This window comes from Enterococcus sp. SB12 (assembly GCF_030910025.2).
Lineage (GTDB): Bacteria > Bacillota > Bacilli > Lactobacillales > Enterococcaceae > Enterococcus_B > Enterococcus_B faecium.
Genome location: NZ_CP175675.1, coordinates 896373 through 952695 on the forward strand (window position 1 = coordinate 896373; position 56323 = coordinate 952695).

Sequence of the window (56323 nt, forward strand, 5' to 3'; positions counted from 1 at the left end):
TGATCCAACTCGAGCAGGTGCTGCAAATTCTACGCTGACAGATGGAACAAATTACGCCCACATTGATCAGTTCGGAGAAATCGAAAACGCAAACTTGCATGTAGCTGGATGGCACATTGCTAATTATAAATACGAGTATATTTTCATTATGGACTACAATACTGGAAAAGAACTAGCTAGAGTAAGAGCTGATGGGATTTATAGACCAGACGTAAATCAAGCTTATAATACTTTAGGAAATGTTGGCTATCATGTATCTTTCAATATGCGTGATTTCCCTAATAAGAAAGTATACGTCATGATGCGTGCGACAAACGATCCAGAAGGAAATACTAAGGGTGGAGCACAAGATTTTCATGACAAGCGTTGGTATTTAAATATTCCACAACGATAAAAAATCCCCCCCTCTTTGAGGGGCGGTACATAAAAATTTATTATTTAGATTCTATAAACATGTGCAACTTATCTAACAACAAAGTATATATTGGAATGGCAACAGTTTTTTTGACAAATTTTATAAGGTGCAGAACTTCTTTCCGTATGCTATTCCGATTGTCCTTGACAATGAGCCTCCTCGGATGTGACGATCTTCGGCAGGAGCTAACAGTTAAAGTTAGACTGCCTCGCTAGCGTTAGCACATCCGAGCTCATTATCAAGGATTCACTGCGCCAATCTCTGGTTACGGTAACCAACCGGTGTCTCGTAGCCAAGTGTACCGTGCAACCGAAGGTGGTTCCACCAATTGACATAGTCAAATAACTCCAAATCCAATTGTTGTAAGGTTTCAAATGTGTATTGATAGACAAATTCTACTTTCAACGACTTATAAGTTGATTCAGCTACGGCATTATCAAAAGGACAGCCTTTATGACTCAATGATCGATTGATGTCAAAAGTTGTTAATAATTCATCAATAACTTGGTTATCAAACTCTTTTCCACGATCAGTATGAAAAATCTCAACCTCTGTCAGAGGTTGTTTGATACGGCTAAATGCTTTTTTTACTAGAACGGCATCTTTATGTTCTCCACAAGAATAGCCGAGAATTTCTCGATTGAACAGATCCAAAATGAAACAGACATAATTCCATTTTTTCCCGACTCGTACATAAGTCAAGTCTGTTACGATCGCTTCTAATGGGTTGTCTCTTAAGAATTTACGATTCAATACGTTTGTCGTTTTGGCTTCATTGCAAGTAGAATGATGTACTTTAAAATAAGCAACAGTATAGCTCGATTTTAATCCTCTATTTTTCATGATTCTACTAATTTTTCGTCGGCTGATCTGAATGCCTCGTTTTGATAAGGCTTTTTTTATTTTTCTTGAGCCGTAGGCCTTTCGGCTGCGGATAAATTCTTCAGCGACTACTTCTTCAAGTTCTGATTCGTCTTTCTTTGGTTTTGATTGATAATAATAGGACTGACGTGATAGACCTAATATTCTGCACATCGCTGATATAGGGTAAAGATGCTTATTCGCATCGATTACTTGTCTCTTCGTCCGAATATCAGCGCTGCTTGCTTTAAAATATCATTTTCCATTTCTAATTGCTGGTTTCTTTTACGTAGTTCTAACAATTCTTTTTGTTCAGGCGTAAGATTATCTTTTTCTTTGAATGAACCACTCGTTTTAGATTGCTTTACCCATTTGTCAAATGCTGAAGCCGTTAGTTCATATTCTCGAATGATTTCTACACGTGGCTTTCCAGCTAAGTAAAGATTGACGATTTGTTGCTTGAATTCTTGTGAAAAAGTTCTTCGTGTTCTCTTAGACATAAAAATTCCTCCTGGTATGTTTTCTTCTAGTCTACACACCTTAATTTTTCTGTCTAGTTAATTGTAGCCTATCCAATAGATTACAAATAGTATCGTATTTCGCAATCTTAAAATTATCTTCTTACTGTGAATAAGATAATAAAATTTGTATTTGTCCTTTTTAGGTAACTTATTTTAATCTATATACCTTTCTGGATCAACGAAAGTATACTTTATATAGTCATAACGCCGATGGTAACTATGCACTGTAACGATAATGCTGCTAAAATATCTTTTTACGAAAAACATCACAAGGAAAAACTTAACTATGGTATTATCTAAACATAATTTTTTCGGTATTGGTGTTAGTATCAAATCTTAGACAGCTTTTCGTAGAGACAAGAATAAATTAAACTTATCTACGAGAGGATGAATTTTTATGACCCGATATGAAGAAAATTTTAAACAAATGATTGTTGAACTGAATCAAACTGGACGTTCTGTTCGAGGGTTAGCGAAAGAATATGGCTTATCTGAAGCAACGATTTACAAATGGAAGAATTTATATTTACCTGATCAGTCCACAGGACTGACTGGAAAAGAAGTAGCTGAACTGAGAAAAGAAAATGCTCGTTTAAATGAAGAACTTGAAATCTTAAAAAAAGCCGCAGCCATATTCTCTCGGAAAACCTAAATTCGCTTGTTCAATTTATTGAAAAATGGTGTAAGGATTACACTGTTTCTTTGTTGTGTCGGTTATTAGAAATCCCTAGAAGTGTCTATTATTTTTATAAGAATAAACCGTTGACAGCTACAGAAATCAGAAATAATAAGTTGAAAAAGAAGATTTCAACAATTTTTTTTACGAATAAACAACGCTATGGTGCCATAAAGATCCATCAAGTTTTATTAAAAGAAGGGATTTCAGTATCTCTTAAACATGTCCAAAAGCTAATGAAACAATTAAATTTAAGGTCGATTGTAGTTAAAAAATATAGACCTCAAAGGTCTAATAAACCGATCATTTCAAAAGAGAATCTCTTAAATCAGGACTTTTCTACTGAAACGATCTGTGAGAAATGGGCAGCTGACATTACGTACATTCCTACTAAGAAAAATGGTTGGTGTTACTTATCTTCAATCATGGATTTACACACGAAAAAAATTATTAGTTATACATTTTCAAAACGAATGACTGTGGATTGTGTCATTCAAACATTGAATAAAGCAAAAATACATTATCACATTCCAGAAGGAATGATTCTACACACTGACTTGGGCAGCCAATACACAGCAAGAGAAGTGGAACAATGGCTTAAAACCAACAAAATAAGGCATTCTTATAGTAGAAAAGGAACACCTTATGATAATGCTGGAATCGAATCTTTCCATGCCTCATTGAAAAAAGAAGAAGTCTACACGACTAGCTACTCAGATTTTGAAGAAGCAAATCGAGCGCTATTTAGCTACATTGAAGGATTTTATAACCGAAATCGAATCCATAGCTCGATTCACTATCTAACCCCACAGGAATTTGAAGAATTAGCAAAAGAAAAAATGGCTTAACCGTCTCTACTAAAATGTGTCCAAGATATTGACTCAAATCCAGTATTTAATATTTAATTAGGAGGTAATATTTTGCTTTTTTATAGTAATTTTATCTTAATAGTAGCGATATTATTACTTCTGAATATATGGATTTTTGATAGGAGTAGAAATGCAAGTATAGGTTTTAGAACTAAACGAAGTCTGTCTTCTAAAAAAAATTGGGTATACTCACAAACTATTTTTTATGGAGGAATTGTTTTAATTAGTTTACTTTCTTCAACACTTTATTCTTTGAATATTATAGATGTTTCCACCTCAAATTCAATATCTATTATTGGAATCATTATTGCTGCAATTATTACACAACTGTTTTTAGTGTTTGGAGAGAAGAAAAGAAGTAAAAAATAGAAAAACTAGTGATAGTTTTGGTGATATAAGAAAAACATATATGTATAAAAAGAAGAAAGTAGCTTCTCTTTGTACATATATGGTTTGTTTTTATGGATGCCGAGCTTTTTTATAAGATAAGGCTACCGCCCATAACGACCCAAGGATTTGTGGAACTAAGTAAATACCTGCAAGAAGCAAGATCAGCTGGGTCGGTTTTAAAGGATGATAGAAGTAACGCCATTCAGTAAAATTGGCGCAAAATAAATAGGAAGTGACAGTAGATATAATATTGGCAATGAATAAAGATATAATACGCCTGTTCCTTTGAAAATAATATCCAGCAAAAAGAGATAAAAATATCAATGTGATGAACCCGCTTACGGAATGATAACGAAAATCAAGCAGTAAGGCGAAATGCACATAAGGAACAAAAGATAAAAGCAACGGAAGGTTTTTCCAGCAAGTTTTTATCATCTTTCATCACCACCTAACAAGTGTCATTATTTTGTTAGTTTTATTGTAAATTGAATCCTGCAATAATCAATTACTTTTTCATTATTTCTAGATTAAATGAATAAACTCTCATGCCATTATCTCTAAAAAAAAAGTTTTTCCCCCTAATTTTTTTAGATAGAAAATTGTATAGTATGATGAGAGAAAAAGTAGTTTGGGGGAACGTTAATGAGAAGAAAAGCAGTAATCGATCGGCTTTATTTATTTTTTTGGTTTTTTCCTATCGTTTTGCTACCTTTTACATGGGTAAATGCTGTTGTACAAGGTGCGGAGATATTAGGCCTGATCCAAGGAAGCGGATTAGTGGTTTCTAGGAATTTTCCAGCTTTGACTGTTTTCTATTTAGTGATAAGTGTAGGTCTCTTATTACCAAAGTCTCTGATCAATCACTACAATTGGCAGCTGCTTTACTTTTCTTGCTTATTAGTATTTACATCTATGTTTTCTTTGCTGCCTCGCTTGATTATCGGCCCTAATGGTTTGAGCGAGAGTGGATTGAAGGATTCAGCTTATTCCTCCATGTATTTCTTGACGATCAAACCATGGTTCTATTTAGTAATTGCCTCATTTATTCTTGCAACATTTTTTTACTTCTGGACAGAAATCAGGATAAAAAGTGAACGATCTGTATCTATAAAAAATAACTATTGATGGTGGATCATCAGTAAAAAAGCATATGAGCTGCGTAAAATGCATGTTTCTCATATGCTTTTTTTATTATTATGTAAAGAATGCGAAAAACGTTTACATGATTTTTACATAACTTAACTATATTTTTACAGCAACCATACGAGGGATTTACAGTCGACTGATAAACTTTAGTTGTAAATAAGAAAGGAGCAATAAAATGAAAAAAGTATTGTTTACTCTAGGTATGATGGGAATTCTTTTAGCCGGATGCGGCTCAGGATCAGGAAATACAGATGGCTCTGCCACACAAAATAATTCAAGTGACTCAAATGAACAAGTAAAAATCGTTGCGGTAGGTTCGACAGCATTACAGCCGTTAGTCGATGCAGCACAAGAAAGCTTTGTACAAGAAAATCCAAATTATCAAATCTCTGTACAAGGAGGAGGAAGCGGAACTGGTTTGAGCCAAGTCGAAGCTGGAGCAGTTACTATCGGAAACTCTGATGTATTTGCAGAAGAAAGAGACGGAGTTGATGCTTCAAAATTAGTGGATCATAAAGTAGCAGTGGTCGGGATGGCACCAATCGTCAATAAAGATACAGATGTCAAAGATATCACCAAACAGGAATTGATTGATATCTTTACAGGAAAAATCACTAACTGGAAGGAAGTTGGCGGGAAAGATCAAAAAATCAACGTCGTGAACCGTGCAAACGGCAGCGGTACCCGCGCGACATTCGAAAAATGGGGACTGGATGGTGCTACCCCTGTGCAGTCCCAAGAACAAGATTCATCAGGAACAGTTCGGCAGCTGGTAAGTCAAACACCAGGAGCAATCAGCTATTTAGCTTTCTCATATCTCGATGATTCCACACAAGCACTAAGTATCGACGGTGTAGAACCAAAAGAAGAGAATGTAGCAGATAACAGCTGGGGAATCTGGTCATATGAACATATGTACACGAACGGAAAACCTTCCCCTGAAGTCCAAAAATTCTTAGACTACATGATGACAGAAGAAATCCAAGAAGGACCTGTCAAAGAATTGGGCTATTTACCAATCACAATGATGGAAGTAGAACGTGATCACGAAGGAAATATCAAATAACTAGCAGATAAACATGCCACGGTAGTCGTTACTATTAAGGAAAAATCAACTATGTTTCCCCACATATACATTTTTCCTTTAATTGTGAAAAATAGTTCCTCATATTTTGCCGTTTTTTGAGCTAATACCGAGGGTCAGCTGATTGAACACCGTTTATTCGAAAAAAAGAGCTACGACATAGAACTGTCGTAGCTTTTTTTTGCTATATGACAGGAATGAAAGGTGTTTGCAAGCTTAATGTGAGGAACACTTTCCATATCTGTTCTATACTGGATAGGAGAAGTTTGGAAATATCCAGAAAACGAAATCAATCGAGGTAGCCACATGAAGAATAAATGGATAAATCGAAGTAAAAAAAAGAAAGTAACACAAAGATCATCAGATAAAGTCATCCGTCTTTTTCCATCGTATAAAGAAGGATTAACGGCAGATCAAGTCAAGGAACGAATAGAAAAAGGTGCAGCAAATAATTCAGTCGATCCCACATTCAAAACAAATCAGCAAATCGTATTGGAAAACATATTTACGTATTTCAATTTGATCTTTCTTATCTTAGCCATTTTGCTTTGTTTAGTAGAATCCTATAAGAACTTGACTTTTTTACCAGTTATCATAGCCAATACAGGAATCGCCATTTTTCAGGAAATTCGATCCAAAAAGATCTTGGACGAACTAAATGTTTTAAATACAGCAAAAGTCAATGTCATACGAGACGGGATAGAACAAACAATAGATATAGAAGACCTTGTAATAGATGACATTGTTATTTTAGAGACTGGACATCAAATTCCAGCAGATGCAGAGGTCGTGGAAGGGAAACTGCAAGTTAATGAGGCTTTATTGACAGGCGAAGCAGATGAAATAACCAAAGAAATAGGCGATCCATTAATGTCCGGCAGTTTCATTGTTTCCGGAAAAGCTTACGCCCGATTAGACAAAGTTGGAGCAGATTCGTATATTTCCCAGCTGACAGTCAAAGCCAAGACAATGGGAGAAGGAGAACAGTCGGAGATGATTGCTTCTCTTAATCAATTGATCAAATGGATTGGGATCATCATTATTCCTATCGGTATCCTGCTTTTTTCTCAAAGTTACTTTTTTAATGGAAACACGATCAAAGAAAGTGTCGTTGCAATGGAAGCAGCATTGATCGGTATGATACCTGAAGGACTGTACTTGCTGACGACGATTGCATTAGCATTAAGTGCGACTAAACTAGCAAAGCAAAGAGTTCTTTTACACAATATGAAAAGCATTGAGACATTGGCAAGGGTAAATGTCCTTTGTGTAGATAAAACAGGAACGATCACAGAAAATAAAATGTCTGTTCAAAAAGTGATCGTCTCTAAAAAACAAGAAATAATCAGTCAGTCAGATCAATTGGAAGCATGCATTGCTGACTATGCAAAAGCGATGGCAGGAGACAATGCAACAATGGAAGCTGTTAAAGCATATTTTACAAAAACCACTGATCAATCCTATCACCATGTTATTCCTTTTTCTTCTGTCCAAAAATTCAGCAGTGTAGCGTTGGCAGACAAGGTGTATGTTTTAGGAGCGCCCGAAATGGTTTTGCGCGATCAATTGCCGGAATATGCGGAAGAGTTTGTTTCTTTCGCTGAAAAAGGCTATCGCGTGTTGGTCTTTGGTGTGTACGATGGGATTCTTGAAGAACCAGTATTGACAGAAGCAGTCACACCATTAGGCTATATTCTGATTGCTAATCCTATCAGAAAAGAAGCAAGAGCCACATTTGATTACTTCAAAAAACAGCAAGTAGCCATCAAAGTGATTTCTGGAGATAATCCGCTCACCGTATCCAATGTAGCTGTCCAAGCAGGGATTTCACATGCTGATCAGTACGTTGATGCATCTAAATTATCAGAAGAAGAATATGAAGCAGCTGTCGAAAAATATACAGTTTTTGGACGCGTCAAGCCAGAACAAAAGAAAATCTTCGTTCAATTGCTAAAGCGTCGTAACAATACAGTAGCTATGACAGGTGATGGCGTGAATGATATTCTAGCCATGAAAGAAGCAGACTGCAGTATAGCGATGGCTTCCGGAAATGAAGCCGCCATGCAGGCCTCACAAGTGGTCTTACTTGATTCTGACTTTTCACGCATGCCAGAAGTTGTTGCAGAAGGACGGCGCGTTGTGAACAATATTGAGCGATCAGCCAGCTTGTTTTTAGTGAAGAATATTTTCTCCTTTTTGCTCTCACTGTTTTCAGTGATCTTTGCTCTGACCTATCCTTTAGAACCATCACAAATCACATTGATTAGTTTGTTTACTATCGGACTTCCATCTTTCTTGCTTGCTCTAGAAGAAAACAAAAAGCGAATCAGAGGGAAATTCATCATGAATGTGATGGAAAAAGCTGTGCCAGGTGGACTAACAGATATGATCGTAGTCGGTGCGTTGGTGATCTGCGGGGTGACTTTGAATCTAAATAAAACAGATGTTTCTACAGCATCTACCATGCTTTTGATTGCAGTAGGGTTCCTCGTTCTCTATAAAATCTGTTCACCGCTGAATAAATTCAGAAGTCAGATCATTCTTTTCTGTGCTAGCGGTAACTTTTTTTCGGTCATCTTTTTGCATAAGCTGTTTTCAATCACCGGTATCTCAGCTGTATCACTTTTGCTGTTGAGCATTCTATTTTTCTCGGCAGATTCGATTTTTAGGCATTTGACCACATTGGTAGAATATTTGTTTGAACGTAAAAATGAAAAAGAGCAAAAGCCGTTTAGTTGCGTAGTTAAAAAATTTCTATCGATATTTAAACGAGAAAATTGACGAAAAGTATCTCAAAAAAGAGTAAAAAAGAACAACCACTCGTGTATCTTTCGAAGCAGGATGAGTCATCCAACTTTAAAACGCACGAGCAGTTGCTCTTTTTTACATTTTCGGAATGGTAACGGTGAAAGTCGAACCTGTTCCAAGATGACTGTCTACAGTAATCGTACCATGAAGGAGTTGCACGTAGTCTTTTACAATCGCTAACCCTAATCCGGTCCCGCCTGAATGCCGGCTTCGCGCCTTGTCTACGCGGTAAAAACGCTCAAAGATCCGTTCCTGATCCTCAATGTCGATACCTATACCAAAGTCTTGGACAGAAAACGATAGATCATCTGTTGCCTGATAGCGGATAATAATCTCGCTGTCGCTTTTTGAATATTGGACAGCATTTTCAATCAGATTTTTGATAATTGGATAAAGGATATCTGTTTTAGTAGTAAATGGTTCGTTCTTTCCAATCAATCGAATCGTCAACCGTTTCTTTTCGATGATTGGCTGATAATTTTGAACGATTTGCTGGAAATAAGGTTCTGTATAAATTGTCTGGATCTCGTAAGAATTCTCGCCATCTTTTGACAGCTGGATGATTTCCCGAATCAGTTTATCTAACCGGATCGCATCTTTTTGCATGATCTCAAGAAAAGAAGTCAGAGTTTGCGGGTCATCTTTTGCACCATCCAGTAAAGTCTCGGTAAAACCAATCAGTGAAGTCACAGGAGTTTTTAATTCGTGAGAGACGTTGCCAACGAAATCCTTTTGTAGCTTTTCTAAACGTCGCACTTTCGTTAAGTCATACGCCACCCCTAGAATCTGTCCGGTACCTTCTGAATTAGTAAAGTAGCGCAAACTCAAGTCTAATGTCTGCCGACCTTCTGTAAGGGTGATCTCCTGATGGATCAGCGGATGCTCAGGAGTCACTTGATGAATCAGCTGAATGAGTTTTGGCTCTTGAATGACTTCTGTGTACCGCTGTTCAGGTTGATAGCTTACCACGTTTAAATGTAGCTGCATCTTTGGATTAAGCAGTAGTAAACGAGAATCAGCATCATCAATCAGGAATACGCCAATCATCAGTTCGTTCAGTAACGTATATAATTGCTCTTCTGTGGTAGTATACGCCCGATACATCTTACTCATTTGTTCGCTCAACGCATTGATCGTCTGATACAATTCTTCCCATTGATCGGGTGTTTGCATGATTACTTCCGCCTGATTAGGATTTTGCACCATTTTTTTTAGTACGGGCAGCACGGTTTTCAATGGCTGGTTTTTTTGATAGATCAGATAATAGATCATTCCTGCAAGAACAAGGAAGAAAGACAGAAAGAAGAAAAAGACCCAACGGCGAAAACTCTCAGTTCTCGGTAAAAAACCGCTTGTCGGTTCTGCGATACGTAAAATGGCTTCTAACTGGCCACTTTTTTTGACTGGTAATGCGACATATAAAAGATCCCCATTCAAAGTAGTACTTTTGCGCAAAGCGCTACCTAGGTTCCCACCATTCAATACGGCTTTGATTTCGGGACGGGAGTTTCGCTGTTCATTCAATGTTTCATTGTTTGTGTCAAATAAGATCTTTCCAGTAGCATCCATTAAAGTAATCCGTTCGTTCGACTGATGGACGAATTCTTCCAAAGCAGTTTTGTTTTGCGCTGCTTGGAGGTTTTCGACATCTAATTGCCGGATCAGCAGTTGTGCTTTTTTTGTCAGGTAGCTTTCTTGCTGTTCCACGATCTGCTGTTGAAAATAATTGGAAATCAATTGCCAGCCACCAAAAAACAAACTAACTAAAAGAATAAGAAAGAAGAGACGTTCATAAATTTTTTTCCATTTCATCGTTTTGGTTCCTGAAACTTATAGCCAAATCCTCTAATAGTCACCAAGTACTTTGGATGTTTTGGATCTCGCTCGATTTTTTCTCGCAAATGACTAACGTGTACATCTACGATTCGGCTTTGTCCTGCGAAGTCAAAATTCCAAATGCGGTCTAGCAATGTGTCTCGGTCGATCACACGGTCTTTTCGTTTCATGAAATAAACAAGTAATTCAAATTCTTTCGGTGTTAGTTCAATCAGATGGTCGTCTACGGTCACTTGATAATTGGTCAAATCAGCAGTGATTTGTCCAATCGATAGATATTCAGGCTCAGCTTCATCTTTTGATTGCTTACGAGGTTCAATCCGTCTGAATATTGCTTTCATACGGGCTAATACTTCGCGAGGACTAAATGGTTTGGTCAAATAGTCGTCAGCACCTATTTCTAGGCCAATGATCCGATCCACTTGGTCATCTTTAGCCGTCAGCATCAAAATCGGTGTTTCATTTTTTTCTTGACGCAGCCGCTGAGTGATCTCCATGCCATCCATCGTTGGAAGCATCACATCTAAAATGATGAAATCAAATGATTGTTCTAATGCTAATTCTAATCCTTCGCCTCCATCTGTGGCACTGGTTACCTTGTAGCCTTCTTTTTCCAAATTGAACGTCAAGAGCGTTACAATAGAAGGTTCATCATCAACAACTAGTATTTTTTTCATTCAAATCTCCTTTAAATAGGTTTCATTCTGTTTATATTTTAGCATAGAATCAGTACAAAGGGCTATTTTACAAAAGAAATAAATGGTATAATAGGAAGGCACTTTGCTGAATAGAAAGGAAGAACAGTCAATGATTGGAATCAGTGCATGTTTAGGCGGTCTGGCCTGTCGCTATGATGGACAGAAAAAAGAAGTACCAGAATTGATGGAACTAGTTGAAACTGGAGAAGCTGTCATGGTCTGTCCAGAAGTGATCGGCGGATTACCAATTCCTAGAGATCCCGCTGAAATCATTGGTGGAAATGGATTCGATGTGTGGAAAGATCAAGCAAAAGTATGGACGACAAGCGGCGAAGATGTAACGGAAGCGTACAAAAATGGCGCGATCAAAGCCTATCAAAAATTGCAGGAAAAACACATTGATCTAGTCATCATGAAGGAAAAAAGCCCTTCATGCGGAACCCATTCGATTTATGACGGGAGTTTTTCCGGAATAAAAAAAAATGGTGCCGGAGTGGCTACTGCTTATTTTATTCAGCAAAAAATGACTGTGCTCTCTGATGAAGAATGGCTGAAAACTAGAGGTGAGCAGAATGGAAATCGAAAAGACCAATCGAATGAACGCGCTCTTTGAATTTTATTCGACCTTATTGACAGAAAAACAAATGAACTACATGGAATTATATTATGCAGATGATTTTTCATTAGGTGAGATCGCGGAAGAATACGAAGTAAGCCGACAAGCAGTATATGACAATATCAAGCGGACAAGCAAGATCTTGGAGGATTATGAAAAAAAACTCCATCTTTTTTCTAATTATATTGTTCGAGAACAGGTATTGGAAAATATGACTGCATATATTACAGATAAGTACCCGGAAGATAAAAAACTACTTGAATATGTACAGCAAATTCAAGCAATCGAAGAATAAATAAAAGGAATGAAGAAAATATGGCATTTGAAAGCTTAACTGAACGTCTCCAGCAGGCGATGGGAAAAATAAGAAAAAAAGGAAAAGTATCAGAAGCTGACGTAAAAGAAATGATGCGGGAAATCCGCCTTGCCTTACTAGAAGCCGATGTTAACTTGCAAGTAGTCAAAGATTTTACTAAGCGCGTACGCGAACGTGCGGTAGGGGCAGAAGTGCTGGAAAGTTTATCACCTGCACAACAAATCGTAAAAATCGTTGATGAAGAATTGACGATCACACTTGGTTCTGAAACAGCAGAGTTAAATAAATCACCAAAAATACCAACTGTTATCATGATGGCTGGTCTTCAAGGGGCAGGTAAAACGACCTTTACTGGTAAATTAGCCAATTATTTAAAGAAAAATGAAAATGCTCGTCCGCTCCTAATCGCAGGGGACGTATATCGACCAGCTGCGATCGACCAATTGAAAGTATTAGGTCAACAGCTAGACGTTCCTGTATTTGATATGGGAACTGAAGTCAGCCCGGTAGAGATCGTCCGTCAAGGGATGGAGTTAGCAAAAGAAAAGAAAAACGACTATGTATTGATCGATACGGCAGGACGTCTGCATATCGATGAAACATTGATGGATGAGTTGAAACAAATCAAAGAATTGACGCAACCAAATGAGATTTTGCTTGTTGTCGATGCTATGACTGGTCAAGATGCCGTCAACGTAGCTGATAGCTTCAACCAGCAATTAGGTATTACAGGGGTCGTCATCACTAAACTTGATGGGGATACTCGAGGCGGGGCAGCACTATCGATCCGCTCAGTGACAGGCGCACCAATCAAATTCATCGGTTCTGGTGAAAAATTGACTGACTTAGAAGTATTCCACCCAGATCGTATGGCTAGCCGTATCCTTGGTATGGGGGATATGCTGACATTGATTGAAAAAGCGCAGCAAGACTATGACGAGAAAAAAGCGGAAGAACTTGCACAGAAAATGCGGGAAAATTCATTCGATTTCAATGACTTTATTGAACAGCTTGATCAAGTGATGGGTATGGGCCCACTGGAAGATCTAATCAAAATGATCCCAGGAATGAATCAAGTCCCTGGAATCGAAAACGTCAAGGTAGATCCAAAAGATGTTGAACGCAAAAAAGCGATGGTTTATTCTATGACGCCAGCAGAAAGAGCAAATCCTGATCTGTTGAACCCAAGCCGTCGTCGCCGAATTGCTGCCGGTTCTGGAAACAGTGTTGTTGAAGTGAATCGAATGATCAAACAATTCAAGGAATCAAGAAAAATGATGCAGCAAATGTCCAAAGGGGATATGAACATCCCAGGTATGGACCAAATGTTTGGTTCAGGCGTCAAAGGAAAACTAGGCAAAATGGCGATGAATCGAATGATCAAGAAAAATAAGAAGAAAAAGAAAAAACGGAAATAAGATGAAAAAAACAGCTTCGGTACAGACTGAAAATGTCTACTGCCGGAGCTTTTCTATCAGCAATTTTTATTCTTTACTAATACAATTACTCTAAACGAAGAGGTGGCACAGATGAGATGTCCGTGGAGTGAACAAACAGAAAGTATGCGGCAATATCATGATACTGTCTGGGGTGTTCCTGAATATGATGACCAAAAGCTGTTCCGAAAATTGATGCTTGATATTAATCAAGCCGGATTGAGCTGGCAGACGATTTTAAATAAAAGTGAAGCATTCGATGAAGCATATAATCGATTCGATATTAAAAAAGTCGCAAATTATGGAGAAACAAAAATCAGTGAACTAATGGAAAACAAAGGAATTATTCGTAACCGAAGAAAAATCGAAGCAGCCGTCCAAAACGCCAAAGCAGTCTTGAAAATTCAAGAAGAAATCGGCAGTTTTTCAGAGTATCTTTGGTCGTTTTCTAATGGAAAAATCGTTGATTCTTCTTATCATTCACAAGAAGAAGTCCCAACAACAAGTCCTCTTTCAGATGAATTAGCAAAAGATCTAAAGAAAAGAGGATTTAAATTTATCGGAAGCACAACAATCTATGCTTTTTTAGAAGCTGTCGGGATCATCAATGATCACCTTGACAGTTGTTTCCGCAAAGAAGAGGTCGTACGTATCGGCAGAAAGGGCGAATAAAGCATGCGAAAAATCATATTTTATGGTGCTATAAGTTTAGATGGCTATTTGGCAACGAAAACGGATGATCTTCAATGGCTTTTTGACACTCCAACAGGTAAGCAAACCACTTATGAAGCTTTTTATGAAACAATCGATACGACCATCATGGGCAGAAAAACTTATCAGGAAGCAAAAAAATATTTGGAGACCGAAGCAATTTATCCAGAGAAAAAGAATTTCGTTTTTTCCACCCACGCACAATTACAATTGCCAGATGCTGAGGTCGTAAACGAAGATCCTGTTGCTTTTCTAAAAAATCTACAAATGACAGAAGGAAAAGATATCTGGGTTGTGGGTGGCGGTCGATTGATCAAACCGCTATTGGAACATCAAATGATTGATGAATGGTATATCCAGATTACCCCTGTATTATTAGGGGACGGGATTCCTTTATTCCAAAAAGGAACATATGAAGCGCGTTTTGAAATGCTAGACACGACACGATTCGGTGAATTTATCAAATTGCATTATGTACGAAAGTAGAAGTAAATAAAATAAAAAAGGCAACTATATGCAGAAATGTCCTGTACATAGTTGCCTTTTTTATTACCGTTATGCTTTTTACTCTGTTAATTTGTTAGAAAAATCTAGATACGCATCTAAAATCGTTTGGAAGAAACTTAATGTTCCTTCAACGATATTACCATTTTCATCAATTAGATTCGCAACGTTTCCGATATATGCTTCCGGTTGCTGCAAGGTTGGCACATTCAAAAAGACAAGTGATTGTCGTAGATGGTGGTTTGCGCCAAAGCCGCCGATCCCACCTGGTGATGCAGTAACGACTAAACCTGGTTTATGATCCCAAACACTGTGTCCATAAGGTCTTGAGCCTACATCTAAAGCATTTTTCAATACTGCTGGCACAGAACGGTTGTATTCAGGAGTAACGAAAACGACACCGTCTAGTCCCCTCACTTCCTCACGAAAACGAGTCCATTCAGCAGGAGCCTGTTCTGGAGTTTCGAGATCCTCATTGTAAAATGGCAGATCATCGATTTTTACAAATACACTTTCGTACCCTTCAGGAAGCAATTTCGCAAAAGCTTCTGCTACTTTTTTGTTGTAAGAATCTTTTCTTAAACTACCAATAAAAAATCCAATTTTTTTTGTCATACGATTTTTCCTCCTTCAAACTATCTATAACAATCTTACAAAAAATAAGTAACTGGAGCAAATAAAAACACTTACTGACAAAAGCTACATAGAAGATAGATTACTTATTTTTAACAAAAAAGAAGTCTAAAATCTTCTATTTCCTAAAAAAAATCGAATTTAATCAAGCTGTAAAGAAAAAAAGCTTTACAGGGTAAAAAAAAACTGTTACACTACATCTTGTGAATAAAACAATGGAGGTGGAAATAAATAATGGCAGTTAAAATCCGTTTAAAACGTATGGGTTCTAAAAAGAGTCCGTTTTACCGTATCGTCGTAGCTGATTCACGTTCTCCTCGTGATGGACGTTTCATCGAAACTGTAGGTACTTACAATCCTTTGAAAGACCCTGCAGAAGTAGTTTTAAAAGAAGACTTAGTTCTTGACTGGTTATCAAAAGGTGCACAACCTTCTGACACTGTACGTAACATCCTTTCAAAAGAAGGCGTTATGCAAAAACACCACGAAGCTAAATTCTCAAAGAAATAAGGTGACCGGATATGAAAGATTTAAGCGACTTAGTCTTAACAATCGTTCGTCCGCTAGTCACTTATCCTGATCAAGTCAAGTTAGACGTCGTAGAGTCGAAAGACTTTTACGAGTACAATCTAACAGTGGCTCCTGAAGATATTGGCCGTATCATTGGAAAACAAGGGCGTGTTGCTAAAGCAATCCGCATAATCGTTTACGGTGTTCGGATCAATGCACCGAAAAAAGTGCGTTTGAATATCATCGATGATAAGGAAAAGTAAATAAACGTGCTGTACTCGAATTTTCGAGTGCAGCTTTTTTGTTTTTTTATTAATTGAAGAAATGATTATTTGGCAAAACAAGCAAGAAAGCGTATCCTTATAGGAGGAGGGAGTGAACAGCCAATGAGAAAGAAAATGTTATTTATTCCATTTGCTCTATTGTTAAGCGCTTGTAGTTCGGTTACTCAAGAATCAGACAATACACATCTATCAAGCAGTATATCTGAAACTGTTACCAGTCCAGAAAAAAGTAGTACCAAAACGGCTACCACCACTGAACAAACAATGGCTACCTCAAATAATGAGAAAAAGACTGCTTTAGACCAGTTGAAAGAACAACAGCCAAATGTTCCCATGCCTCTAGATGTACCAGTCTCTTCAGGCTATCTCAATATCGCAGCGACACATACAAAGCAAGGTTATTCTATTTTATATTACAGAACAGATCGTCCCCTCGGGTTGAATGCTGACGAATTGAATCAAGAAACGCCTATTGCAACCTATCTATATCAATATGGGTTTGCTTCTAGTCAAGAAACAATCCAAGTTTTGCAGCCCTTTGAGATCGACACAAATGGTCAGCAAGTGGACTTAGGTTCTCGAATCACAGGGTATCAGCAAGGTGCAGCAGGTTCAAGTTTTCTTGAATGGCAAGAAGGAAACTGGCGTATTCGAATCCGTGGGAATAATATAGAAGGCCAAGATCCCTTACTATTAGCTAAAGAAATCGTAGCTTATTTGGAAGAAAACAGTCTACCAGCACCTGAACAATTTGGTAAAATTACTGTTGATATGGGTGATACGACGAATCGAGCCGTAGAAGTAAGCTGGCAAGAACCGAAAAATGCCTATACGATCACTCATCAAGATCCTATGTCTGCGTTGAAGATGGCAGTTTCTATGAAGAGGTTGTGAAATCAGCGCGCTGATCTGAGCCCATCATTTAACTCCAAGTCACAGGAAGTAATCAAAAATAGCACGCCGCATTTTTGCATAATTTTGGCTTAATACCTTAAAAGAAAACTAGAATTGCCTCTTCACACATGCTAAAATAAAACAGACAAAAAAGAAATGGGGATATAAGTTGACTGAATACTTGAATGTAGGAAAAATCGTAAACACACAAGGTATCAAAGGCGAAGTCCGTGTTATCTCAACAACGGATTTCCCAGAAGAACGTTACAAAAAAGGAACGGTGTTAACACTATTCCAAGACGGAAAAGCACCTGTGGAATTAACAGTCAAAAGTCATCGCAAACATAAAAATTTTGACTTATTGAGTTTTGAAGGACATCCTTCTATCAATGATGTGGAAAAATATCGGGATGGCATATTAAAAGTGTCAAAAGACAACTCTGTAGATCTAGCTGAAAATGAATTCTATTACCATGAGATCATCGGTCTGCATGTATTAGAAGATGGAACTGAGTTAGGTAAAGTAAAAGAAATCTTGTCACCAGGTGCCAATGATGTTTGGGTCGTTCAACGTCCGAAAAAAGCTGATATATTGCTTCCATATATCGCTTCTGTCGTCAAAGAAGTCGATTTAGAAGCTGGAGTGGTCCGTGTAGAAATTCCAGAAGGACTGATTGACGATGAAGATTGATGTATTGACTTTATTTCCAAGAATGTTTGAAGGTCCTATGGGGGAATCCATCATCGGTAAGGCTGTAGATAAAGGATTATTAGATATCAATATCTCTAACTTCCGCGATTATTCAGATAACAAACATCAGACAGTAGATGATTATCCATACGGCGGTGGAGCAGGTATGCTGCTCAAAGTCCAGCCCATCTATGATAACATCCAAGCCATTGAAAAAGCTGCACCGGATGTCAAAAAAAGAGTAATTCTTCTTGACCCAGCTGGTAAACGATTCGATCAGAAAATGGCAGAAGAATTTTCACAAGAAGAACACTTAGTATTCATTTGTGGTCATTATGAGGGATATGATGAACGTATCCGCACATTAGTGACAGATGAAGTTTCCTTAGGAGATTATGTCCTTACTGGGGGAGAATTAGGTGCGATGGTCATGATCGATGCAACAGTTCGGCTTTTGCCAGATGTGTTAGGGAATCAGACTTCAGCTCAAACGGATTCTTATTCAACCGGTTTATTGGAACATCCCCAATATACTCGCCCGGCAGAATATAAAGGGATGAAAGTACCAGAAGTATTGACAAATGGAAATCATAAATTGATTGAAGAATGGCAATTAAAAGAATCACTAAGAAGGACCTATCAACGTCGGCCTGATCTTTTGGAAACACTTGAATGGACACCTCAAATGACGAAATTTTTAGAAGAAATCAAGAAAGAAGAACAAGAAAAAACAGCAGATGAAGCCAAGTGACTTTTTCTAAAATATTCTTTACAGTAGGTTGATAATATGTTAGTATTTTATGGTGAGTGCAAAAGCACTTAACTATTACGATATTCCGCTGTGAGAAAAGCTCATAAGAATATTTGGAATAAGGAGAAGAAAACCATGAATCCATTAATCGAAGAATTAACAAAAGAACAATTACGTTCTGACATCCCAGCGTTCCGCCCTGGTGACACTGTGCGTGTTCACGCAAAAGTTGTTGAAGGTACTCGTGAACGTATCCAGTTATTTGAAGGTGTTGTTATCAAACGCCGCGGTGCTGGAATCAGCGAAACTTATACAGTACGTAAAGTTTCTAACGGAGTGGGCGTTGAACGTACATTCCCATTGCATACACCACGTGTTGCAAAAATCGAAGTAGTTCGCTACGGTAAAGTACGTCGTGCAAAATTGTACTACCTACGTGCATTACACGGAAAAGCTGCTCGTATCAAAGAAATCCGTCGTTAATCATTGTTATCAGACTGAGAAAGAACCCTTGGTATTCAAGGGTTCTTTTTTCTTAGCATGTAATTTGAACACCCTGATCCAGTTTTTTTCTGGCTCTTTGTCAAATGATGTTGGTAAAGAGAAATCTTAGAATAATTGGAGATCAAGTGGATCAGTTCCTCTTGATCTTTTTTAGTTGAAAATCAATGCGTTGCCATGACGAATCATGATGCGCAATTTGAAATTATAAAAGCTACGAAAGCCATATGCATTTCGTTTTAACACTTTGATATGGTTGTTCAGACATTCAAGTGGGCCATTTGAATAACTTTGTTGTAAAGCATTTTTGATTTGTGGCAGAAATTTCTGGAACGTTCTCAAGGTCGTCTGATAGCCTTCGGGAAGCATGATATTATTGGTAAGTAGTTCTTCAAACGATACGTAGTCTCGTTCCTTTACAGCGTAAAGAAAGTCTTGATATAACTGATAGCCTACACGCAAAGCAGGGCTCCCTTTCAGTAAGCGATCCACAATATCGGTCTCTGTTAAATGAGCTTTGAAGCCAGGTCGCCAAAGGCGTCGAGTATAATCAAGCTTGCGTTCATCTTTTTGAAGAAGTTTCCAGTATCTTTTTAATTGCTTACCTAATTGATAGTGTTTTTGTTCTTTGCTTTTTAATAGTTGGTTCGTTTCTTTGATTCGATGATTGCGAAAGGTACGACCAATATGTTGGACGATGTGAAACCGGTCAATAATCAGCTGTGCTTTTGGAAACAGCTTTTTAACGAGCGATACATAAGGAGCGTACATATCAATCACGATCCATTCGACCGCTTCACGAATTTCTCGTGAAAAATGACTAAAATAACGTTTTAAAAAGGCAGTTGTCGGTTCTCGACAATGTCCAATAAGCGCTGTGTTTGTCCATCCATCATGATGAAACTCATAGCACCTGAAACACCCCGAACTGATTTGAATTCATCAAAACAAAGTACCTTAGGTAACGGTGTCCGAAAAGGATTCAACGGACGATAAAATCGCTTCATAATACGGTAAACAGAAGAGACCGATAGATTTTTCTGAGCGGCGATCTCTGTCATTGAGGTATTTTTTTCAGACGAGTCACGACAGACCAGCGGACTTTCTCACTGATGAAACAATGTTTTTTCGCAACAGAAGTATCTGCGACAAAGGTCCGCTGACAAGCTTTGCATTTGAAGCGTTGCTTTTTCAATTCGAGGTAGGTACGGTATTCAGAAACATCGTTCATTAACAACCGGACGGTTGTTGTACCCCAACGCACAATATCTGAAGCAATCTGGTGTTTACAGTGGATGCATTCTTGGGCTGTATAAATCAAGTTTCCACGATAAATATGACAGATTTGCCCTTTGTATTTTTCTTTTGTGAGACAATTTTCGTTAAAAGTAACTGATAAGTCTAGAATATCTAATGTTTCTTTGATAAGGTGAGTGTAAGACATCTTGATTCCTCCTTTTGGGTTGGTTCGCCAAATTAATTCTAAAGGATTTCAAGGTGTCTTTTCTATATGTTTTGGAAAATAAAAAAGATGCTGGTGTCATCCACCAACATCAAAAAGTATAGAGCCTTTTTTCTTTAATTATTGGTAGGGGAGAATAATGGATTAGAATAAATCTACCTATAAGTAGTAGTAAAAAAAAGAGCACTATGATAATATCTTTCTTAAGAGTAACCGCTTTAATAAAAAATCCAGAATATTCTAACATAAATGGAGTATTCTTAGAATCAAAAGGAGAAAGAAGATGGTTTATACTTATACGGAGCAAGAAAAAATGAAAGTTTTAGACACATTCATGAATGATGGAAAAGTAAAACAAGTACCAAGTTCAACAAAAAAGAAAAACATCCTATTGAAAGAAGTCTTGAAACGCTTTGACCATGGAGTGACTTATACAGAAACAGAGGTTAATTCGATACTGCTGAACGTATTTTCTAGTGGCGATTATGTCGAACAAAGACGTTATCTAATCACATTTGGCTTTTTCAAAAGAAGTTCAGACGGTCGGGCATATCAGATGATGGGAATTGAAAATTAGAAGTTTTAATTTATACTCATTGAAAAAAGTTCAAGTATGCGATATTGGTTCTACACCGCATACTTGAACTTTTTTTGTCATCTGTATCTATAATACAAAGCCAAGAACGTTATTCAAAATATGGATAGCTATGATAAAAGCTAATGAGCGATTCGCAGTTAAATAAGCAATCGTCAGTAAAATCGTTCCAGGAGCGTACATGAAAAAATCAATTGGATGCGTTACATGAATAAAGATAATTCTCTTTTATTTGTACGAATAAATACCAAAACGTACCTCCTAAAATTAGATTCAAAGAAGATAGCAAAGAGGAAAAAGATAGTTCTGCAGCAGCTATAGCGGCATGTGGATTGCTAGAACTTTCCAAACAACTGCCTGTTTCAGATCCTCGTCATTTCGATTACGAAGAGATAGCAATCAAAATCTTGGAAGAATTACAGAAAAACTATACAACGAAACGAGTTAACGGATCAAACGGTCTGCTTCTCCATGCCGTTTATGATAAAAACAGCTTAAAAGGTGTAGATGAATGTGTGATCTGGGGCGATTACTTTTATGTAGAAGGGATCACTCGTCTAGCTAAAACATGGTACTGTTACTGGTGATGTATAAGAGAAGAGGAGGATTCATATAATGAAGCGATGGAAAAAAATGATGATTGGATCAATAGTTTTAGGAATGTCACTCGTATTTGGTGCTTGTGGTAATCAAGAAGACAGTAGTGAAGAATCAGCAAATGAAATTACCGTTTCGACATGGAATTATGAAACAACACCTGAATTCAAAGCGCTCTTTGAAGCATTCGAAAAGAAAACGGGAATCAAAGTGAAAGCAGTAGATATTGCTTCAGATGATTATGATACGAAACTCACCACGATGCTTTCTTCTGGAGACACGACAGATGTATTGACGATGAAAAATCTTTTGTCGTATTCAAATTATGCTTTACGAGATCAGTTAGTCGATCAAACAGAACGAATTAGAGAATTAGACACTGATGCTGCTGAAGAAACATATGAAATGTATGATATCGATGGAAAAACATATGCATTGCCATATCGAACGGACTTTTGGGTACTATATTACAATAAGAAAATGTTTGATGATGCAGGAATCGAATATCCAAAAAATCTAACTTGGGACGAATATGAAGATTTAGCAAAAAAACTTAGTAAAAATGACGGACAAGTTTACGGAGCATATCAACATATCTGGCGTTCGACAATCCAAGCTATTGCAGCTGCTCAAAACGAGGCGAATCTTGTTGAACCAGATTATCAATATATGACTGATTATTATGATCGAGCATTGAGGATGCAAAAAGAAGGCGCGCAGATGGATTTTGGCACGGCTAAATCAACGAAAGTAACCTATCAGTCTCAATTTGAAGAACAAAAAGCAGCAATGATGTACATGGGAACTTGGTATATGGCTGGCATACTCGCAAACAAAGAAGCAAGTAAGACAGAAGTAGAATGGGGAATTACAGCTATTCCTCAGAAGAAAAAAGGAGAATCGGTCACGACGTTTGGCTCACCAACAGCATTTGCTGTCAATAAAAACTCAAAGAAACAAAAAGCGGCGCAAGAATTTATTGAATTTGCAGCCAGTGAAGAAGGAGCAAAAGTATTAGCAGGAGTAGGAGTAGTTCCTTCATATCGTACGGATGAGATTGATCAGCTTTATTTTAATCTCGCTGGAATGCCAACGGATGAAATTTCTAAAAAAGCTTTTTCTCCTGATGAAATCAAACTTGAATTTCCGATTGATACGTATGGGCCTGCAATCGATAAGATTTTACAAGAAGAACATGACTTAGTTTTGGTTGGAGATGAAACGCCGGAAAAAGGAACGGTAAATATGGAGAAACGTGTAGCTGCGGAAAAAGAATAATCATGAAAGGAGAGAAGCCAAGAGATCAAACACTCTTGGTTTCGTCATCGAAATGGAGAATAGTATAAATAAGAAAGCTACAAATCATTTGCGTAGAAAACGAACGTGGATCGCTTATTCGTTTATCGCCCCGAATTTCATTGGTTTTTTCGTTTTTACATTAATACCAATCCTGTTTTCGCTTGTACTAGCATTTATGAAATGGGATTCTTTTTCAACGCCAGAATTTGCTGGACTAGATAACTTTCGTAAAATGGCCAACGATGAGACATTTTGGATTTCTTTGAAAAATACTTTTTTATATACCGCTGCTGTAGTGCCTGGCACACTTGTTTGTTCGTTAGGGCTAGCTTTACTACTAAATCAGAAAATTAGAGGGATGAAGCTTTTTCGTACGATATTTTTCTTTCCGTATGTTACTTCCTTAGTAGCAATTGCTGTTGTTTGGAATATGTTGTTTCATCCAACAGTGGGACCTATTAATATCTTTTTAAGACGATTTATTGAACATCCTCCAGGTTGGACTTCAAGTTCAAATTGGGCGCTTTGGGCAATTGTAATTGTCAGTATTTGGCGAGGGATGGGTTATTACATGATTCTATACCTTGCAGGACTACAAAGTATCCAAAAAGAACTATATGAAGCGTCTTCGCTAGATGGAGCAAACCGTTGGAAACAATTTTTGAATGTGACATTACCTTCGTTGAGACCAACAACCTTCTTTGTAACGATCATGCTTGTCATCAATTGTTTCAAGGTGTTTGACCTTGTGCAAGTGATGACGGATGGCGGCCCTGGTCGAGCGACAAATGTGCTGGTTTACCAAATCTACAATGAAGCATTCAAAAAATTTGATTTTGGTTATGCTTCAGCTATTTCACTTGTTTTGTTCGTAATTGTTTTGGGCGTTACGGTTGTTCAATTTTCTTGGAATAAGCGTCGTACTTAGGAGGTGTGATATGGAAGAGAGTGTTCGAAATGAAAGAAAAAAAGCAAAAATTCGTTCAAAAAACATGCCCTTTATTCAATGGTTGGGTATGATTCTGCTGATTGTATTAGCTTTATTGACGATCATTCCTTTTTTATGGATGGTTTCTGCTTCATTCAAAGCAAATAATGAAGTGTTCACGATTCCGATTCAATGGATCCCTAAAACTTGGCATTTAGAGAATTATCTGGTTATTTGGTCTCGTATTCCTTTAGTGACATTTTTTAAGAATACAGCTTTTTTAAGCGTTGTGATCACGTTGATTCAGTTGTTTACTTCTAGTTTTGCTGCTTACGGGTTTTCTAAACTAAATTTTAAAGGGCGCGATATTTTATTTTTAGCATATATCGGCACGATTGCTGTCCCTTGGCAGTCTTATATGATCCCGCAGTTCATTATGATGAGAAAAGTGGGTTTAACAGATACGTTGTGGTCGTTGGTGCTATTACAAGCGTTCAATGCTTTTGGTGTGTTCTTGTTGAAGCAATATTACAGTAGTATCCCAGATTCTTTATGTGAGAGTGCGCGGATCGATGGCTTATCAGAGTGGGAAATCTATCGCAAGATCATTTTACCTCTTACAAAACCGGCGATTGCCAGTTTGACGATCATCACATTCGTTAATACATGGAACGATTATATGGGGCCATTCATTTATTTGTCTTCTACGGAAAATAAAACAATCCAGTTAGGGTTGAAAATGTTTATTGGGCTATTTGATGCAGAGTACGCATTAATCATGGCTGCCTCAGTTGTTTCTGTTCTTCCTGTTGCTTTTATATTTTTAGCGATGCAAAAATATTTTGTAGAAGGGATCGCTTCATCAGGAATGAAGGAATAGGAGGTGATTATGAAAGAGCAGCGTTTTGACAAAAATGTTTATATGGAATTCTTTTATTGGTTGTATCAATCATTGGCAAGTAGCCTTTGTTTTTGGTGTGTCAATATCTTGTATATAGCAGCTGTGTTCCTTTTGTCGATAGATGGAAGGAATGTCTTTTCCTTTATTTTTTCTTTACTTTTTATTGGTCCAGGTTGCATCGTGATGATAGGTATGACAGAAGAATTAGCAAAAGAAAAAAGTTTTTCACCAGTACGTTTGTTCATAAAGACGTTTCGCCAATTTTGGATAAAGGGATTTTTTTATTGGCTATTTGCTTGGATAGTTAGTGTGATAATGATTTTTGATTGTTTCTTTTTTATACGTTTTTCTTATGGAAAATGGTTGATTCCGTTGTTTGTTTTACTTGCTTGTTTATCAGTTTCCTTTAGCATCAACTGCTGGTATTTTCAGGTGAGAAATCCAGCGTCGAAACCAAATCAAGTTCTACGGATAGCGTTCTACTATACGTTGAAAAAATGGTATGTGAGTTTACTAGATTTTTTACTATTGACAAGTTTGTTTCTCTTCTTTTTCGTAAAGCCCCAATGGTGTATTCTACTAGGTCCTTCTATCGTATTTGGTTTGATTTACTTCAACAATCGTAAATTGATGAGAACTATGGATCTGTAGACTTTATAAATTGAAACTTTCAATTAAGAATGACAGTTTTTTATGTAAAAACTGTCATTCTTTTTCATTTTTTGAAACATATGGCTAAACAAATGAAATAAAACGTGCTATACTTTTGAATGAAACAGGTTTAGAAACTGTATCACTTATTTGTGATTATTTCTAACTAATAATTAAAAATAAAGCATAAAAAGGACGATGTTCAATGGCTGAAAAAATGAAACAAGGTTCGAAATCTGTAGTAGAAAGTTTGATTAATCATCATGTTGATTATGTATTCGGTATACCAGGTGCAAAAATCGATGGTGTATTTAATGAATTAGAGGATCAAGGTCCTGAATTAATCGTGACTCGTCACGAACAAAATGCTGCATTTATGGCACAAGCAATCGGACGTATTACAGGAGAGCCAGGAGTCGTTATCGCAACAAGTGGTCCTGGTGCTAGTAACTTAGCTACAGGTTTGGTAACAGCGACAGCAGAAGGTGACCCAGTTTTAGCAATTGCCGGACAAGTAAAACGAAGCGATCTATTGAAGTTGACCCATCAAAGCATGGATAATGCAGCACTGTTCCAGCCAATCACAAAATACAGTGCAGAAATCCAAGATCCAGAAACAATTTCAGAAGTGATTGCCAATGCTTATCGTATGGCTAAGAGTTCAAAAAAAGGCGCGAGCTTTATCAGTATCCCGCAAGATGTAGTGGATGCACCTGTCCAAGGTAATGTCATCAAGCCATTGAGCGATCCTAAATTAGGTTCTGCTTCTGCAGATGATATTCGTTACCTAGCTGAACGCATTAGAGAAGCAAAACTACCGGTACTATTAGTAGGTATGCGAGGATCAAGTGAAAAAGAAACGTTAGCCATCAGGCAATTAGTTGAAAAGACAGCATTGCCTGTTGTAGAGACATTCCAAGCAGCTGGAGTGATCTCACGTGAATTAGAAGCGCATTTCTTTGGTCGTGTGGGTTTATTTAGAAACCAACCAGGAGATATGCTTTTGAAACGAAGTGATCTAGTTATTGCAATTGGCTATGATCCAATCGAATATGAAGCAAGAAACTGGAATGCGGAAAAAGATGCGCGGATCATTGTGATCGATGAAACGCCAGCTGAAATCGATCCTTTTATGCAGCCTGAAAGAGAATTGATCGGTGATATCTCAGCCACTCTTGATTTATTGACAGGTTCATTAGAGCCTCAACAAGTGTCAGAAGATGCAAAAGAATATTTAGCATCTCTTCAAGCAAAATTAACGGAGCGGGACATTGTTCAATCAAAAGGAGAAGCAGGTATCTTGCATCCTTTAGAAGTTATTAACACGCTTCAGTCAAAAGTAACAGATGATATGACTGTTACCGTAGATGTAGGTAGTCATTATATTTGGATGGCACGCCACTTTAGAAGTTATGAACCTCGTCATTTGTTATTCAGTAATGGTATGCAAACGCTTGGTGTTGCATTGCCATGGGCGATTTCTGCTGCATTGGTGCGTCCAAATACACAAATCGTATCAGTTTCCGGCGATGGGGGATTTTTATTCTCTGCCCAGGATTTAGAAACGGCGGTACGTAAAAAATTGAATATCGTTCATTTGATTTGGAATGATGGACACTACAATATGGTAGAGTTCCAAGAAAAAATGAAATATCAGCGGGCGTCAGGTGTAGACTTTGGTCCAGTTGATTTTGTGAAATATGCAGAAGCTTTTGGCGCTAAAGGAATCCGAGCTACAAGTGTAGAGGAATTAGAAAAAGCTTTAGAAGAAGGATTTGCGACAGAAGGACCCGTAATTATTGATATTCCGATTGATTACCGTGATAATGAGAAATTGGGAGAAACAATCTTACCAGATCAATTCTATTAAGGAAGTGTCGACATGACTGAAAAAATCTTATACCAGCACGGGACATTAGGAGCTTTGATGGCCGGCTTGATGGATGGAACAGAAACGATTGCTCATATATTAGAAAAAGGAACTCTGGGATTGGGAACATTGCATGGGCTTGATGGTGAAGTCATCTTTTTAGATGGCGTAGCTTATCAAGGAAGATCAGATGGCTCAGTTGCCCAATTAGATGGAAGTGAACTTACCCCCTATGCAGCAATTACAGATTTTACGCCAGATACTAGTTTTTCTGTCTCAAAAACTGCAGATGGAGAACAATTGAAAAAAGACATATTAGTAAGAGAAGCCGGGGAAAACCTATTTTTGGCAGTGAAGATAACTGGATTATTCAAAAATATGCACATCCGTATCATGCCGAAGCAAGAAAAACCTTACAGAAGACTAGCAAAAATTTCAGAGTCTCAACCAGAATTCCAACAAAGCAATGTCCAAGGAACATTAGTCGGGTTCTTTACGCCTGAATTATTCCAAGGAGTTGCTGCAGCGGGATTTCACCTGCATTTTATCGATGATACACATACATTTGGCGGACATGTAATGGATTTTGAAGTGGCTGAAGGAAAAGTTGAGATTAGCCGCATCTCGTCCCTTGTACAGCATTTTCCAGTTGATGATCCGACTTTTGTTCACGAAACGATTGATTATGCTGATTTAGCAGCAGAAATCCAACAAGCAGAATAGAAAAAGACAGCGAGATGCGTTCAAGGTGATTAACCTGACGTATCTCGTTTTTTTGAAGAGGAAACCTAGCGTTTACAAAAAAACTGAGCTATAATCTTCTCCATAGATCAAAAAGGAGCGGTTTTTATCATGTGGACAGAAAAACAGAAAAAAGATGCATACGAAATTTTATTATTACAGCAACAAGGATTATTAGAAGCAGAAGATAACTGGTTAGCAAATTTAGCAAATTCATCTGCATTGTTGAATGAGACTTTGCCTGAGACTGTCTTTGCAGGATATTATTTATTCGATGGTAATGAATTGATTTTAGGACCGTTCCAAGGGCGAGTTTCTTGCACACGTATCAAGATGGGAAAAGGAGTTTGTGGAGAATCAGCTGAAAAACAAGAAACATTGATCGTTGATGATGTCAAAACCCATGCAAATTACATTTCCTGCGATTCAGCCGCACAATCAGAAATCGTAGTGCCAATGGTAAAAGAAGGTAATTTAATCGGTGTTTTAGATATCGATTGCGGAGTAACGAAAGGGTATGATGAAATCGATCAAGCATTTCTAGAAAAATATGTAGATCTTTTATTAGCAAATTTTAATATAAATGCTTTTTCATTTATTAATAACTAAAATCGTCTATTGAAACAAAAAAGAAGAGAAATCAAGAATAAAAAGAGCCGGAAAGACAGTGGGCATTTCTGTTTTTCGGTTTTTTTATTTTTTTATAAAATCACAAGTGTTATTGATTTTCATAATCATATTTTAATGGTATTATCATTTTAAATAATGAAAAAACATTAAGGATGGATGAAATATGAATAACGAAACTATCATTTTAGGAAAAAAATATATTTGCCAACCTATTGGCTTGAAACAAAAAGTGGTTGGAGAAGTAATCAGTAAATTAGAAAATTGTGTTGTGATCTGCGTAGACGAATATCATGACGTCGATCGCAATGAAATATTAGAAAAATGCGGAAAAGTAGTGGCAAAATATACTCACGTTTATGAGTTGGAAACAACAGAATATCTATATAACTATAGCAACAAATATGAACATACTTTAGTTTCATAAAGATTTAAATAAAGTGCCTTCAAAAGCGAGAAGACCAAGCTTTTGAAGGCACTTTATTTAGTTGGCAGTGATTGTTCATGATTTTTGATTTATTCAAAAGGTTCGCCTAGAGAATCTGTCTCTGTAACGAGGCCTGGTGGAGAAACTCGATAAAAACCTATACTGCCAGAACTGTCCTATTTTCGGATAGACAAACTAGTAGTTTTAAAAAGATCATCCGATCCAATCATTTCAAAAAATGCAAAACTGATATCAGGATCATTTAGCTCAGGCTTGTTATCGTAAAGCATTTGTAAAGGTTGCATTTAGTTAGGAGTAAACGCGAAACTATCATCATTATTTGCTGAAGAAGATGAAGAAGCTAATTCAGAGTTTGTTTGAAATAAAGGAGACGTGCTGACAGTTTCTTTACCCTGTTTTTTGCAGAGGTAGAAACTTTTATATCGGAAGTTTCTACCGGAGAATTTTTCTCATTTGTAGAAATTGTTGAATCGATACTATTCGAAATTTGCGTATCTGAAGGTATGTTCTTTGATGCAGAAGTCCCACAAGCAGTAAGTAACAATAAATTTGATAAACTGATAAACAGAATTCTTTTCATTATGTACACACTCCTTATAGTATCGTTTAGCATACACCTATGCTCAGTATTAGGCAAAATCAATGCAAAACTATCAAGTCTTTTATAGTATCTATTAGTCTTAGTAATACATATATGGAGAGGGTGATATCCCAGTTCAAACCAGATACATTGGTTACCATCTGTATTAACGATTATGCCTCTAAACGCTTTTTTTATGAAAAAATTTATAAGTGAAAACGTAGGTATGATATTATCTAGAGGTAATTTTTTTTCGTATTTAAATAGTTGCTAGGAGGATAGCTTTTGGATTTTTACAGTAATTTTATCTTAATAATAGCAATATTATTACTTCTAAATATTTGGTTTTTTGATAAGAGTAGAAATGCAGGGATAGGTTTTAGAACCAAACGAAGTACGTCTTCTGAAAAAAAGTGGGTATATTCACAGACTATTTTTTACGGAGGGGTTATTTCAATCAGTTTACTTTCTTCAACACTTTATTCTTTTAATGTTATAGACGTTTCCAAGTCAAATTTTATATCTATTATTGGAATCCTTATTTCTGCAATTATTACACAACTACTTCTTGTGTTTGAAGAGAAGTCAAAAAATAATTAAAGCAATTATGCCTTTTAGTACAGGAATTATTACTTCTTACAAATGTATAGCGAATGTGAAGCCTGCTGTTTTAATTGTTCTAGAAAAACTTTTGAGTGAACAATTATTTTATGTTAGGATGAATTAATTTCTCTAGAGTTTATAATTAAAAAACTTATTTGAAGGAACATGCTTAAACCATAATTGTGTTTTTCCTTCCATCAGCATAAAAGTTCACCTCAAAAAGAGTGTACGAACAAAAGTTCTTTTTGTAAACCTTAAAATAGATTTTCCTGAATACGTATTGGGGATTTCTAAATGTTTGAATGTTTTTTTGAATGCAAAATCAATGCAAAAAATTTTGTATTTCTCTACTTTTCTCTCCTTGACCAAAATAAAAAAACGTTGATTTAACAACGTTTTTCATACATGTTTATCTGTCTCAACCATACATATATGGAGACGGCGGGAGTCGAACCCGCGTCCAAACACATCGCCACTTAAAAATCTACGTTCATAGTCAACTCATTTAAGGATTCACTTTACAGCTTGCCGAGTGACAGGCATTCTGTATCGCTAGTCTGATGTTCTCTTTTTCAACTTACAGACGGAAAGTTGAAACGTATCCCACTAAAGTTAGGACCCTTACTCGAGCACATGGGCGATGCCGAGAGGATCTACGCTAACTGTTTTTAGGCAGCTAAAGCGTAAGAGTTGTTTTCGTTTTTAGCAGTTATATTTAACTGTAACGTTTTTACGTAGACGTAACCTACGAAACGCAATTCAAGCTCGACTGTGCCTGTCGAATCCGTAACGTCCCCGTTAGCTAACAAGGGTTACGTGTATTTTTCATACAAAATTAGTATAGCATATATTGGGATAAATTCAATAAAAAAGCGAATCATATCCCATTATTTATATAATAACTGCCCCTTTCTTAAGAAAAAATAAGCGATTTTCTTAAGAAAAGAGGTAGCTTCAAAAAAAGATCTTAAATCAGATCAAAATACTTCAATGCGTGGACAATTCCGCCTTCTGTATTTTTCTTTGTGATAAAGGTAGAAAGTTCTTTTAATCCGTCATAGGCGTTGCCCATAGCGATTTTGTTGTCGCAAGCTTCCAACAAGGCAAAATCATTCGGACCATCGCCAAATCCAAAAGTAGGAACTTTTTCCAGCTGAAGTTCTTTTTGCAGACGTTTGACACCTGCCCCTTTTGAGATTCCTTTCTTCACTGTATCGATCGAGTAAGGACCATTCCGATAAAAAGTTAGCTCAGGAAAATGTTCGTGATAGTATTCGTCACCTGATTGAGATAAGATCAGCAACATATTTACTGTGTTTTCTTTAAAGCCTAAAGGATCAATTTCCGGAACATCTGAATGAATGAAGTCGTAAGCATTGATCATTGTTTGGCTATGACCGGTACACCAGATTTTCTGATCGTTATAGTAAGAAAGTTCATGACCGTTCAACTGTACATGATCATACATTTTTTGACATTCTTCTGAAGAAAATGTTTGAGAATAGATTTCTTCGCCGTCTACTCGAATGAAAGAACCATTCATGGTGACCGCAGAAGTAATGCCCGCATCTTCCATGATAGAGTGGATTTCTGCTTCTGTACGTCCTGTAGCGATGACGGGGAGAACATTGTTTTCTTTTAATGCGTTCATAGCTTTTGCCACTTCGGGTGTGATTTTTGATTTCGCATCTAGTAATGTTCCATCAAGATCAAAGAAAGTGATTGCACGATAATTTGACACAAATAAAACTCCTTTTTTATTGGAATAAGTTTATCTTAACAAAGAATGAACAAAAGACAAACCTTTCGTGAAGAATTCCTGAACATATTGGTTCAGTCAACAATTTAGAGTATACTATAAGAAGAGAATTTAGGAGGGAAAGAATGATTTTTTTCAGTATTGGTATCTTATTCTTAATAATTGGCAGTCTTTTTCGGATTCTGCCCTCAAAAGGAAATCTGCCTTTTTATGGGTATCATTCGCCTCTTGCCGCAAAAACAGACGCTCATTGGCGGCTGGCTCAAAAGACAAGCGGAAACTGGTTTTTTCTTATGGGCTTACTGATGGCATTGATCGGCTATTATTTAAAGACATCTGGGCATACGAATTATTTTCTGATTGAAATGCTTCTGCTAGTATTTCCAATTATGCCTATTTTTATTATGACAGAAAAGAAATTACAGAAATATGACCTGGAAACTGGAGGGAACGATAATGAATATTTTAATGATTGAAGATAATCAATCTGTTTCTGAAATGATGCAGATGTTTTTCTTAAATGAAGGTTGGGAAGCAACTTTCAAGTATGATGGAAAAGAAGGGCTCGATGCCTTTTTAGAAAACCCACAACATTGGGATATGATTACACTAGACCTGAATTTGCCCACACTGGACGGTATGCTAGTAGGAAGAGAGATCCGCAAAGTTTCAAGTACTGTGCCGATTATCATGCTGACAGCTAGAGATTCTGAAAGCGATCAGGTGATCGGCTTAGAGATGGGGGCAGATGATTATGTCACAAAACCTTTCAGTCCTCTGACGCTTATTGCTCGAATGAAAGCTTTGCATCGCCGTAGTGAGTTGGCAGAAGCAAGAGAAGAAGCAGCAGTTTCAGATGATCATTTTGATATCGAGACTAGTCATTTCAAGATGAATACGAAAACACGAGAAGCGTATCTGGACAACCGGCCAATTGAAGGACTGACGCCTAAAGAGTTCGATCTATTGTTTACTTTAGCAAAAAAACCACGTCAAGTATTCTCTCGGGAGCAGTTGCTTGAATTAGTCTGGGATTATCAGTACTTTGGTGATGAACGGACAGTGGACGCCCATATCAAGAAATTACGACAAAAAATCGAAAAGGTCGGACCACAAGTCATCCAAACTGTTTGGGGAGTCGGCTACAAATTCGATGATTCTGGTGTTGCCTAATGCGTTATTTGTATCAGCAACTCTTAGCTTTCTGCGGAATGGTCGCGTTGATCTTATTGATCGTTGGAGTTTCTTTTACACAACTGACAAAACAAACGATTGAAGAAAACAATTACCAGCAACTGTTTGGATATGCTGAATCAGTTGAAAAGACAACGCAAACCTATGCCGATACGCTCCCGCAGTTTAGTCAAGATCAGGCGTTTCAAAATGCATTGTTGCTGACAGAGCAAGTACTGACAGAACAAAATGTGAACTTTATATTTATCGATAAAAACGAACGTGTCATTTATCCGACTAATACAGCTTTACTGAATTTTACCTTAACAGCTGATCAATGGAAAAATCTGAGGAATGGACGTCAAGAAAAATTCACATCGAATAAAAATATTTTAGGACAAGCACAGGCGACCTCTTACGCACTTGTGCCATTTAATTTGAATCATGAATTCTATGGAGCACTTGTAGTTAGTCAACCTGCGCGAAATATCGATAACAGCGTTCGTCCAATTACACTGAACCTGTTCAAAGGATTTATTTTTTCCAGTATCGTTGCAGTTATTGCCAGCTATGCTTTTGCAGCATTCCAAGTTAAGCGTATCAATCGGTTAAGGAATGCGACGAAAGAAGTGACGAATGGTAATTTTGATGTACAGCTCCCCGTACATGACAAAGATGAATTTGATGAGTTAGCAGATGATTTCAATAAAATGACGAATTCATTGAAAGAATCTCAAGCAGAAATTGAAGAACAAGAAAATCGTCGAAGACAATTTATGGCAGATGCTTCTCACGAGATGAGAACACCTCTTACGACAATCAACGGACTTCTGGAAGGGTTAGAATACAATGCAATCCCTGAAAATCAGCGAGAAAACGCGATTAAATTGATGAAAAATGAAACAGAGCGTCTGATCCGTTTGGTGAATGAAAACTTGGATTATGAAAAAATCCGTACGAATCAAATCAGTATGGTCATTAAAAAATTCAATGGAACAGAAACATTGAAAAATATTGTTGCACAGTTAGAAGCTAAAGCAGAAGCAGCAGGAGATACATTGACATTGAAAGCCGTTGATGATATTGATGTTTACGCTGATTATGACCGATTTGTCCAAATCATGGTCAATATTATTCAAAACGCGATACAGTTTACTGAAAACGGCCAAATCACGATTACTTTAGAAAAAGGCTATCTTGAAACGATCATCACGATTGAAGATACGGGAATTGGAATGTCTGAACAACAAATGAAAAGTATCTGGGATCGTTATTATAAAGTAGATCCTTCAAGAAAAAATACAAAATATGGTGAATCAGGATTAGGTTTACCAATCGTGCAGCAACTTGTACGCTTGCATAATGGAAAATTAGAAGTAGAAAGCGAACTAGGAAAAGGAACAAAATTCGCTGTTCGTTTGCCTGACGTAGAAATCAAAAAAGAGTAAAAAACAAGCGGTATAAAAGATCATGAATCGATCTTCTATACCGCTTGTTTTTACTATAAAATGATTGATTTAGCCCGCGGGCTCTAAACGATCAATATAAGGACTTTGAGCAATAGTAGCATCATGAGTAAAGAGTAAGATACCTTGATTTTCTTCATGAGCTAAATAAGAAAGCAAGTGGAGTAGCTCTTGGATCTCCAATACACTAAGTTCATCAAATGTATCTTCAATAACAATATTGTTTCGCTTGGAAAGCAAGGCATGAAGTAATTGCAGCTTTACTTTTTCAAAAGACGTCAACTCAGCTGCTGCACAATTAAGCAAGGAAGGAGAGATATCAAGTTTTTCTTGATAGGCCAAACGATCTTGTTTGATTTCTTTTTCCGGTACATCCAACAGGACATGGTCTTTAAGATTCAGATAAGGAAACATCGGCCAATTTTTTTGGATGATCGCAAAATTATCCAGTTTTGCAACAAGAACCTCTTTTTTCAAGTGCTCCAATATTTTATGCTGTTTTTCGAGAGGACACAAAATAACGGTCAAGTGTTCAGCATGAATCAAATATTCAGGTTTCATTACGTCCAGGCCTCCTACTTTGCAAATGATGGATAAAAAAAGTGAAAGGGAATAGACTAAGAATGAGACAGCATCCACTGAGCCCAATAAGAGTTTGGGCAAATCCCTTAAGTATATCTGTGAAAAAAAGATCATTTTGGAAATCGATGGTAAAAAAAGTCTGTTGATCCATCGGAATTGTAAGTCCGCTTACCGAAGTCAAGATATCACGGATATCTGGCAGTTCAGTAGTCTTTAAGACAAGAAAATTGATCCTTTGAAGAAGCACTTCATAAACTGACTGGAAGCTTACGATCCACAATAAAACCAAGATACAACAAAGAAAGAGAGGAAAGAACAGCTGCCAGAAAATAAAAAGGAATAATTTGGTTTTAGAAAGACCAGTCAGGCGCCAATTGATCAATTCCTGCTTGTTTTGCCTGACTGAATAGTAAAAGAAAAAGATAAAAAGGAAGGCAAATAGAAAAAATAAACTGAATATGCCTTTTATATAAAATCGGCTAGCTAATTCTAAAGCCGGAAGAAGCTCTGTAGATGCAGAAGCGCCAATAAATGAAAGCCGATCTTGGACTTGATTGGCTAAAGCCGATTGCAAATGGTAAAGAGTCAGGCATGCTATCAATAAAAAAGCAGAAAAGCTTGAAAATAAACAATAGAGTATTGTCTGCTTTTTGTAATAAATTAATCGAGCAGTAGCATAGCGGATTATTTTCATACTTTTCACCTCTATAAAAAGTATAGAAAATGAATATGAATAAAGTATGAAATTCCTTTAGTGAAATCACGAATTAAAACCAGAAAATATTTTGTAAAAAGCAAGAGGTTGTGAAGAAGCTGCCCTATTCTATTACCGTAGATGCAAGCTTTTGAACACTGTTTATTCGAAAAGAGGAGCAGCGACAATAATTTTGTCGCTGCTCCTTTTAAATTTATTTTATCATTCGGAAGAACTTGTGGTCGTTCCGTGAAGTTCTTGGTACGTTTGCGTTTTATAAAGATCAACAGTTGATTGTCCGTTGTGTTCACTAAAGACACTAGTTGACTTGTCACCAAGAGATTTTTCAGCTTCTTTTAATTTCTCTAAGCCATTCTTGTAGTCATAATCACTGGTATCAATTGGGTCTAATCCACTATTCGTATAGAACCGAAGAAGATCACCATTATTGATTTGGTCAGAAACAGCTAACTGTTTATCAACTTTTTCTTTCAGTGAATCAATTTCATTCTGTACTTCCTCAGTAGGTTCAGTAATAGCTTCACCAGTTTCGTTACTATAGATCGTACCACCGTAGTAAGTATATTTTGGTGTAACAAAATCACCATCACGGAAAGAAACAAGCTGTTCATGATCTTTCGAGAATAGATCTTGTCCTAACTGAATATAATTTTTTGTATCTACACCTAGTAAGTGAAGTAATGTAGGCAAGGCATCAACTTGTCCGCCGTAAGTGTGATTGATTCCGCCCTGTGTTTGTCCAGGGATATGGATCATATAAGGGACACGCTGCATTTGTGCATTGTCGTAGTTTGTCCAAGTAGAACTTGTTTTTCCAACTAATTCAGCTAGATTTTTATTTCTTGAATTCGAGACACCGTAATGGTCACCGTAAAGGACGATGACTGAATTATCATACAAGCCGCTTTCTTTCAAATAATTGAAGAATTCTTGTACGGCGGTATCTAAATAATTGGCTGTCGCAAAGTAACCGTTGATCGTTTCATCATTTGTATTGGCTAACGGGAATCCTGCTTCGTCATTGGTGAATTTTGAATAAGGATAATGGTTAGATACAGCAATGAATTTTGAATAAAATGGTTGTTGCAGACGTTCCAAGTATTGTACGGATTGTTGGAAAAATGGTTTATCATGCAACCCGTATTGGAACGAATTGTCATCATTAACATCATAATAAGAAGAATCAAAGAAATAATCATATCCTAAATTCTTGTATGTCTCGTTTCGATTCCAGAATGTACCAGCGTTCCCATGGAATACCGCACTAGTGTAACCTTGTGTTTGACTTAAAATATCAGGTGCAGCTTGGAAAGTATTTTTTCCGCCTAATTGTGTGAACAAGGAGCCTTGATTCAAGCCAAACGATGAATTTTCCATCAGCGTTTCCGCATCGCTTGTTTTTCCTGCTTTTACTTGATGGAAAAAGTTGTCAAAACTGAACGTGCTGTTGCTGTGGTAAAGACTATTGATGAAAGGTGTAACTTCATGCTGGAGACCATTCTCATCTGTCAATTTATAATCGATCAGGAATTGCTGGAAGCTTTCTAAATGGATATAAATCACATTTTTTCCTCTAGCGAGCCCGAACAAATCGTCATTTGGTGCTGCATAATGTTCTTTTACATAATTTTCTACTTCTTTCATATCATTGGGACTTGCTTCTGCCCGCACTTGGTTTGTCTGGTAAGTTTGAACACCGTCATAAACCATGAAAGCATTCAAGCCAAGATATTTGACCAAATAATCACGAGAGAATGTTCGAGTCAGCAATTCTGGACGATCAGCTTCCGCCATAAAAAGATTTCCTGAGAAAATCATAACTGCTAATGTAGAGATCGCAAAAGCCATTCTTGCTCGGATCGGGCGAGGGTCCAACTTGATTTTTTTTGCAATCAGCAGAACAGTCAAGATAATAAAATCGATCCAATAGATCACATCATATGGGCGAAACAGTCGAATGGCACTTTCTCCCAGACCACTCGCTACTTTCCCAGCACCTAAAATCGTGTTGATCGTAATGAAGTCCGTGAATTCTCGATAATAAGTGACATTCGAAAAAACAAGCAATGTCAAAAGAAAATAAATGACCATCATCGTGATATAAGCAACTCTAGGGCGTCTGATATAAAGAGCAATTCCAAGTAATAACAATGTAGTTGCAATAGGGTTGATAAACAAGATAAAGTATTGAATGCCACTTTCGATTCCGAGATGGAAATCAACTAAATAGGCAAAAATCGTTTTCAACCAAAGTAAAACGACTAGTAAAGAAAAAAATCCGAGCCTCTTATTCAAAAAGGCAGGTGTTTTTATACATTTCAAGATAATCTTCCTTTCTGCACTTCTTAATCACAGAAGTGTCATGAAACCATGTTACACAGCTCACTTATTCTCATTTATTTTACTAGTATGACAATATAGTGTCAATTGAAACCAGAAGTTTATGCTGTTTCATTAAGGTTTTCTTTAAGCTTCATGAAAAAATGAGCAGTAAGACAAGTCCTATGTTTTTTGTTATACTTGGGAAGAGAAAGCTAAAGCAGGTGAAGGAATGAAAGTAAAAGTAAAAAAAAGAGCAAGCAATCGATTGAAAAAAGGATATCCACTGATCCAAAAAGAAGACCTTGCTCATCCCCAAAAAGAAACCACGCAATGCGTGGAATTAGTTGATTCGCAAAACCAATTTATCGCAAAAGGATATCTAGGAAAGCAGAATAAGGGAATCGGTTGGGTATTGAGCCAGCAGAACATCCCATTTGATCAATCTTTTTTTGAAGAATTTTTTGTGAAGTCAAAAGAAAAAAGAACTTTCTTTTTTTCAGATGATTCTACTACCGCTTTTCGTATATTCAATGGAGAAGGAGACGGGATCGGCGGTCTGATTGTTGATTATTATGCAGGTTATGCTGTTTTTTCTTGGTATAACGAAACGTTATATGCACATCGTGAATTATTGATTCAAGCTTTTCGTGAAATCTACCCGGAAATCGTAGGAGGCTATGAGAAAATTCGATTTGAATCAGTAAATCTGCCTGAGAGCCAGTTCATTTACGGAAAAGAGGCACCGGAACCCTTGATCGTAAAAGAAAACGGAGTAAAATTTGCCGTTTATTTAAATGAAGGATTAATGACTGGGATCTTTTTAGACCAAAAAGAAGTACGGGGATCATTAGCAGAAGGTTTCGCTTCTGGGAAAACAGTTTTGAACATGTTTAGTTATACCGGCGCCTTTTCTGTTGCTGCCGCAATGGGAGGGGCAATCGAAACAACAAGTGTCGATCTAGCAAAACGCAGTTTAAAAAAAACACAGGAACAGTTTGAAGTGAATGGTTTGGATGTCGATCAGCAAAAAATCATTGTTATGGACGTATTCGAGTATTTCAAATACGCCAAAAGAAAACAATTTTTATATGACATGATTGTATTGGATCCACCAAGTTTTGCCAGAAATAAGAAAAAAGTCTTTCGCGTAGCAAAAGATTATGGGGAACTGGTCAAGGATAGTCTGAATATTTTAGCAGAAGACGGGATACTTATTGCGTCTACAAATGCTGCGAATGTCTCGATAGAACAATTCCAAACAATGATTGAAGAGGAATTCCATGCCAAAAATGTTTCTTTTGAACAACTTGCTTTATATCGTCTGCCAAAAGATTTCCAGACGACGGATACCTTTTTAGAAGGCAATTATCTGAAAGTGTTTGTTTATCAAATTAAAAATAACCATTAGAAGGAGCGATGCAGAATGGTTCGGGTAAAGGGATTGAATATAGGAAGCGGTAGACCAAAGATTTGTGCGCCTCTTATCGGGGCCGTCCGAGAGGAAGTATTACGTGAAGCAGTTCTTGCACGTGAAGCAGGGGCCGATTTAGTCGAATGGCGAGTCGATCATTATCGTGAAGTTTTTTCTTTTGATGAAGTAGCAGAAACATTGGTTCTTATCCATGAGATGCTTGATGGACTGCCGTTATTATTTACGTTTCGTACCTTAGCTGAAGGCGGAGAACAAGACATATCGATCCGTCAGTATCGCGACCTTTATGAACATGTGATACACACAGGATTAGTAGATATGGTCGATATCGAGTTGTTCAAAGTAGAAAGTCTAGGAAAAAGACTGATAGAGGAAATCAAGTCTTTAAACATTCCTTTAATTATCAGTAGTCATGATTTTAAAGAAACACCAGCAGACCCTGTCTTGCTTTACCGATTGAATGTTATGGAACATTTTGGAGCCGATATCGGAAAACTGGCAGTAACTCCCAATAATGAACGAGATGTTTTGCGGTTGATGGAGTTGACTAGACGGGCAAATGCTTTTGTCTCCATGCCTATTATTACGATGTCCATGGGAAATCTTGGTAAAATTTCTCGTCTGGCTGGCGGAACGACGGGTTCCGTTATGACATTTGGTTCCTTAAGCAGCGATTCTACTTCTGCTCCAGGACAATTACCGGTCAAAGCATTGAAGCAAATTATTCAATTATTAAATGAACCGTTGTAGAACAAGTTTGAGGTGATATTTTTTGGCAAAGAAAAAAATAGTAAAAACGAATGCAATCCGTATGGTCGAACAAAAAAAGATTCCCTATACAGAGCACGAATATGAGTGGGACGAAAGCCACCTAAGTGCGTCATCGGTCGCTGAACAGCTTCCAGAAAGCCAATCTCGTATATTTAAAACACTGGTTGCTGTGGGCAATGTGACGGGGCCTCTTGTTGCTGTGATACCGGGAGAAGCCGAATTGAATCTAAAAAAATTAGCAAAAGTTTCAGGGAATAAAAAAGTAGAAATGCTCCATTTAAAAGATTTGGAAGCAACGACCGGATACATACGTGGTGGCTGCTCGCCTATAGGTATGAAAAAACTATTTCCTACTTATTTAGATCAAATTGCAGAAAGCTATGAACAAATCATTGTCTCGGCTGGCAGAAGAGGGCTACAGATGGAGTTAGCACCTCAAGATATCTGTGCATTAACGAGCGGACAATTTGCAGATATAAAACAATAAATCATACGTATAAAAGAAAGAAGGAGGCCGGGATGTTGTTTGTCCAGTCTCCTTCTTTCTTTTTTATACATTATGCTCTTTGCCCGGCATTCATTCCTGCTACATGCCCTGTAGCGAAAGCCGCTGTGATATTAAAGCCGCCAGTATAACCATTGACATCCAGTAATTCTCCCGCAAAATACAGACCATCAATGATTTTACTCTCCAATGTTTTAGGATAAATTTCCTTTAGAGAAACCCCTCCGCCAGTTACAAATGATTTCTCAATAGGAAAAGTTTTGTTGATTGATAGCTTAAACTCTTTGCATAGTTGAACAAAATCTTGAATTTGTTTTTGAGAGGCTTGTTGTCCTGTCAGATGATCCATTTCAAGCCGCTCAAGAAAGAAAACTAACAATCGCTCAGGCAATATACCATGCCAAGCATTGACCAAGTTCTTTTTGGTTGCTTTACTTTTTTCTGTCAATATATGAATAAGCTCTTGTTTGGTTTGTGTAGGGAAACAATCCAGAGAAAGTGTCACTGGTTCTCCCGTTTTCTCTAATTCTTTATTGACAAAACTTGAACAACGCAGTGCAGCCGGACCAGAAATACCGAAATGGGTGAAAAGTAAATCCATCGTATGTTCAGTCAATACACGACCTTTTTTATTTAAAACGCGTAAAGTGATGTCTTGTAAAGAAAGCCCTTGAAGTGTTTTCTCCTGAATATACGGTTCATCCGATATCAAGGGGGACTCTGTCGCATAAAGAGGCGTCACCGTGTGACCCACTCGCTTCACGATCTTGTACCCATCTCCAGTAGAACCAGTAGATGGATAAGTCCGTCCACCAGTTGTTAAGATAATGGCAGGAGCATGGAACTCTTCGAATTCCGTGCGTATACCGTAAATTTTATGTTCTTTGTGGATCAATTTCTCTACTCGAGTAGAGAATAGAAGCGTCACATCTAGTTCTTTCAGACGATTGAGCAATGCTTCGATAATCGTTTTTGATTTATTTGTTACAGGAAACATCCGTCCATGATCCTCTTCTTTTAAATGTACGCCTTGTGATTCAAAGAAGTTCATGATATCGAAATTATTCCATTGCGCAAACGTACTATATAAAAACTTTCCATTTCCAGGAATATGTGCAATCAAATCATCAACAGGACGATTGTTCGTAACATTGCACCGACCACCACCTGTCATCAGTAGTTTTTTTCCTGCTTTTTTGTTTTTTTCGATCAAGAGTACGCGTGCGCCTTGTTCAGCTGCACTGATCGCTGCCATCATCCCGCTTGTTCCAGCGCCGACTACGATCACATCATACAGTTTTTCCATTCCCTCACCTCAAGGAAAGTGTAGCATATCTGAAGAAAGAAAACAGAAAAAAATGTTTTGAGCCAAAAGAGAAAATGAGCTAAAATGAGGGAAGATAAGCAAAGGAGCGTGGAACGATGACAAACGCAACAGAATATGTTCAAGCAATTCAAGAAAAGCTACATCAAAAGGATCAAGGGCAAGAAGAATTTTTACAAGCAATCGATGAATTCATGCCCACGGTTATGTCTTTTTTGGACACTCATCCCGAATATATCGAAAAGAATATCTTAGAACTTTTAACGGAACCAGAAAGAGTTATTCAATTTCGAGTGCCTTGGCAAGATGATGAAGGAAACTGGCGAGTAAATAGAGGGTACCGTATCCAATACAACTCAGCTATCGGCCCTTATAAAGGTGGATTGCGCTTCCATCCTAGTGTCAATCTAAGTATCTTGAAATTTTTGGCTTTTGAACAGATTTTCAAGAATAGTTTAACCGGTCTGCCAATCGGTGGAGGAAAAGGCGGAAGTGACTTCGATCCTAAAGGAAAATCTGATAATGAGATCATGCGTTTTTGTCAAAGTTTCATGCTGGAATTGTCAAAACATATCGGCCCATCGATTGATGTTCCTGCGGGAGATATCGGTGTAGGAGCTAGAGAAATCGGCTATTTGTTCGGCGAATATAAACGATTGAAAAAATATGATACTGGTGTGTTGACAGGTAAACCTTTGGATTTTTGGGGAAGTAAGATACGTACGGAAGCTACTGGTTATGGATTAGTGTATTATGTCAAACATCTATTGAACGAAGAAAAAGATTCATTTAATCAAAAAACAGTTTTTGTTTCCGGAAGCGGGAATGTAGCCATTTATGCAATCGAAAAAGTGCAAGAGCTAGGCGGGAAAGTTGTTACATGTTCAGATTCTAGCGGGTACATCTATGATCCAGAAGGAATAGATGTGAAACTATTGAAAGAAGTCAAAGAAATCAATAGACAACGTTTGACGGAATACGCAAACCAACGTCCTTCTGCTATTTATCATGCTGGAGAATCTGTTTGGACATTGAAAGAAAAAGCGGATATCGCTTTGCCATGTGCTACTCAAAATGAAATAGACGAAAGCTTGGCCGAAATCTTAGTAGAAAATGGGATCAAAATCGTAGCAGAAGGCGCTAATATGCCATGTACAGTAAAAGCTGTTTCTGTTCTTCATGAAGCAGGCGTGTGGTATTGTCCAGGAAAAGCTGCTAATGCTGGAGGAGTAGCAGTATCTGCTTTAGAAATGAGTCAGAACGCCCAGCGATTGACTTGGGAAAGAGAGCAAGTGGATGAGCAGCTGGATCAAATCATGGAAACGATTTACCATACGTGTCGCCAAACAGCAGCCGAGTACGGCGACGAAAAAAATCTGCTTCTTGGAGCAAATGTTGCTGGATTTGAAAAAGTTGCCAAAGCAATGGCAGCAGAAGGTTTAGTTTGAAAAATGAAACTTTCTTGGAAATATTGTCAGCATTTTGTTTATTTGCTTGAAAAATAATAAAAAAAAACGTAAAGTATTACCTGTAGAGTAAACCTATAAGGAGGAGAACAAATGGCACACATTCATTTTGACTATTCAAAAGTAGCACCGTTTGTCAACGAACAAGAGTTAGGGTACATGCAAAGCCAAGTAACAGCAGCCCACAACGAATTACGGGAAGGTACTGGCGCAGGAAGCGACTTCCGCGGCTGGATCGATTTACCAACGAACTATGACAAAGAAGAATTTGCACGTATCAAAGAAGCAGCTAAAAAAATCCAATCTGATTCTGAAGTATTAGTTGTTATCGGTATCGGTGGTTCTTATTTAGGCGCTCGTGCAGCGATCGACTTCTTGAATCACACATTCTTCAATTTATTAGATAGCAACACAAGAAAAGCACCACAAATCTTCTTTGCCGGAAATTCAATCAGCTCAACATATATTGCTGACTTGATCGAAGTAATCGGTGATCGCGACTTTTCAGTAAACGTTATTTCAAAATCTGGAACAACTACTGAACCAGCGATTGCGTTCCGTGTATTCAAAGAGCTTCTTGTTAAGAAATATGGACAAGAAGAAGCAAACAAACGTATCTACGCTACAACAGATAAAGCAAAAGGTGCAGTTAAAGTAGAAGCAGATGCAGAAGGTTGGGAAACTTTCGTGATTCCTGATGACATCGGCGGACGTTTCTCTGTATTAACTGCTGTTGGTTTGTTACCAATCGCTGTTAGTGGTGCAGATATCGATGCATTGATGCAAGGTGCCGCTGATGCAAGCAAAGCATACTCAAGCGACAAACTAGAAGAAAACGAAGCTTACCAATACGCAGCAATGCGCAACATTCTTTACCGTAAAGGCAAAGTAACTGAGTTGTTGATCAACTATGAACCAGGAATGCAATACTTCTCAGAATGGTGGAAACAATTGTATGGTGAATCTGAAGGAAAAGACCAAAAAGGCATCTATCCTTCAAGCGCAAACTTCTCAACTGATTTGCACTCTTTAGGACAATTCATCCAAGAAGGACGTCGCAATATTTTTGAAACAGTTGTGAAGGTTGAAAAACCTCGTAAATCAATCACAATTCCTGAACAAGCAGAAGATTTAGACGGTCTAGGCTACTTGCAAGGAAAAGAAGTGGACTTCGTAAATACAAAAGCATTTGAAGGAACATTGCTTGCTCATACAGACGGTGACGTGCCTAACTTGCTAGTCAAAATTCCAGAAATGGATGCTTATACATTGGGTTATACAATGTACTTCTTTGAAATTGCTGTAGGTATTTCAGGTTACTTGAATGGAATCAACCCATTCGACCAACCAGGTGTAGAAGCTTACAAGAAAAACATGTTCGCACTTCTAGGCAAACCAGGCTTTGAAGATCTTGCTAAAGAATTGAACGAACGCCTGTAAGATAAGGGTTTTTCGCTAGATTTAAATAATCAGTGATAGAAACATGTTCGCTTTAAAATGAAAACTGGTACCCATTTAGGTACTCAAACATACTGCATCGTTTATTCAGAATAAGGGGCTGTGACAAGACGTTTGTCACAGTCCCTTGTTTGTATAGAAATCGATTGATTGCCTTGCTCTTTAGTTTGTTTTAGGACTTTAAGAACAGTGAGGCTGACTTCGAAGGTTAATTCTGTTTTTTTGTTTTCTAGAATCAGTAAGCAAAAAAGCACTCACTTCGAGTGCTTTTTTGCGATATATTCTTAGCTTAAGATAGGCCTAATTTTTCTTTTACAGATGAGGGTACCTTATCGCTGGTAATTACTTTTTTCTCTATGATCCGCTTTTCGCTTGCTTTCAACTGCAAGATCGTTCCTTCGGGGTAAGCAGAACCATTGGCAGAGTCACCAGAAGTAATGACATCGAAATCTAACTGTCTTTTTTCACCGTTTTCAGCATAAGCATCTACGTTGTATTTAAAACCTCTTCCAATTACTTCCCCATTATCTGCTTTGATATCAGTTTCTGCAGGCATTGGAGCTTTGACTACCGCATAATAATCTTTACCTACATAAGTAGACTGATAGTAGTCCCAACCTTTCCATCCTATAAAAGCAATCAATATGATAACGATCAACCCTAAAATTTTTTTCATGAAAGATCTCCTTTTTTATTTTTATTATATTAAATATTATACAGATAATAACGGAATATTATCATCGAAACAGCTAACAAAATTGTCATAAAAAACGAGATGGTTGATATTAGAACTTGTGTTTTTGTTTAGGTCTAGAGATAAAGAGAGACAATTTCCAAATATATGTAATGAATACAAAAAGACGTTTGTCGCGGATTACCGTTACAAACGTCTTTTATTGATTTTCCGAGATCTCATCAGTCGCCATTTGGAATGGTTCACTCCTTATCTAGATTCGTTTAATGCTCGGACTGCTTGTTCGATTGTAATACCAAACGCAACGTTATTTTCGTTTTGTGCATCAATCGCCATAAAACGGTTAGAAGTTGTATCAAAAGCTACGCGGTATTGCATATTTGTTTTTGTAAACGTCATAAAATTCATCTCCTTTGTAATGTAATTTAGTTCTTGAAAGTTTCCTTTAAACTTTCGAACTTATACCAAGTTTAGCATCGTACGTTTTTTGATGCAATTAAAAAGCATTTATCATTTTCCTTATTTATTTTTTCTTAAATGGTTTAGCTATTTTCTTTTAATCCGATAAGTAGCCCAATCATCAAGGTTACAAATACTATTGCTTGAATATAAATCATATGCTCACCTCTTTATAAATAACTTAGCAATATAAAGAAAAAAACGCACGAACAACATAGGAATATAAACAAACGTTTTTGTCACAACGTCTAAGATCGTGTTAAAAAATAGTTATCTAAAAAGCAGAAAGATACTCAAAATAAAAAATAAAAAAATGAATAAAAACGTTTTCAAATACAAGGTAATTTGTTATTATAAAATAAAGAAAAAACAAAATAAAAATAAAGAAAAGAGGGAATGAAATGGTAAAAGCAGAAGTAGGAAGATCTTATATATGCAAACCGATCGGAGTATCTCATGAACTAATCGGCTGTATTGAACGTACATATATCAACACGGCTGTCGTGTATGTTGAAAGTTATGACCAACGAGACTATCAACTTATCAATGAAAGCAAGTATCGCATGCTCGTAAAATTCTGTGATATTAGCGCACCTGCTGAATTGGTTTCTTAAACAGTATTTTTGAGAATTCGCAAGAACTCCCTTATAATATAAATAAAGACAGAAGGGAGCGAGAAGATATGCCAAAAAGAAAAAGTTCAGGGAAAATGGGAATTATTCTTGCAGTGATCTCTGCAATTCCTGCTATTTTAGCTATTGTTCGTGCGATGAAGGAATCAAGAGAAAGTTAAGCACACATTATGAGCGTCAAACAAAAAACGCATATACCTGCGGTGGCAGGTTATGCGTTTTTTGTTGTATAAAGACTTTTTTCATTAACGATTTTTGATTAGCCGACTCCCAAAACAAAATTTAGCAGTTTATCTGAATAAGTGATTTCTTCATCTGTTTGTTTCACACTTTCATTTAGTAGTCCCATCTCATCGGTTATGATACCATCCACACCATAAAACATCATGCGACTCATGGCATCTGAATCGTTGATTGTCCATACATATACTTCTTTTCCGTCTTGGTGGGCAGAATTAATGAAGTTACGGTTGATCGTACTATATTCCATTGTCAGAAAATCAGCAGGCGTCACAGGGGGCCCAACAATATTGAAAGGTAAGATGTAGCCCACATAAAAGTTTGGTTCTGCTTCTTTTAAATCTGAAACGGTTTGGTACGTCAAACTTTGCAAAATATGATGGTTCTCTAAGATAACTTTGCGGTATTTATGGACAAATCGTTCGACAAGGTCATCCGAATCTTTTTTAGAGGTCTTGATCTCAATAAGTAATTTTTGGTTTAGCTTATGTGCTTTTTCCAAATAAGAATCAAAAGAACAAACAGGGGCTTGCACTCCGTTTTCAGTAACTGTAAGATTTGTCAATTCTTTCAATGTAAGATCCTGTGGTGTTCCATTTACCCCTGTTAAGTGACGAAGATTTGCATCATGCATCACTACGAAATGACCATCTTTTGTTTCCTGAACATCCATCTCTACATAATCAGGATGATAGTCTCTGCTTGTTTTTTCAAGTGCTTCTAAAGTATTTTGCGCCCCATTTTGGGTACTCACACCTCTGTGAGAGACAGTCACTGGTTTTGTCTGAACAGCTGAAGTCAGATAATCCATATTGTAAAGACAGACGCCAATACCGAAAAAAACTGCAAAAAGAGTCAAACCAGTGTTTTTCAGCGCAGAGAAACGCAAGTTGGGGGCTTGTGGGATAAACCACTTAGGGATCTCAGGCAAGAAGCCTTCGTCATCCATGAAATCAACAATGATATAAAAAATCCCTACGGTAGACATCACGATATTGAATAATAAAATCCCTTGTAAAAGCGTCATAGCAAACACAGCGCTGATCAATGCATAGTCTGGGAAAAATTGTTCAACCATACTTTGTGCCAAAATAACAACGATATATCCTAAAGAAGAAAGGAGTAAAATCGTACCGCCAATCACAATAAATTGGCCCGTGATGGCCAAAAGACGCGATTTGGTCAATGACCAGCTTTCCCGAATGGCTGCTCGAAAAGGACGATCTCGTAGAATCATTTCCGGTAAAGCAAAAATCAGTCGAATCCCAATATAGCCAAGGAAAATATAAACGAGTAAAAAGGAACTGACGATGATCCAACGATTAGCAAAAATAAAATCCATAATGAAAGTGGGGATTTTTATTTTTGACAGTAGATCAGAATTAAAACTTAATCCGCTGATCGGTAGAATCAATAAAAAATAAGCAAGGAAAAACAAAAAAGTAATGGGTCTCACTTTCTTCAGCTGAAGTATCGTCAAGTGTAAGAGTTGCTTCAAAGAGATTGGTTCTTTCTTTTTAATAAAAAAAACACTCATCAAAAGAAAAGTAAATTCGAAATAAACTAACAGTAAAATCGTCATCAAAACTACGATTAACGAGAGTAGAACCCCAGGATGTTGAGAAAAAATTGAAGGAATATTGTCATAAGACAAATAGTCAATTGCCCCTCGGTGTAAAATAAAACGGGTCGTACTGCTCAATAAGGGTAAACAAATAAATAAAATAAAGCCATGCATCAGCAAGACATCACGGAAATAAGCTTGTGTTCCTTTTAAAAAGTCCCAAGCATTACCTAAGCTACGTTTCAAATAATTCATCCTATCACCTGCTCTTCACATTGTAGCGCAAATCTAATGAAAAAGGAAAGGGTGCAGTGTGTTTTGCAGACCCTTTCCCAGATTTAACATTGTCAATCAATGACTAATTTTACAAAATAAATATTATCCAAGAAGACCACTTAGATATTGACCTCCATAAATCAAGGCCATACTATATAAGAAAATCGACAGTGGTTTAGCAATCAAAATGATTAGTGTATATCGTTTCACTGACATGTTTGTCAATCCAGCCATCAAACATAACGCATCGTCAGGAGCAACTGGAAGAAAAATAGCTAGAGCAAACAGCTTCTCAAAACGGTTTTGATTATCCAGCCAGCCAATATATTTGTTATATGTCTTATCGCTAATCATGGAAAGTATGAATGGCTTTCCATAACGACGCCCTAGCAGAAAAATGATAATCGAACCAATGCAGATTCCAATATAGTTATAGATAAATCCAGCATAAGGGCCAAATATCAGGACACCAGCTGCAGTACTGATCCCTCCAGGAATGATTGGAATAACTACTTGCAGGATTTGGATGAAGACAAAAATAATCGGTCCTAAAATGATGGAATCACCTACTAATCCTCTTAACGCATTCAAATCTTTGAAAACACCTAAATTAATAAAATAAATCGTCAGCGCGATTGATAGGCCTAATCCGATAATGGATATGAAATTTATCAGTTTTCGAGAGGCAGCAATATTCATTATTCATCAACTCCTTAGAGGTTCTTTGTTAACTATACTTTACTAGAAAAGCAACTAACTGCGCCATTTTTTGATATGACAGAAAACAAACAATTTTGTAAGTTCATCATAAGTATAAAAGATTTATCTCAAAAAAACATCCAACTAAAGACTTATTTAATAACTTGTTTTTTTAAAAATAAAAAAAGCGTTAGCAACTATGCTTAAAAAGCATATCGACTGAATAAACTAAGCATTGGACAGGCTGAAAGACTACATTTAAAATGAAATGCGAAGAAACAATAGAAAATAAAGTTGCCTTAGAACCATAGTTGAATCACCTAACAGTCGTGAAGGGAGAATAAGAGAAATGGCAGAAAAACAAACCGCAGGACGAGATCAATTAGGAGATTTTGCACCAAAATTTGCAGAATTGAATGATGATGTTTTATTTGGACAAGTATGGTCCAGAGAAGAATTATCTGCTCATCAGCGTAGTATCATCACCATATCTGCATTAATTTCAGGAGGAAATTTTGAACAATTGCCAGCTCATCTGAAGATTGGCAAGCAAAATGGCATTACTAGTGAAGAAATAGCAGAAATCATTACCCATTTAGCTTTTTATGTAGGATGGCCAAAAGCTTGGTCAGCTTTTAGTTTAGCAAAAGAAATCTATTTAGAAGAAAATAGCGAAGATAAGAAAGAGGCGTAAATGATGACAAAACACGAAGAAATACACAATGGCGTGATTTTTCCAGCAGGTGAAAAAAACGAAGCTTACGCTCAAGTATTTACCGGGCAAAGCTATCTGAATATGTTAGTGAATGATCCCGAAGTTTCTGTTGGTGTAGGTAATGTAACTTTTGAACCAGGTTGTCGCAATCACTGGCATGTCCATACAGACGGCTATCAAATCTTACTTGTGACCGGAGGAGAAGGCTGGTATCAGGAAGAAGGAAAGCCAGCAAGACGATTAATGGCTGGAGATGTCGTCGTAACGCACAAAGGGATTAAACATTGGCATGGTGCGACAAAAGACAGTTGGTTTGAACATTTGGCGATCACTGCTGGTAATTCAGAGTTTTTAGAACCTGTAACAGATGAAGTGTATGAAGGATTGGAAAATCAATAATGTCAAGCTTGAACAGCTCCTGAAAGTAGATTTTAATCGAACTTTCAGGAGCTGCTTTTTTGATTCAGTCTTTTATAAATAGAAAATAGGGTTAATAATAGGAATGAGAAGCACGTCGAAAGATCTTAATATTGATAATCGGCTGGGCATACATGATTTCCACGTCATCAATCAAACTACCTAACAGATGATAATCTTCCCGATCATGTCGGGGATTACCTAATAGTTCTTGATAGTAGATTTCCATACTAGGGTCCCGAGGATTGTTCAGCAAATCAGCAAGTACATCTAAATCTTCTGGCTGAGTTTCTGCCGTACCCTGTATCTCTATGAAAAGCCCTTCCTCAGCAAATTCTACTCCAATACGTATTTCAGTTATTTCATGGGAATATAAATAAGTAAGAAGCTCATCGATGATTCTTTTTGATAATTCTTTTTCCAAGTGTCTTTTTTTTCCTTTCTGACAGCGGTAAAGTTATCTAGTATCGGTACAAGGATACCTGCAACGAAACCAGTTGAAAAACCACTGTTATATAGATTTAGTCCTCCGTGCAAAGTGCTGACGTTATGGACAAGAGCAATATGTAGCACACCAGCTATTACACCGTAAAAACTGCCGTAAAAACCGCTTATGGGCGCGAGACCTGTCCCAAACACAGCTGCAACAAGCATGCCAGTACTGGTGATCTCATGAAAAGTTCCAAACAAAGAAGCAATAAATATTCCGACTAGTATCGGAAAACTGTTTTTTAAATGACAACCAAAAGCACTGAAACCCACCGCAGATAAAATAGCACCGATGACAGGTCCATTTAACTGACCGCCAACCAGCAAAACATAAGAAGACAGCATCAGACCAACTAAGCCCATGTTGATCAAAGTAGCACCAATACCAGAATTAGCAATGAAATCAGTTGTCAATTTTCCAGATGAATCGAAAATTTCTCGAATCCCCGAAAGCCGAAAGGAATTATAATAGAAACCAATTCCGACTGTCAGCGAAAAAAAGCCAAAAATAATCCAAATGAGAGGAAAGTGATATTCATTGAAAACCAATGTATTTTCGACGATTAAATAGCTGAATAACCTCAAAACAGCAGTAAAAGTCATCGCAATCAACCCAGAGGTGAATCCAATATTATAAAGTGTGAATCCACGATGGAAAACTAAAGTTTGAGCAGCTAAGGGCGGAAGAAGTAGACCAATTGCTATGCCAGCTAAATTCCCCAATAAAATACCTATCAGTAAAGGAAAACGCATACCAAAAGTGATATAACTAACGACCGGTGATAATGCGCTACCAAACAGTCCGATCATGATGTACTGAGAAAAAGGTTTATTGACAAATACAGCGTATAGATACACACCTAAATGATTGAGATAGAATTATAAAAGTTTTTGCCAAAAAAAGAGAAACCGGTAACTGTTAGAATCGAAGCAAATAAGGGACCGTTTAAAATCACCTTGTGCCGATAAGCTAAAAGCACAGAAAGTAAGGTCAAAATCCCTACATTTATGAATGCGCTTCCGAAACCGCCTAAAGCAAAATAATCTGTCAAAAGATTGCTTGGCGAGGTAAGAATAGTTAGCAATCCACTCCAATTATCAGTAGGAGTATTAGAAAGCAAGCTAATAAAAAGAAAAAAAACACCTGTAAAACCAAGATAAAAATACTTTCTTTTCTGTGAAACGATTCGTTTTTGAGGATGAATATAAATAACGTCAGTTTCGTTTTCCATTACACATCTTCTTTTTCATTTTCTTTAACTATAACTTGAAATGAAAGATTTGGACAACTATCATTTAGGTCAAAACTAAAAATGTAAGGGAACCCATTGAATTTAACCAAATTTTTTTAATTTTGCAAAAAAAAGTTAAAGAAGACTGAAAAAAAATTTAAAATATAACGTTTTGAGTAAAATGTTTGCAAAAAATGCTAAAAATAGGGTACAATAAAACAACATATACTGCAGTAAAGAAGTGGGGGAGTTTTAATGAGAAGAAAAGTCTATACCAAGGATCAAATTCTAAAAGCTGCTTATGATGTTGTTGCAAAGGAAGGGTTTAAAGGATTTACTGCGAGAAATATTGCTAAAAAGATGGGGATTTCGACACAGCCGATTTATCTGGAATTCAAAAACATGGAAGATTTAAAAAATACGTTGCTGGATTCTATCTTTGAACAACTAAAAGAAGATGTTTTCCCTATTGAACGTACTGGTGATAAAATCATTGATCTCGGTTTGAACTATATCTACTTTGCAAAAAAGCATCATAGTCTTTACATGGCATTGTACATTGATGAACATGGGGACGGAAAGAAAATGCATGATTTTTCATACAATTATTTCCGTGAAATAGTTAAAGAAGATGAAAGATACAATCAATTATCGGATGAATATGTCGATGCTCTGCATACTGGTACATGGGTAGCAGTGACTGGCTTAGCGTCATTGATGTCATCAAACATCATGCATCCAACAGAAGAACAAATCATTGCACTGATCAAACGGACAATTGACTCGATTTTAGCATTAGATAATCCTGAAATAATCAGATAGTGTTCTATCAGTATGAATTTGATCGGTAAGTCCGTTGGCTGCAAACTGTCAATGGACTTTTTTGCTAAAAAAAGCGATTTCTGTTATTTATCTATTAGAAATAGGCTTGACATTTCGTGAAAAAAGTTTAAAAATAGTACTTACGGAAGGTTGGCAGAGTGGTAATGCACCGGACTCGAAATCCGGCGAACCGGCTAATACCGGCGCGCAGGTTCAAATCCTGTACCTTCCTTTTATCTTAACTAAGCCCTTAGAAATTAACGTTTCTGGGGGTTTTTTTTATTTTGACCCAGACATTGACCCAGAATTGATATAATCTGTCATTTGGTTGACTGTTTCACGTTTTCTTTTTTCTGTGATATGCAGATAGTGAGCGCTAGTAACAGATATATCAGAATGCCCCAATCTATCTTGAATATCTTTTAAGGTAGAACCAGACTCTAACATCATTACAGCTCCGCTATGCCGCAAACCATGAATGGTGATCGTTTTTAGATTTTCTTGTTTTAAAATAGTGAGAAGCCATTTTCTAGGTTTGGATAATTGAATAAATGAGTTATCCAGCGCTGATGAAAAAACAAGCTGATCTGGCTTCAATGAATTGTGACCGGTAATCAAAAGTTCTTCTCTTTGTTTCTTGCGCCATTTCTTCAACCAATCCATTGTGATCTGATCCAGCGGAATATCTCTAGCTGAGCTATTCGTTTTAGGTTCTTCCAAGTAAAGCCGTCTATTCTTTCCTCTAGCGAGTGTTTGAGTGATAGAGATATAATTATCCTCAAAATTTACATATCGCCATTCAAGTCCTAAAATTTCACCCATACGAGCAGAAGACATTGAAAGTAATCTAAAGAATGTTGCTATCTTCATATTTTCGTGCTTCTCTAAAGCGTTCAAGAAAGTTAGCATTTCATTCCTCGAAAAATAGTTTTCTCTCTTTTTGCTGCCAACATCTTTTTTTGCTTTTGGGATCGTGATAGATTTACAAGGGTTATTATGAATTAATCTAAGTTTGATGGCATAGTCAAAAATTCGTGAAGTGTTACTAACAAATTCACGATAGCGAGCAAACTTATTTACTTTTTCATTTGCGAATTGTTGTACCATTGCTGGAGTAATTTTTGAAATCAATGTATCCCCGAAAAATGGTAAAATGTGAACTTTGTATTGCTCTGTTTGTTTCACAAAGGTAGATTCCTTAACCGTAAGCTCATAATAAACAACCCACAAATCATAGACTTGTTGGAAGGTAAGTTTGTCAGTTTTTTTGAATCCATTTTTGCTAATGTCAACTTTTAGACGGCTCAACTCTAGTTGGGCTTCTTTTTTTGTCTTAAAACCACGTCTTGTAGTAAAACGCTGCTTTCCTTCTGAATCAATTCCTAAATAAGCTTTAAACATCCATGCTTTTGATCCATTTTTCTTTTCGTACTGTTTAATCATATTTTTTTCCTCCATAGTGTAACAAACCGTGGGGGCGGTGGAGGAAGGGTTTAATTTAAAACATAATCGCCATTATCATTCTTTACAAAAATAAAAGCGGTATAACTATCAGATTCTGGCTTATTTTTTAAGCCAACTATAATCTGATCATTAGTTAACCCGATTCTTTTTAAGATAATGAAATTAAAAATTTTTTCAATGAAATAATAAATCTCTGTTTCATCTAGTGATTGAAAGAATTCTTTATTTCTTTGATCGGTAAGACTTGTAATAAAAGCCAAATCAATTTTACTTAATTCTTCTTGAGAAGGCATACTTACTTCTATATATATTAATTTATTATTCTTCAAATTCTCTGGGTATTTAACAATAAACCAAGGATCGTTTGCAGTAGTCATCCCTCCATTCTGAATCATTTCCTTCATTTTACTCATGGGAATATACTCCCCCAAAATATAATGAGTTTGTGTCGATTCTTCAAATGTTTCAGACAAAATAGACATATCATAGGAATCTTCTTTGATAATTATCAGATCATTAGGAGTTATATCTAGGGCAAGGCAGATTTTTTCTAATGTGTCAAATTGAATCCCCTTACTTGAATTATTAGATATTAAACTAAGCGTATTTTTTGATATTTTGGTTTGCTCATGTAGCCAAGTCATAGTTTTTCCTTTTTCTTCAAGGATATTTTTCAAATTAATTTTATGCACAGTTTCCCCTCCTTCTATAGTACAAGTATAGCGATTTTTAATTTCTTTAGCAATCATAATTACTATATATATGTTTTTTTTAACTATATGCTTGCAAATGATTTAAAACGATGATACTATACATATGTAAAATAATTACTATATAAATGTAATAAGAGGTGAAAAACATGAACGGATTTCAAGTAATGCTATCAGACGAACAGGCAGCTTCTTTAAAAGAGTATGTTTTCGAAATTACTAAAGAAGCAATGGCCGAAGCAAAGAATGTGGCTAACGTTGATAAGGACTTTTTAAAAAAAGGTGAAATGGCAAAATGGCTAGGCATTAGTTACAATTCACTTTCTAAATTAGAGAGTATGGGATTGCCAGTTATTCAAATTGACGGATTAATCTTTTTTTCTAAAGAAGAAACAAAAAAATGGCTTATGAATCATCAAAAATAATCGCAAGCCGTGGGGGCAAAGGGATTAATAGGAGGAAATAATAATGGAATCGACACAAA

General features: G+C 36.9%; 58 protein-coding genes, 1 tRNA gene, 1 other RNA gene and 5 pseudogenes (2 of these 65 only partly in view). 43 read left to right on the forward strand and 22 right to left on the reverse strand.

Annotated features, from left to right (window positions below):
• A pseudogene (locus RBL01_RS04300) lies at positions 1 to 394 on the forward strand (N-acetylmuramoyl-L-alanine amidase); its annotated part reaches 311 nt to the left of the window's first position; the annotation flags it as partial.
• Positions 395 to 661: 267 nt separating this feature from the next.
• On the opposite strand, the gene RBL01_RS04305 reads toward RBL01_RS04300, so the two are convergent.
• Positions 662 to 1776, reverse strand: a protein-coding gene (locus RBL01_RS04305) for an IS3 family transposase (protein ID WP_115251665.1) whose coding sequence is annotated in 2 segments (ribosomal slippage) — positions 662 to 1500 and positions 1500 to 1776 — 1116 coding nt in all. Because the reading frame shifts where the segments join, the coding sequence is not laid out codon by codon here.
• Between the two features lie 418 nt (positions 1777 to 2194).
• On the opposite strand from RBL01_RS04305, the gene RBL01_RS04310 reads away from it, so the two are divergent.
• Together RBL01_RS04310 and RBL01_RS04315 are read left to right on the forward strand one after the other, a co-directional pair.
• Positions 2195 to 3321, forward strand: a protein-coding gene (locus tag RBL01_RS04310; protein ID WP_410779640.1) for an IS3 family transposase whose coding sequence is annotated in 2 segments (ribosomal slippage) — positions 2195 to 2423 and positions 2423 to 3321 — 1128 coding nt in all. Because the reading frame shifts where the segments join, the coding sequence is not laid out codon by codon here.
• 72 nt (positions 3322 to 3393) lie between these two features.
• Positions 3394 to 3711 carry an SdpI family protein gene (locus tag RBL01_RS04315; RefSeq protein ID WP_002322761.1) on the forward strand — a complete coding sequence of 106 codons (318 nt, stop codon included), beginning with the start codon at positions 3394 to 3396 and terminating at the stop codon, positions 3709 to 3711.
• Between the two features lie 90 nt (positions 3712 to 3801).
• Here RBL01_RS04315 and RBL01_RS04320 read toward each other — a convergent pair whose 3' ends face one another.
• Complete coding sequence (locus tag RBL01_RS04320; protein WP_002289810.1) at positions 3802 to 4167, reverse strand: hypothetical protein; 366 nt, start codon at positions 4165 to 4167, stop codon at positions 3802 to 3804.
• A 207-nt stretch (positions 4168 to 4374) separates the two neighbouring features.
• Between RBL01_RS04320 and RBL01_RS04325 the strand changes: the two genes are divergently transcribed.
• From RBL01_RS04325 to RBL01_RS04335, 3 genes are all read left to right on the forward strand, one after another.
• Positions 4375 to 4857 (forward strand): hypothetical protein, encoded by a 483-nt coding sequence (locus RBL01_RS04325; protein WP_002293699.1) that lies wholly within the window; start codon positions 4375 to 4377, stop codon positions 4855 to 4857.
• A gap of 196 nt (positions 4858 to 5053) precedes the next feature.
• Positions 5054 to 5944, forward strand: a complete 891-nt coding sequence (locus tag RBL01_RS04330; RefSeq protein ID WP_002289807.1) for a phosphate ABC transporter substrate-binding protein PstS family protein — start codon at positions 5054 to 5056, stop codon at positions 5942 to 5944.
• Between the two features lie 324 nt (positions 5945 to 6268).
• Positions 6269 to 8743, forward strand: a complete 2475-nt coding sequence (locus RBL01_RS04335) for a cation-translocating P-type ATPase (protein WP_002326895.1) — start codon at positions 6269 to 6271, stop codon at positions 8741 to 8743.
• Between the two features lie 102 nt (positions 8744 to 8845).
• On the opposite strand, the gene RBL01_RS04340 is transcribed toward RBL01_RS04335, so the two are convergent.
• Entirely contained in the window at positions 8846 to 10582 is a 1737-nt protein-coding gene (locus RBL01_RS04340) for an ATP-binding protein (RefSeq protein WP_002293703.1), read from the reverse strand.
• Positions 10579 to 11283 carry a response regulator transcription factor gene (locus tag RBL01_RS04345; protein WP_002293705.1) on the reverse strand — a complete coding sequence of 235 codons (705 nt, stop codon included), beginning with the start codon at positions 11281 to 11283 and terminating at the stop codon, positions 10579 to 10581. Before RBL01_RS04345 ends, RBL01_RS04340 begins: the two co-directional genes overlap by 4 nt.
• A 130-nt stretch (positions 11284 to 11413) precedes the next feature.
• On the opposite strand from RBL01_RS04345, the gene RBL01_RS04350 reads away from it, so the two are divergent.
• The 5 genes from RBL01_RS04350 (at position 11414) to RBL01_RS04370 (ending at position 14869) form a co-directional block, all read left to right on the forward strand.
• The gene (locus tag RBL01_RS04350; protein WP_002297194.1) at positions 11414 to 11917 is read left to right on the forward strand and encodes a DUF523 domain-containing protein; all 504 of its coding nucleotides are present in this window, start codon (positions 11414 to 11416) and stop codon (positions 11915 to 11917) included.
• Complete coding sequence (locus tag RBL01_RS04355; protein WP_002293708.1) at positions 11877 to 12215, forward strand: putative DNA-binding protein; 339 nt, start codon at positions 11877 to 11879, stop codon at positions 12213 to 12215. Before RBL01_RS04350 ends, RBL01_RS04355 begins: the two co-directional genes overlap by 41 nt.
• Positions 12216 to 12235: 20 nt before the next feature.
• Entirely contained in the window at positions 12236 to 13654 is a 1419-nt protein-coding gene (gene ffh, locus RBL01_RS04360) for a signal recognition particle protein (RefSeq protein WP_002293709.1), read from the forward strand.
• Between the two features lie 111 nt (positions 13655 to 13765).
• Positions 13766 to 14344 (forward strand): DNA-3-methyladenine glycosylase I, encoded by a 579-nt coding sequence (locus tag RBL01_RS04365; protein WP_307780953.1) that lies wholly within the window; start codon positions 13766 to 13768, stop codon positions 14342 to 14344.
• Between the two features lie 3 nt (positions 14345 to 14347).
• On the forward strand, positions 14348 to 14869 hold the full coding sequence (locus RBL01_RS04370; RefSeq protein ID WP_307780952.1) for a dihydrofolate reductase family protein: 522 nt from the start codon (positions 14348 to 14350) through the stop codon (positions 14867 to 14869).
• Between the two features lie 78 nt (positions 14870 to 14947).
• Here RBL01_RS04370 and RBL01_RS04375 read toward each other — a convergent pair whose 3' ends face one another.
• The gene (locus RBL01_RS04375) at positions 14948 to 15502 is read right to left on the reverse strand and encodes an NADPH-dependent FMN reductase (RefSeq protein ID WP_002293714.1); all 555 of its coding nucleotides are present in this window, start codon (positions 15500 to 15502) and stop codon (positions 14948 to 14950) included.
• Between the two features lie 252 nt (positions 15503 to 15754).
• Between RBL01_RS04375 and rpsP the strand changes: the two genes are divergently transcribed.
• The 6 genes from rpsP to rplS all read left to right on the forward strand — a co-directional run bounded on the left by rpsP (position 15755) and on the right by rplS (position 19133).
• Entirely contained in the window at positions 15755 to 16030 is a 276-nt protein-coding gene (gene rpsP / locus RBL01_RS04380; protein ID WP_002290274.1) for a 30S ribosomal protein S16, read from the forward strand.
• A gap of 11 nt (positions 16031 to 16041) precedes the next feature.
• Positions 16042 to 16293 carry a KH domain-containing protein gene (locus tag RBL01_RS04385; RefSeq protein ID WP_010728670.1) on the forward strand — a complete coding sequence of 84 codons (252 nt, stop codon included), beginning with the start codon at positions 16042 to 16044 and terminating at the stop codon, positions 16291 to 16293.
• 123 nt (positions 16294 to 16416) lie between these two features.
• Entirely contained in the window at positions 16417 to 17208 is a 792-nt protein-coding gene (locus RBL01_RS04390) for a hypothetical protein (RefSeq protein WP_002326259.1), read from the forward strand.
• A gap of 169 nt (positions 17209 to 17377) precedes the next feature.
• Positions 17378 to 17899: a ribosome maturation factor RimM gene (gene rimM, locus RBL01_RS04395; protein WP_002293716.1), complete on the forward strand. Its 522-nt coding sequence runs from the start codon at positions 17378 to 17380 to the stop codon at positions 17897 to 17899.
• Positions 17889 to 18650: a tRNA (guanosine(37)-N1)-methyltransferase TrmD gene (gene trmD, locus RBL01_RS04400; RefSeq protein WP_002293717.1), complete on the forward strand. Its 762-nt coding sequence runs from the start codon at positions 17889 to 17891 to the stop codon at positions 18648 to 18650. The genes rimM and trmD overlap by 11 nt, the downstream gene beginning before the upstream one ends.
• 135 nt (positions 18651 to 18785) lie before the next feature.
• Complete coding sequence (gene rplS, locus RBL01_RS04405) at positions 18786 to 19133, forward strand: 50S ribosomal protein L19 (protein ID WP_002286913.1); 348 nt, start codon at positions 18786 to 18788, stop codon at positions 19131 to 19133.
• A gap of 171 nt (positions 19134 to 19304) precedes the next feature.
• Here rplS and RBL01_RS04410 read toward each other — a convergent pair.
• Positions 19305 to 20595, reverse strand: a pseudogene (locus RBL01_RS04410) (ISL3 family transposase).
• A gap of 301 nt (positions 20596 to 20896) precedes the next feature.
• Here RBL01_RS04410 and RBL01_RS04415 point away from each other — a divergent pair.
• Complete coding sequence (locus RBL01_RS04415; protein WP_002326900.1) at positions 20897 to 21190, forward strand: DUF2087 domain-containing protein; 294 nt, start codon at positions 20897 to 20899, stop codon at positions 21188 to 21190.
• Positions 21191 to 21277: 87 nt separating this feature from the next.
• Here the strand turns inward: RBL01_RS04415 and RBL01_RS04420 are convergent.
• Positions 21278 to 21424, reverse strand: a pseudogene (locus RBL01_RS04420) (CPBP family intramembrane glutamate endopeptidase); the annotation flags it as partial.
• Positions 21425 to 21480: 56 nt separating this feature from the next.
• Here RBL01_RS04420 and RBL01_RS04425 point away from each other — a divergent pair.
• The 9 genes and pseudogenes from RBL01_RS04425 to RBL01_RS04465 all read left to right on the forward strand — a co-directional run.
• Positions 21481 to 21795, forward strand: a pseudogene (locus RBL01_RS04425) (glucuronyl hydrolase); the annotation flags it as partial.
• 28 nt (positions 21796 to 21823) lie between these two features.
• A complete protein-coding gene (locus tag RBL01_RS04430) occupies positions 21824 to 23083 on the forward strand; it encodes an ABC transporter substrate-binding protein (protein ID WP_002326901.1) in 1260 nt (419 codons plus the stop codon).
• A gap of 52 nt (positions 23084 to 23135) precedes the next feature.
• Positions 23136 to 24032, forward strand: coding sequence for a carbohydrate ABC transporter permease (locus tag RBL01_RS04435; protein ID WP_002293955.1), 897 nt, complete (start codon positions 23136 to 23138; stop codon positions 24030 to 24032).
• A 64-nt stretch (positions 24033 to 24096) separates the two neighbouring features.
• On the forward strand, positions 24097 to 24912 hold the full coding sequence (locus RBL01_RS04440; RefSeq protein WP_025478390.1) for a carbohydrate ABC transporter permease: 816 nt from the start codon (positions 24097 to 24099) through the stop codon (positions 24910 to 24912).
• 9 nt (positions 24913 to 24921) lie between these two features.
• Positions 24922 to 25584 carry a DUF624 domain-containing protein gene (locus tag RBL01_RS04445; protein WP_307780947.1) on the forward strand — a complete coding sequence of 221 codons (663 nt, stop codon included), beginning with the start codon at positions 24922 to 24924 and terminating at the stop codon, positions 25582 to 25584.
• A 205-nt stretch (positions 25585 to 25789) separates the two neighbouring features.
• Entirely contained in the window at positions 25790 to 27454 is a 1665-nt protein-coding gene (gene alsS / locus RBL01_RS04450; RefSeq protein WP_307780946.1) for an acetolactate synthase AlsS, read from the forward strand.
• Between the two features lie 12 nt (positions 27455 to 27466).
• Positions 27467 to 28177: an acetolactate decarboxylase gene (budA, locus tag RBL01_RS04455; protein WP_002289619.1), complete on the forward strand. Its 711-nt coding sequence runs from the start codon at positions 27467 to 27469 to the stop codon at positions 28175 to 28177.
• Between the two features lie 129 nt (positions 28178 to 28306).
• On the forward strand, positions 28307 to 28804 hold the full coding sequence (locus RBL01_RS04460) for a GAF domain-containing protein (protein WP_002289618.1): 498 nt from the start codon (positions 28307 to 28309) through the stop codon (positions 28802 to 28804).
• Between the two features lie 184 nt (positions 28805 to 28988).
• Positions 28989 to 29249: a hypothetical protein gene (locus RBL01_RS04465; protein ID WP_002289617.1), complete on the forward strand. Its 261-nt coding sequence runs from the start codon at positions 28989 to 28991 to the stop codon at positions 29247 to 29249.
• A 361-nt stretch (positions 29250 to 29610) separates the two neighbouring features.
• Here the strand turns inward: RBL01_RS04465 and RBL01_RS04470 are convergent, their stop codons facing one another.
• Positions 29611 to 29850 carry a hypothetical protein gene (locus tag RBL01_RS04470; RefSeq protein ID WP_002321266.1) on the reverse strand — a complete coding sequence of 80 codons (240 nt, stop codon included), beginning with the start codon at positions 29848 to 29850 and terminating at the stop codon, positions 29611 to 29613.
• Positions 29851 to 30135: 285 nt separating this feature from the next.
• Between RBL01_RS04470 and RBL01_RS04475 the strand changes: the two genes are divergently transcribed.
• Positions 30136 to 30450: a hypothetical protein gene (locus RBL01_RS04475; RefSeq protein ID WP_307780945.1), complete on the forward strand. Its 315-nt coding sequence runs from the start codon at positions 30136 to 30138 to the stop codon at positions 30448 to 30450.
• A 433-nt stretch (positions 30451 to 30883) separates the two neighbouring features.
• Here the strand turns inward: RBL01_RS04475 and ssrA are convergent.
• Together ssrA and RBL01_RS04485 are read right to left on the reverse strand one after the other, a co-directional pair.
• Positions 30884 to 31250, reverse strand: a transfer-messenger RNA (tmRNA) gene (gene ssrA / locus RBL01_RS04480).
• A gap of 170 nt (positions 31251 to 31420) precedes the next feature.
• Positions 31421 to 32194 carry a Cof-type HAD-IIB family hydrolase gene (locus tag RBL01_RS04485; protein WP_002288592.1) on the reverse strand — a complete coding sequence of 258 codons (774 nt, stop codon included), beginning with the start codon at positions 32192 to 32194 and terminating at the stop codon, positions 31421 to 31423.
• Positions 32195 to 32337: 143 nt separating this feature from the next.
• On the opposite strand from RBL01_RS04485, the gene RBL01_RS04490 reads away from it, so the two are divergent.
• From RBL01_RS04490 to RBL01_RS04500, 3 genes are read left to right on the forward strand one after another with little or no spacing between them, the layout of a single operon-like run.
• Positions 32338 to 32688: an SdpI family protein gene (locus RBL01_RS04490; protein ID WP_002288595.1), complete on the forward strand. Its 351-nt coding sequence runs from the start codon at positions 32338 to 32340 to the stop codon at positions 32686 to 32688.
• Positions 32669 to 33385, forward strand: coding sequence for a response regulator transcription factor (locus RBL01_RS04495; protein WP_002293942.1), 717 nt, complete (start codon positions 32669 to 32671; stop codon positions 33383 to 33385). The genes RBL01_RS04490 and RBL01_RS04495 overlap by 20 nt, the downstream gene beginning before the upstream one ends.
• Positions 33385 to 34833 (forward strand): HAMP domain-containing sensor histidine kinase, encoded by a 1449-nt coding sequence (locus tag RBL01_RS04500; protein WP_307780944.1) that lies wholly within the window; start codon positions 33385 to 33387, stop codon positions 34831 to 34833. The genes RBL01_RS04495 and RBL01_RS04500 overlap by 1 nt, the downstream gene beginning before the upstream one ends.
• 69 nt (positions 34834 to 34902) lie before the next feature.
• Here the strand turns inward: RBL01_RS04500 and RBL01_RS04505 are convergent, their stop codons facing one another.
• The 3 genes from RBL01_RS04505 to RBL01_RS04515 form a co-directional block, all read right to left on the reverse strand.
• The gene (locus RBL01_RS04505; RefSeq protein WP_002288586.1) at positions 34903 to 35412 is read right to left on the reverse strand and encodes a hypothetical protein; all 510 of its coding nucleotides are present in this window, start codon (positions 35410 to 35412) and stop codon (positions 34903 to 34905) included.
• Entirely contained in the window at positions 35402 to 36127 is a 726-nt protein-coding gene (locus tag RBL01_RS04510) for a hypothetical protein (protein ID WP_002326907.1), read from the reverse strand. The genes RBL01_RS04505 and RBL01_RS04510 overlap by 11 nt, the downstream gene beginning before the upstream one ends.
• 222 nt (positions 36128 to 36349) lie before the next feature.
• Positions 36350 to 38470 carry an LTA synthase family protein gene (locus tag RBL01_RS04515; protein WP_307780943.1) on the reverse strand — a complete coding sequence of 707 codons (2121 nt, stop codon included), beginning with the start codon at positions 38468 to 38470 and terminating at the stop codon, positions 36350 to 36352.
• 229 nt (positions 38471 to 38699) lie between these two features.
• Between RBL01_RS04515 and RBL01_RS04520 the strand changes: the two genes are divergently transcribed.
• Genes RBL01_RS04520 through ybaK form a run of 3 tightly spaced genes read left to right on the forward strand, consistent with a single transcriptional unit; the run spans position 38700 to position 41160 of the window.
• The gene (locus tag RBL01_RS04520) at positions 38700 to 39878 is read left to right on the forward strand and encodes a class I SAM-dependent rRNA methyltransferase (RefSeq protein WP_307780942.1); all 1179 of its coding nucleotides are present in this window, start codon (positions 38700 to 38702) and stop codon (positions 39876 to 39878) included.
• Between the two features lie 15 nt (positions 39879 to 39893).
• Positions 39894 to 40652: a type I 3-dehydroquinate dehydratase gene (aroD, locus tag RBL01_RS04525; protein WP_002293935.1), complete on the forward strand. Its 759-nt coding sequence runs from the start codon at positions 39894 to 39896 to the stop codon at positions 40650 to 40652.
• Between the two features lie 22 nt (positions 40653 to 40674).
• Positions 40675 to 41160, forward strand: coding sequence for a Cys-tRNA(Pro) deacylase (ybaK, locus tag RBL01_RS04530; protein ID WP_002288577.1), 486 nt, complete (start codon positions 40675 to 40677; stop codon positions 41158 to 41160).
• A 70-nt stretch (positions 41161 to 41230) separates the two neighbouring features.
• Here ybaK and RBL01_RS04535 read toward each other — a convergent pair whose 3' ends face one another.
• On the reverse strand, positions 41231 to 42484 hold the full coding sequence (locus RBL01_RS04535; protein WP_002288576.1) for an NAD(P)/FAD-dependent oxidoreductase: 1254 nt from the start codon (positions 42482 to 42484) through the stop codon (positions 41231 to 41233).
• Positions 42485 to 42600: 116 nt separating this feature from the next.
• Here RBL01_RS04535 and gdhA point away from each other — a divergent pair, with 116 nt between their 5' ends.
• Both gdhA and RBL01_RS04545 read left to right on the forward strand, forming a co-directional pair.
• Entirely contained in the window at positions 42601 to 43950 is a 1350-nt protein-coding gene (gene gdhA, locus RBL01_RS04540; RefSeq protein ID WP_002317577.1) for an NADP-specific glutamate dehydrogenase, read from the forward strand.
• Positions 43951 to 44061: 111 nt separating this feature from the next.
• Positions 44062 to 45408, forward strand: coding sequence for a glucose-6-phosphate isomerase (locus tag RBL01_RS04545; protein WP_002288574.1), 1347 nt, complete (start codon positions 44062 to 44064; stop codon positions 45406 to 45408).
• Positions 45409 to 45715: 307 nt separating this feature from the next.
• Here RBL01_RS04545 and RBL01_RS04550 read toward each other — a convergent pair whose 3' ends face one another.
• Entirely contained in the window at positions 45716 to 46102 is a 387-nt protein-coding gene (locus RBL01_RS04550) for a YxeA family protein (protein WP_002288573.1), read from the reverse strand.
• Between the two features lie 267 nt (positions 46103 to 46369).
• Complete coding sequence (locus RBL01_RS04555; protein WP_002293931.1) at positions 46370 to 46519, reverse strand: hypothetical protein; 150 nt, start codon at positions 46517 to 46519, stop codon at positions 46370 to 46372.
• A gap of 461 nt (positions 46520 to 46980) precedes the next feature.
• On the opposite strand from RBL01_RS04555, the gene RBL01_RS04560 reads away from it, so the two are divergent.
• Positions 46981 to 47193 (forward strand): hypothetical protein, encoded by a 213-nt coding sequence (locus RBL01_RS04560; RefSeq protein ID WP_002297633.1) that lies wholly within the window; start codon positions 46981 to 46983, stop codon positions 47191 to 47193.
• A gap of 277 nt (positions 47194 to 47470) precedes the next feature.
• Here the strand turns inward: RBL01_RS04560 and RBL01_RS04565 are convergent, their stop codons facing one another.
• Positions 47471 to 49270: a glycerophosphoryl diester phosphodiesterase membrane domain-containing protein gene (locus RBL01_RS04565; RefSeq protein WP_002317578.1), complete on the reverse strand. Its 1800-nt coding sequence runs from the start codon at positions 49268 to 49270 to the stop codon at positions 47471 to 47473.
• 123 nt (positions 49271 to 49393) lie between these two features.
• Complete coding sequence (locus tag RBL01_RS04570) at positions 49394 to 49990, reverse strand: TVP38/TMEM64 family protein (protein ID WP_002287776.1); 597 nt, start codon at positions 49988 to 49990, stop codon at positions 49394 to 49396.
• Between the two features lie 349 nt (positions 49991 to 50339).
• On the opposite strand from RBL01_RS04570, the gene RBL01_RS04575 reads away from it, so the two are divergent.
• Positions 50340 to 50684 (forward strand): carboxymuconolactone decarboxylase family protein, encoded by a 345-nt coding sequence (locus RBL01_RS04575; protein ID WP_002296337.1) that lies wholly within the window; start codon positions 50340 to 50342, stop codon positions 50682 to 50684.
• Positions 50685 to 51104: a cupin domain-containing protein gene (locus tag RBL01_RS04580; RefSeq protein ID WP_002317579.1), complete on the forward strand. Its 420-nt coding sequence runs from the start codon at positions 50685 to 50687 to the stop codon at positions 51102 to 51104. It abuts the gene before it with no gap.
• Between the two features lie 91 nt (positions 51105 to 51195).
• Here RBL01_RS04580 and RBL01_RS04585 read toward each other — a convergent pair whose 3' ends face one another.
• Together RBL01_RS04585 and RBL01_RS04590 are read right to left on the reverse strand one after the other, a co-directional pair.
• Positions 51196 to 51546 (reverse strand): hypothetical protein, encoded by a 351-nt coding sequence (locus RBL01_RS04585; protein WP_002296335.1) that lies wholly within the window; start codon positions 51544 to 51546, stop codon positions 51196 to 51198.
• Positions 51512 to 52843: pseudogene (locus RBL01_RS04590) on the reverse strand (DUF1576 domain-containing protein). The gene RBL01_RS04585 and the pseudogene RBL01_RS04590 overlap by 35 nt, the downstream one beginning before the upstream one ends.
• A gap of 255 nt (positions 52844 to 53098) precedes the next feature.
• Between RBL01_RS04590 and RBL01_RS04595 the strand changes: the two are divergent.
• Both RBL01_RS04595 and RBL01_RS04600 read left to right on the forward strand, forming a co-directional pair.
• The gene (locus RBL01_RS04595) at positions 53099 to 53665 is read left to right on the forward strand and encodes a TetR/AcrR family transcriptional regulator (RefSeq protein ID WP_002296332.1); all 567 of its coding nucleotides are present in this window, start codon (positions 53099 to 53101) and stop codon (positions 53663 to 53665) included.
• Between the two features lie 144 nt (positions 53666 to 53809).
• Positions 53810 to 53897 (forward strand) — tRNA-Ser (locus RBL01_RS04600).
• Positions 53898 to 53944: 47 nt separating this feature from the next.
• Here the strand turns inward: RBL01_RS04600 and RBL01_RS04605 are convergent.
• Together RBL01_RS04605 and RBL01_RS04610 are read right to left on the reverse strand one after the other, a co-directional pair.
• Positions 53945 to 55108: a site-specific integrase gene (locus tag RBL01_RS04605; protein WP_307780941.1), complete on the reverse strand. Its 1164-nt coding sequence runs from the start codon at positions 55106 to 55108 to the stop codon at positions 53945 to 53947.
• Positions 55109 to 55158: 50 nt separating this feature from the next.
• Positions 55159 to 55821, reverse strand: a complete 663-nt coding sequence (locus RBL01_RS04610) for a helix-turn-helix domain-containing protein (protein WP_230341031.1) — start codon at positions 55819 to 55821, stop codon at positions 55159 to 55161.
• A 167-nt stretch (positions 55822 to 55988) separates the two neighbouring features.
• Here RBL01_RS04610 and RBL01_RS04615 point away from each other — a divergent pair, with 167 nt between their 5' ends.
• Both RBL01_RS04615 and RBL01_RS04620 read left to right on the forward strand, forming a co-directional pair.
• Entirely contained in the window at positions 55989 to 56264 is a 276-nt protein-coding gene (locus RBL01_RS04615) for a DNA-binding protein (RefSeq protein ID WP_087064045.1), read from the forward strand.
• A gap of 43 nt (positions 56265 to 56307) precedes the next feature.
• Positions 56308 to 56323 carry the beginning of a hypothetical protein gene (locus RBL01_RS04620; RefSeq protein ID WP_307780940.1) on the forward strand. Its footprint extends 290 nt past the window's final position, so 16 of the gene's 306 nt are visible here — the first part of the coding sequence; the start codon lies at positions 56308 to 56310; the stop codon falls past the right edge of the window.

What these genes read in the sequence shown, in the direction of transcription:
- RBL01_RS04350 (WP_002297194.1), top strand. Translation starts at nt 11,414, where the DNA reads ATGATTGGAATCAGTGCATGTTTAGGCGGTCTGGCCTGTCGCTATGAT.
- RBL01_RS04430 (WP_002326901.1), top strand. Translation starts at nt 21,824, where the DNA reads ATGAAGCGATGGAAAAAAATGATGATTGGATCAATAGTTTTAGGAATG.
- RBL01_RS04500 (WP_307780944.1), top strand. Translation starts at nt 33,385, where the DNA reads ATGCGTTATTTGTATCAGCAACTCTTAGCTTTCTGCGGAATGGTCGCG.
- RBL01_RS04510 (WP_002326907.1), bottom strand. Translation starts at nt 36,127, where the DNA reads ATGAAAATAATCCGCTATGCTACTGCTCGATTAATTTATTACAAAAAG.
- alsS (WP_307780946.1), top strand. Translation starts at nt 25,790, where the DNA reads ATGGCTGAAAAAATGAAACAAGGTTCGAAATCTGTAGTAGAAAGTTTG.
- RBL01_RS04545 (WP_002288574.1), top strand. Translation starts at nt 44,062, where the DNA reads ATGGCACACATTCATTTTGACTATTCAAAAGTAGCACCGTTTGTCAAC.
- rpsP (WP_002290274.1), top strand. Translation starts at nt 15,755, where the DNA reads ATGGCAGTTAAAATCCGTTTAAAACGTATGGGTTCTAAAAAGAGTCCG.
- RBL01_RS04415 (WP_002326900.1), top strand. Translation starts at nt 20,897, where the DNA reads ATGGTTTATACTTATACGGAGCAAGAAAAAATGAAAGTTTTAGACACA.
- RBL01_RS04565 (WP_002317578.1), bottom strand. Translation starts at nt 49,270, where the DNA reads ATGAATTATTTGAAACGTAGCTTAGGTAATGCTTGGGACTTTTTAAAA.
- RBL01_RS04445 (WP_307780947.1), top strand. Translation starts at nt 24,922, where the DNA reads ATGAAAGAGCAGCGTTTTGACAAAAATGTTTATATGGAATTCTTTTAT.
- RBL01_RS04440 (WP_025478390.1), top strand. Translation starts at nt 24,097, where the DNA reads ATGCCCTTTATTCAATGGTTGGGTATGATTCTGCTGATTGTATTAGCT.
- RBL01_RS04505 (WP_002288586.1), bottom strand. Translation starts at nt 35,412, where the DNA reads ATGAAACCTGAATATTTGATTCATGCTGAACACTTGACCGTTATTTTG.
- RBL01_RS04365 (WP_307780953.1), top strand. Translation starts at nt 13,766, where the DNA reads ATGAGATGTCCGTGGAGTGAACAAACAGAAAGTATGCGGCAATATCAT.
- rplS (WP_002286913.1), top strand. Translation starts at nt 18,786, where the DNA reads ATGAATCCATTAATCGAAGAATTAACAAAAGAACAATTACGTTCTGAC.
- RBL01_RS04345 (WP_002293705.1), bottom strand. Translation starts at nt 11,283, where the DNA reads ATGAAAAAAATACTAGTTGTTGATGATGAACCTTCTATTGTAACGCTC.
- budA (WP_002289619.1), top strand. Translation starts at nt 27,467, where the DNA reads ATGACTGAAAAAATCTTATACCAGCACGGGACATTAGGAGCTTTGATG.
- RBL01_RS04460 (WP_002289618.1), top strand. Translation starts at nt 28,307, where the DNA reads ATGTGGACAGAAAAACAGAAAAAAGATGCATACGAAATTTTATTATTA.
- ffh (WP_002293709.1), top strand. Translation starts at nt 12,236, where the DNA reads ATGGCATTTGAAAGCTTAACTGAACGTCTCCAGCAGGCGATGGGAAAA.
- RBL01_RS04575 (WP_002296337.1), top strand. Translation starts at nt 50,340, where the DNA reads ATGGCAGAAAAACAAACCGCAGGACGAGATCAATTAGGAGATTTTGCA.
- RBL01_RS04535 (WP_002288576.1), bottom strand. Translation starts at nt 42,484, where the DNA reads ATGGAAAAACTGTATGATGTGATCGTAGTCGGCGCTGGAACAAGCGGG.
- RBL01_RS04560 (WP_002297633.1), top strand. Translation starts at nt 46,981, where the DNA reads ATGGTAAAAGCAGAAGTAGGAAGATCTTATATATGCAAACCGATCGGA.
- RBL01_RS04470 (WP_002321266.1), bottom strand. Translation starts at nt 29,850, where the DNA reads ATGAAAAGAATTCTGTTTATCAGTTTATCAAATTTATTGTTACTTACT.
- RBL01_RS04435 (WP_002293955.1), top strand. Translation starts at nt 23,136, where the DNA reads ATGGAGAATAGTATAAATAAGAAAGCTACAAATCATTTGCGTAGAAAA.
- RBL01_RS04330 (WP_002289807.1), top strand. Translation starts at nt 5,054, where the DNA reads ATGAAAAAAGTATTGTTTACTCTAGGTATGATGGGAATTCTTTTAGCC.
- trmD (WP_002293717.1), top strand. Translation starts at nt 17,889, where the DNA reads ATGAAGATTGATGTATTGACTTTATTTCCAAGAATGTTTGAAGGTCCT.
- RBL01_RS04320 (WP_002289810.1), bottom strand. Translation starts at nt 4,167, where the DNA reads ATGATAAAAACTTGCTGGAAAAACCTTCCGTTGCTTTTATCTTTTGTT.
- RBL01_RS04390 (WP_002326259.1), top strand. Translation starts at nt 16,417, where the DNA reads ATGAGAAAGAAAATGTTATTTATTCCATTTGCTCTATTGTTAAGCGCT.
- RBL01_RS04580 (WP_002317579.1), top strand. Translation starts at nt 50,685, where the DNA reads ATGATGACAAAACACGAAGAAATACACAATGGCGTGATTTTTCCAGCA.
- RBL01_RS04595 (WP_002296332.1), top strand. Translation starts at nt 53,099, where the DNA reads ATGAGAAGAAAAGTCTATACCAAGGATCAAATTCTAAAAGCTGCTTAT.
- RBL01_RS04490 (WP_002288595.1), top strand. Translation starts at nt 32,338, where the DNA reads ATGATTTTTTTCAGTATTGGTATCTTATTCTTAATAATTGGCAGTCTT.
- aroD (WP_002293935.1), top strand. Translation starts at nt 39,894, where the DNA reads ATGGTTCGGGTAAAGGGATTGAATATAGGAAGCGGTAGACCAAAGATT.
- gdhA (WP_002317577.1), top strand. Translation starts at nt 42,601, where the DNA reads ATGACAAACGCAACAGAATATGTTCAAGCAATTCAAGAAAAGCTACAT.
- RBL01_RS04370 (WP_307780952.1), top strand. Translation starts at nt 14,348, where the DNA reads ATGCGAAAAATCATATTTTATGGTGCTATAAGTTTAGATGGCTATTTG.
- RBL01_RS04550 (WP_002288573.1), bottom strand. Translation starts at nt 46,102, where the DNA reads ATGAAAAAAATTTTAGGGTTGATCGTTATCATATTGATTGCTTTTATA.
- RBL01_RS04375 (WP_002293714.1), bottom strand. Translation starts at nt 15,502, where the DNA reads ATGACAAAAAAAATTGGATTTTTTATTGGTAGTTTAAGAAAAGATTCT.
- RBL01_RS04335 (WP_002326895.1), top strand. Translation starts at nt 6,269, where the DNA reads ATGAAGAATAAATGGATAAATCGAAGTAAAAAAAAGAAAGTAACACAA.
- RBL01_RS04325 (WP_002293699.1), top strand. Translation starts at nt 4,375, where the DNA reads ATGAGAAGAAAAGCAGTAATCGATCGGCTTTATTTATTTTTTTGGTTT.
- RBL01_RS04615 (WP_087064045.1), top strand. Translation starts at nt 55,989, where the DNA reads ATGAACGGATTTCAAGTAATGCTATCAGACGAACAGGCAGCTTCTTTA.
- RBL01_RS04605 (WP_307780941.1), bottom strand. Translation starts at nt 55,108, where the DNA reads ATGATTAAACAGTACGAAAAGAAAAATGGATCAAAAGCATGGATGTTT.
- RBL01_RS04385 (WP_010728670.1), top strand. Translation starts at nt 16,042, where the DNA reads ATGAAAGATTTAAGCGACTTAGTCTTAACAATCGTTCGTCCGCTAGTC.
- RBL01_RS04555 (WP_002293931.1), bottom strand. Translation starts at nt 46,519, where the DNA reads ATGACGTTTACAAAAACAAATATGCAATACCGCGTAGCTTTTGATACA.
- RBL01_RS04465 (WP_002289617.1), top strand. Translation starts at nt 28,989, where the DNA reads ATGAATAACGAAACTATCATTTTAGGAAAAAAATATATTTGCCAACCT.
- RBL01_RS04355 (WP_002293708.1), top strand. Translation starts at nt 11,877, where the DNA reads ATGGAAATCGAAAAGACCAATCGAATGAACGCGCTCTTTGAATTTTAT.
- RBL01_RS04570 (WP_002287776.1), bottom strand. Translation starts at nt 49,990, where the DNA reads ATGAATATTGCTGCCTCTCGAAAACTGATAAATTTCATATCCATTATC.
- RBL01_RS04520 (WP_307780942.1), top strand. Translation starts at nt 38,700, where the DNA reads ATGAAAGTAAAAGTAAAAAAAAGAGCAAGCAATCGATTGAAAAAAGGA.
- RBL01_RS04495 (WP_002293942.1), top strand. Translation starts at nt 32,669, where the DNA reads ATGAATATTTTAATGATTGAAGATAATCAATCTGTTTCTGAAATGATG.
- RBL01_RS04340 (WP_002293703.1), bottom strand. Translation starts at nt 10,582, where the DNA reads ATGAAATGGAAAAAAATTTATGAACGTCTCTTCTTTCTTATTCTTTTA.